Genomic DNA, 57344 nt, shown 5'->3' with positions numbered 1-57344 from the left:
GCCGTCGTAGGCATCCACGGTGGCCTTGACCGAGTTGCGGATGTAGTTCACCGTGCTGTTGGGCAAAGCCACGGCGCGGCCCGAGCTTGTCTGCGAATCGGCGGTGGCATCCGACAACTGCTTCTGTTGCGAGTAGGGGAAGTACTGGCTGGTGGTGTAGCCGTCCACGATCCACTTGACGCGGCCGTCCACCAGCGCCGGGTAGGCGCCGCCGTCAACCGTCAGGTACGGAGCCACCTTCTGGACCCGCTCACGGGGGCTCCGGTCGTACAGGATCTGCGACTCAGGATTTACGCCGTCGGAGAGCAGCAGGTCCGAGGACTGGAACTTGATGGCGTAGAGGATCTTGTTGAAGAACGATCCAACGTTCGGGCCGCCGTTGCCCTTGAACGTGTACTGGGTTTCCCCCTCCCCTTCCTTGCCGGATGGACGGTCCTGTTCGCGCGGTGTGGCGCCGTCGGGCGCACCGACGATTGAATACTCAGGCGAGGACTCACCGAAGTAGATCCGCGGTTCATAGGTGGTGTCGTTACCGAGCACACCGGTGGAGGGAATGCCGGACTGCAGGAAATCAGGCTTGCCGTCCACAGTGAACTTGTTGCCCTTGGCTGCCACCACCCCATAGCCGTGCGTGTACACCACGTGCTGGTTCAGCCAGCCCTGCTGGTTGGTTGCCACGTTGGTGGGGTTCAACTCGCGGACCGCGATCACGGTGTCCTGGATCTTTCCGTTCACCTCGTAACGGTCCACATTAAGGGCCTTGGGGAACTGGTAGTACGGGCGGTACTGTTCCAGCTGGGAGAAGGCGTCGGAGATCAGGTTCGGGTCAAGGAGCCGGATGTTTTCCGTGGTCTGCGCGTCGGGCGCGAGGGCGCCCGTGGTGGCAGTGTTGGTGGCGTCATAACGGGCTTCCTGGACGTCGTCCAGGCCGTAGGCCTTGCGGGTGTTCGCAATGTTGCGCTGGATGTACTGGCTTTCCAGCGTCTGCTCCGAAGGCCGGACCTGGAACTGCTGGATCACCCAGGGATACACTCCCCCGGCCAGGATGGAGGTGATGATCAGCATGGCCGTGCCGATGATGGGCAGGCGCCACCGGCCGATCACGGCGGCAACGATGAACAGGATGGCCACCAGCACGGCGGCTACGGCGAGGATGGCTTTGGTGGGAATGACAGCATTGACGTCCGTGTACAGCGCACCGGCCCAGCGGCCGCCATTGCTTTGCACGGACGAGTAGCGGTCAAGCCAGAAGTTGATGCCGAGGAGGACCAGGAAGGCCGCGCCCGTCACCGCGATGTGGATCTGCGCCGCACGGCTGGTGAATACGCCACGCTCCATCAGCCGGATACTGCCGTACAGGTAGTGCGTGAGGATGCCAGCGATACCTGCGATGACCACCACGCTGATCAGGAACCCGGTGACAAACCCCAGGAACGGCAGGGTCATCAGGTAGAAGCTGATGTCCATGTTGAACTGCGGATCGGTTTGCCCGAAGCCCACCTGGTTGAAGAAGAGCAGGACCTTCTGCCACTGGCTGGCAGCCGCGCTGCCCGCGAACAGGCCGAAGAGGACCGGCAGGCCCACCATCACGATCCGGCGGACGGGCTCCAGCTGCGCCTGGTAGCGGTTGAGGTTGTCCCGGACCTCAGAGTCCGGGGCGTAGACCGGACGCGAGTTGTACGCGATGCGGATGGAAAAGAAGACAGCCGCGAACATGAGCGCGAAACCTGCAACGAACGTGGCAATCTTGGCCAGGTTCTCGGTGACGAAGACCTCGATGAAGCCCAATTGCCGGTACCAGAGGACGTCGGTCCAGACGTTCGCGAAGAAGATGAAGCCCACAACCACCAGGGCCACGACGATCAGGGTTGGCGTCAGGGCGCCGCGTCGTGATGGTGGTCTGCCGGTGGACATGGTGCTGGCGGGTCGGGACAAACTGGGTACCTCATAGCTGGTCGTCGAGATTCGAAGCATGCGGGCGACGTACGGTACCGGTCAAACGGCTGGTTTCGTCCGTCATCTGTGCCACGACTGGCGGTAAAGCTTAGTTCCTGTCGAGTCTAGTTGGGCCCAGTCTAGTTGGGCCCGGCTTACTTGCCCGCGCAGGCCGGAAGCCCGGATGTGTCCTGTCCGCTGCCGGCCAGTTCCACCGCATGCCGGGCCTCCGACAGGTTCTGCACCCGGACCACCTGCAGGCCGTCGGGAACGTGGCCCGCCACCTCGTCGCAGTTGGCGGCGGGAGCCAGGAAGAGCGTGGCCCCTGACGAGCGGGCGCCGCGCATTTTCTGGCCGATGCCGCCGATGGGTCCCACCGAGCCGTCCGGGGAGATGGTGCCGGTGCCCGCGATATGTTTGCCGCCGGTGAGATCCCCTGGAGTCACGGTGTCGATAATGCCAAGCGAAAACATGAGCCCGGCGCTGGGGCCGCCCACCTTGTCCAGCGAGATCTGCACCTGGAAAGGGAAACTGAAGAGGTACTTCAACATGACGCCGAGGATGAAGCGCCCCTGGCCGTTGTCCTTGGGCGTAATGTCCAGCACGACCGGCTGGCCGGCGCGCTCAACCGTCACGGAGACCGTGGCGCCCTTCCCCGCGGCAAGCTCATCCTGGATCACGCTGAGCGCAGTGATGTCCTTGCCGTTGATGGATTTGAGGATGTCGCCCTGCTGGATCTTTCCTGCGGACGCGGAGTCCTTGGAGAGGTCCGCCGCCTGGAGCTGCTGGCCGTAGGGAATCTTGAGTTCATTCAAGGCCGAGGCCACCGCGTTCTCCTGGGACGTGGCCATGGCCACCGCGCTCTGTTCCTGCGCGGCTTCCCTGGTGGTTCCCGCGGGGTAGATCAGTTCCACGGGGTATACGGCCTTGGAGCCGTCCAGCCAGGCGGAGAATGCACTGAGGATACTGACCGAGCCGGTGGGACCGCCGTCGACATACACGGTGGTCAGGTCCAGGTTCCCCGCGGCCGGGTACGTTTCGCGGCCGGTCACGTTGATCACGGGATGCCCCTGGCTCTCCCCCAGCGTGTTGTAGGTGGGCCCTGGTGATTCAATGACGTACGGCACCGGAAGGGTGCCGACGGCTATTCCCAGCCCGAGCGCAGCCAACCCGGCAACCATCATGGTGGAAAGCCGCCTTCCCCGGCGACCGCCGTCGTCCGCGTTGATGCTGCCGGCCGCGCCCAAAGGAGCGGCGCCCGGGACAGGGGAAAGATCGGGAACGTGGTCCTCGGAGGGATGGCCGCCACGGGTTGTAGTCACCCCACCAACAGTACGCGCTGGCGGCACGGCGGCCGCTTTGCCTAGAGCGAACGACGGCGGCGGGCGGCAGACAGCCGACCCCCGCCGGGGTACCGTGAAGGTTGATCAACAGTCACACCAGCGATCGGCGGGACCATGACCTCCAACCCACTCAATCCGTCCAACGGCGACGACACCCCCAAGGACCCGTTGGCCGAAATGCTGCAGAACCTGATGGGCGGCAAGGGGATGGAAAACTTCGACGCCGCCGAACTCGCCAAGGCGGCCGGCCTCCCGGATGACCCCAACCTGCTGGCCCAGATGTTCTCACAGGTGCAGGCCATGATGAGCGCACCGTCCGAGGGCCCCGTCAATTGGACGCTGGCCCACGACAACGCCCGGCGGGTGGCCGCGGAAAGTTCGGACCCGTCGGTTAGCGCCCAGCAGTCACGGGATGTGGATGAGGCCCTTCGCCTCGCCGAGCTGTGGCTGGATCCGGTCACTGACTTGCCCGCCACCGGCCTGATCGGCAAGGCCTGGTCGCGGGCGGAGTGGGTGGAAGCAACACTTGGCACCTGGAAGCGGCTGACCGAACCCGTGGCCAACAGCATTGCAAACGCCCTCTCCTCCGCAATGACGGAGCAGATGCCGGAGGAAATGAAGTCCATGATGGGGGGCGCCTCCTCCATGCTGCAGAACATGGGCGGCGCGATCTTTGGCATGCAGCTGGGCCAGGCCATCGGCGCCCTATCCAAGGACGTTGTGAGCTCCACCGACATCGGAGTCCCGCTGGCCGACCTTGAAATGGCACTGCTGCCCGCGAACGTTGCGGCCTTCGGCGAGGGCCTGTCCCTCCCCGAAAACGACATCCGGTTGTTCCTTGCCGTCCGGGAAGCCGCGCACGCACGGCTCTTCGTGCAGGTTCCTTGGCTGCGCGGGCACCTGCTGGGCGCGATCGAGGCCTACGCCCGCGGCATCCATATTGATACTTCCCGCATCGAGGAGCTGGCCCGCGACCTCGATCCGAGCAATCCGGAGGGAATCCAGGAGGCGCTGTCGCAGGGCGTCTTCATGCCCCAGCGGACGCCCGCCCAGGAGCAGGCACTGGAGAAGCTTGAGACCGCGCTGGCGCTCGTCGAAGGCTGGGTTGACGAACTGACCGCCGCCGCAACAGAAAACGTCCTCCCGTCTGCCGGGGCCCTGCGTGAGACTGTGCGCCGCCGGCGCGCGACGGGCGGTCCTGCCGAACACGCCTTCGCGTCCTTGGTGGGACTCGAACTGCGGCCCCGCCGGCTTCGCGACGCCGCTACCCTGTGGGCCACGCTCAAGGAGGAACGGGGCATCGAGGGCCGGGACGCCATCTGGCACCATCCCGACCTGCTGCCCACCGCCGAAGACCTCGACGATCCGAAGGGTTTCAGCTCCCGGCGCAAGCTGGCCGAGGCCAGCGACAGCGAGGTGGACGACGCCCTGCAGAAACTGCTCAGCGGCGGCTTTGACGAAACCCCCGGTGAAGACGGCGGGGCCGACGACACCGGCGGCAAGGATGACGACGGCGGCAGCGGACCGTCCACGAGCTGACACACCGTTGGCGGGCCAGGACTTCCTGGCCCGCCAATGTTTTTAACCTCTTTTGACCCCGTGGCCGGAATACTCTTGCGTCTAGTCGGCGTCGCCCGGCCAGCTGCCCGCGGGGTCCATGTCGCCACCGGCGTCCCCGGCCGGCTGACCGGCCTTTGCGAGTCCCCGGGACGTGGCGAATGAGACGCCCTCGAGGAATGCCCTGGCCCGTGGGGTTTCGGGATACGCCTCCAGCAGCTTCCAGAACGCTGTGTTGTGGGAAGCCACCAGAAGGTGTGCCAGTTCGTGCAGCAGGACGTAGTCAATGACCCATTGCGGCATGGGCCGCAGCTTGTCCGACAGGCGGATGGTGCCCTCGGCCGGCGTGGCGGAACCCCAGCGGGAGTTCTGGTTCTTCACCCAGCGGACGGAGGTGGGTACTGACCGGCCATCGAGGTATTCGGTGGACAGCCGCGCCGCATGGGCTGCCAGTGCTTCATCCGTGGCGGGACGCCGCCGTCCGGCTGCAGTTTGCCGCTCCCCCTGTTTATGGAGTTTGGCCAGCATGCGGTTGACCCACTCCCGTTCCTGGGCGGCAGTAAAGCGGGCCGGGATGGCAACCACTGCCGTTCCGTCTTCCCAGAATGCGGCTACGGTACGGGTACGCCGGGCAGAACGCCGCACTTCCACGGGAGAGCCGTCGGACGTGGTCAGGGTGGTGGGAGGCTGGCGGGGACTGGTGCCGGAGCCGCGCCTCACAGGACGGAGCTTTCGGCGAGTACCCGGAGGACGTCTTCTCCGTACCGTTCAAGTTTGGACGGACCGACACCGGCGAGTCCGGCAAGCTGTTCGAGGGACTTGGGCCTTGCTTCTGCGATGGCGGTGAGGGTGGCATCGGTGAAGACGACGAATGCGGGGACGTCCGCGGACTGCGCCACGTCCCTGCGCCAGTTGCGAAGGGCGTCGAACGTCTGTTCCTCGTAGGTGGGCGGGCACGCATTGCATCGGCCCACCTTGCGTTCGGCACCGGTGGCCAGCATGCTCCCGCAGACCCGGCACACGGCAGGGGCAGCAGCCTTGCGGCGCGGAGCGCTTCCCTTTCCCTTGGTACTTGAGGTGGTAACGGAGTTCGGCCGCAAGCCGTCGAGAAAGCGCGAGGGCTTGCGGTTGGCCCGGCCACCGGGGGTCCGTGCGGTGCTCCAGGAGAGGGATAGGTACTCACGGGCACGGGTGATTCCCACGTACAGCAGCCTGCGTTCCTCGTCTACCGACTCAGGTGCGTCGGCGAAGGAGATGGGCATCAAGCCTTCACTGAGGCCCACGAGGAAGACGGCATCCCATTCCAGGCCCTTGGCGGCGTGCAGGGACGCGAGCGTCACGCCCTGCACGGTGGGGGCGTGCTGGGCGAGGGAGCGCTCCTGCAGTTCGTTAACGAAATCCGCCAGGCCGAAGCCAGGGCCCCGGTTCTGCACGAGTTCGTCGGCGAGCGCCACCAGCGCCGCCAGGGACTCCCACCGCTCGCGGAGCGCCCCTCCGCTGTGCGGAGCCGATTCGGTGTAGCCGAGGGAGGAGACGATGTCGCGGACGAGCTGCCCGAGCGGTTCGGCGGCGTCCGCCTCTGAAACGGCCCGGGTGGCGGCGCGGAGCTGGAGGATTGCATCACGGACCTCCTTGCGGGCGAAGAAGCGCTCGCCTCCCCGCAACTGGTACCCGATGCCTGCCGCCGCCAACGCCTGCTCGTACGCCTCGGACTGGCCGTTGGTCCGGAAGAGGACAGCCACTTCGCTGGCCGGCGTGCCGGCGTCGAGCAGTGCCTTGATCTTCTGCGCCACGGTGGCTGCTTCGGCCTCGTCATCTGTGCACTCTGTGAACTGGGGCTCGGGCCCGGCGGCCCGCTGCGCCACGAGCTGCAGGGGTGCAGCCCAGGCGGCGTCGGCCGTGGGGCCGCCGCTGCGGCGGGCCCCCAGCAGGTCGTTGGCGAGCTTCACCACCTGGGGGGTGGAGCGGTAGTCACGGATCAGCTTGACCACGTTGGCCTGGGGGTAGCGGGCCTTGAAGTCCAGGAGGTGCCGGGGCGACGCGCCGGTGAAGGAGTAGATGGTCTGGCTGGCGTCACCCACCACGCACAGTTCGTCCCGTCCGCCGAGCCAGAGCTCCAGCAGCCGCTGCTGCAGCGGGGAGACGTCCTGGTACTCGTCCACCACAAAGTGCCGGTACTGCTCCCGGACCGTGGCAGCCACCCTTTCATCCTCCTGCAGGATGCCCACAGTGATCAGCAGGACGTCTTCGAAGTCGATGACATTGCGGTCGGTTTTGACGTCCTCATAGGACTGGAAGACCCGTGCCACTGTGGTGAGATCGAAGCCGCCGGGGGCACCCCTCCCCTGGGCGTTTTCCAGGTAATTGGCCGGCGTCAGCATGGACACCTTGGCCCATTCGATTTCAGAGGCAAGGTCACGGATGGAGGCACGGTCGGTGCTGAGCCTAAGCCGCCGCGCGGCCTCGGCAAGCATTTGGGCCTTGTGGTCCAGCAAGTTGGGCAGCGTGCCGCCCACCGCCTGGGGCCAGAAGAACTGCAGCTGGCGCAGGGCCGCGGCGTGGAAGGTGCGGGCCTGGACATTGCCGGCGCCCAGGTCCCGCAAACGGCTGCGCATTTCTGCCGCCGCCCTCGCAGTGAATGTGACGGCGAGCAGGCGCTGCGGGGTGTAGACGCCCGAGTGCACGCCATAGGCGATGCGGTGGGTGATGGCACGGGTCTTCCCGGTCCCCGCGCCGGCGAGGACGCACAACGGGCCGCTGAGGGTGCTGGCCACCTCCCGCTGCTCCGCGTCAAGCCCCCCGAGGATCCGGTCCTCAAGGGAGGCTGCTCCGTCAAAATGTTCTGTAGTCACTTTTGCTGCTTTGTTTCTCGACTACCGGGTGCTGGAGTCTGGTGGATGGAATTGCTTAGGCTTCGCCGCGGTCCAGGATCCGGCCGCCGTACCAGTGCTCAATCAGGGACCTGGCAATGGACAGCCTGCTGGAAATGGTGATCTCTCCGCTGAACACCGCCTCCTGGAGTTCCTCGCGGCTGAACCAGCGCGCCCTGGTGACCTCCACGCCGTCGGGCGTTGCCTGGGTGTCTTCGGTGGCGGCGGTGAATCCAAGCATAAGCGAGGCAGGGAACGGCCACGACTGTGAGCCCAAGTACTGGCAGGCGCTGACCCGGACCCCGACTTCCTCCTGGATCTCACGGACGACGGCTTCTTCGAGGGATTCCCCTGGCTCCACGAATCCGGCCAGGGTGGAGTAGTTCCGGGCGTCCAGGGGGCCGCCGCCGCCCAGGAGCAGCCGGCCGTCCGGGCCGACTACCGTGACAATGATGGCGGGGTCGGTCCGCGGAAAGTGTTCTGAATTGTCGGCGGGGCACCGGCGCACCCAGCCGCCTGACTGGACCACCGTAGGCGTGCCACAGCGCGGACAGTGCGTGTGGGCCTGGTGCCAGTTGGCGATGGCGCTCGCTTCCACGAACAAGGCAGTGGACGTGGGCGTCAGACCCGCTGCCACCTCCCGGAACCCCGCCCACGCCGCATTCGCGGGAATGCCGCCAGTGCCCGGTTCCTGCGGTTGCGGCAGGACGAACAGCAGCAGTTCCGTGCCTGCCGGAAGATCGGCGGCCGGCAGCGCCGACCCCAGGTACACCACCAACTCCGGTGCGGATCCGGCCTTCGCAAGCGCGGCAAGGAGTTCCCTCGCCCCGGTCAGGACCAGGTCGCTGCCCTGCACCAAACCTTGGCGCCCCGACAGCACTGCGGCCAGGGCATCGGGCCCGGCGAGCAGGTCATCGACCATTCCGGGCCTGGCGCGAGCGACAGATCCACGGTCAACCAAAGCGGGCCGAACCGGAAGGAGGGTATCCACCAAATGGTTTGCCGGCAGCCGTCCCGGTGCAGCCTGGTGGACGGGTGTTACAGACTCCGCATGGCTCATGGTTCCACCGTACTGACTGCCGCGGACATTTCACATTTCCGGAGGGTGTATGTGATGCCCGGAACTTCGCGATCGGCAGCTATCTCGAGACTCGCCGCGGCCGGACCGACGTCTGGGACGGCAGGCGCTCTACCGTGGAACGGTGAGAAGAAAACCGATTGAACTGGCGGCAATTGCAACCGCGGCAGTCCCCGGACTGACCCCGACGGCCGTTAGCTCTGCGCCGGATGATCCCGCGGACTTCGACTCGGCGTTGCTCCTTGATTCTGAAGGCAAGCGGTGGCGGGTCCGGTCGCCACGGCACGCCGAAGCCAGCGCCCGGCTGGAAACGGAGTTCCTGGTGCTGCGGGCTTTCGCTCCCGGCGTCCGGGCCGAACTGCCGTTCCTGATGCCGACAGTGGCCGGGAGCGTAAGGCTCGGGGCGCTCACCACTTTCGTGTACTCACACCTGTCCGGCAGCACCCGCAGCGTCGAGGAACTGACCTCCGGGCCGGCTGGACTGGCGCGCGAGATCGGCTCCGCCCTGGCGGCGGTCCATGACCTGCCCCGGTCACTGGTCAGCAATGCCGACCTGCCCAGCTACACCCCGAACGAGTTCCGCCAGCGGAGGCTCAACGAGTTGGACCAGGCAGCCACCACCGGCAAGATTCCGGCCGGGCTGCTGCGCCGCTGGGAGCACGCCATGGAGGATGTTTCGCTCTGGCGTTTCCATCCCTGTGTGGTTCACGGCGACCTGCACGAAGACAACCTGCTGGTGGAGTCGGGACGGGTCACCGCCGTAACCGGCTGGACGGACCTGCGCATCGGTGACCCTGCGGACGACTTCGCCTGGCTGGTCGCGTCCAATGAACAGGACTTCATCAACGCCGTGCTGAAGGCGTACACCTCCAGCCGGCGGGATGCTCCGGACCAGCACCTGCTGCGCCGCGCTGCCCTGTCCGCCGAGTTCGCCCTGGCGCAGTACCTGGTCAAGGGCCTCGCGGCCGGTGACCAGGACATGGTCACCGAGGCTGAGGGCATGCTGGAGAGCCTGGCGAGCGATATCGCCGAGTACGGGGGCCAGCCGATCAGCGTCGAGCCGCTCCCTGCCGCGGGCGCCGCCGCGACGCCCGAAAGCGCCGCAGTTGCCGATCCTGCCGCAGTGCCGGGTGCAGGCGCAACGGCGGGTGCACCCGCGGTGCCTGGTACAGGCTCAACGGCTGGCTCTGCCCCAACGGCCAGCGCAGCCGCCACGCCTCCTGCCAAAGCAATGGGAAATCCCGCCGCGGGAAGTGGCAGCTCCGCGGTCACTCCTGCCGTAACAGTCATTCCCGTACCGGCGCAGCCGGCAGCGGTGGCACCCGCGGCCGTGCAGGCGCGACCCGCCTCCGAGGGTCAGACACCGTCCACGCCCGCCGTGCAGGTGACACCGATTCCGGTGGAGCCACCATCGGCAAATGCGCAGCCTGCGGACGTGCCCCATGCCCGGTCCGCGGGGGTATCAGATGAAAAGGCCGGGGATCCGGACGATACCTCTACCGCAGCCATCTCGATCATCAACGTCAAACAAGGCTGAACCGGGCGGCGCGGCACCAAGGACATCCCCGGCCCACTCACCGCGCCTGTCACGGCGCAGTGAGGCCCGGGTTCAGGGCGACGGCCGGTTCAGGGCAGCGGCAATGATTCCCTCCAGTTCGGCCGCCGTCCCCGGGTCATGGGGCCGCACGATGGCGTTGTCCGCGACGTAGAAGAAGGCGGCCCGTACCTCCTCCAGCGGAACATCCTTGAGGCGCGCCCAAGCCAGCCGGTACACGGCCAGCTGGATCGATCGTGTCTTGAGTTCTGCGGCAGACGGACGGCGGCCGGTCTTCCAGTCCACCAAGTCCCACCGGCCGTCGGCGTCCTGGAAGACAGCGTCCACCCGGCCGCGCACCACCACCTCCCCCACCCTGGTTTCTACTGGGACTTCAACGAACGCCGGGGACCGGTGGGCCCAGGGGGACGCTTTGAAGGTAGCCACCATCTCGTCGAGGTCGTAGGCAGCATCGATGTGGTCGTCCGAGCCCGGGGCTTCGCCGAGGTCGAGCATTCCGGCATTTCCGAAGTACTCCTCCACCCAGGCGTGGAAAGCTGTTCCCTTTCGGGCTGACATCCCCGGTTCACGCGGAACGGGGCGGCGCAGCCGGCCCAGTACAGCGGCCGGATCGTCCCCGAGGTCAACAAGGGTTGAGGCGGAGATATGGCTGGGCAGGTGCACGTCGTGGCCATCCCGCCGCCTCGACCGGCGCTCCAGCAGCAGCGCAGCTTCCCGCGCCCACCCTGCGGCTGCGCCCGTGAGGCCTGGCGGCGCCCCGGGCAAGGTCCCGCGACCCTGCCGCGGGCTGCTCCCTGGCCGGAAGTTGACTTCCTGCACCGTCTCTTCGGCCTGCCACTCGCCCGCGCCGTGCTCCATGTTTGCCAGTACCCTTTGCGCGGCTGCTTCCATGGCTGTCCTGCGGCCCGGGACCAGCCTCAGCCGTGCACCGTTTCGCGGATCAACCGGTCCTTCGAGGGGATCGTACGGCCAGCATGCTTCTTCCGTTCCAACTGTCAGCGGACTCGCATCCGGCAGTGCCGCCTCCTCCAGCGACAACGGATGCACCCGGGCGCCGGCAACGGCAGCACCACCGGCGCCCGGGGCCAAGGACTCGAGCTCGGCCAGGAACGGGGACATTTCCGCGCGGCCGGCCCGTGAGCCTACCCAGGCGGAACTGGAGACCCACAAGACATGCTTTGCCCTTGTGTAGGCGACGTATGCCAGCCGCCGCTCCTCCGATTCACCGTGTGCCTGTACGTCGGATTTGAAGACCTTTTCGGCGTCCAGCCAGCCTTTCTGGTCCGGCTGGTCGAGATCCCACTGCGGGAGGTCGGCCCGGTCCCCGCGCAGGGGCCACGGCAGTGCAGCAGCTCCGCTGCTCCAGCGCGAGTCCCGGTCGCTGGGAAAGGCACCGGCATTCAGCCCGGGGACAAAAACAACATCCCACTCCAGGCCCTTGGAGGCATGGACAGTCAACAGCTGGACGGCTTCGCGGTTGACATCGCTGGCCGGGGCCTCCAATCCGTTCTCTTCAGCCGCTGCGGCTTCGAGCCAGGCAAGGAAAGCCAGAATGTCCACACGCTGAGAGGTGCGGAGGAATCCGGCAGCTGCGTCGTGGAAGGCATCAAGGTTGCGCCGGGCCTGGTGAATGCTGATCCCCGGCCGCGCCGCCACCTCAATGTCCAGCAACATGGACCGCTCCACTTCGCCCAGGAGCGTAATAAGCTCGTCCCCCAGGTAACCCCGCAGCTGACGAAGTTCGGTGGACAAAAGGGCGAGCCTGCGGCGCGCCTCCAAAGTAAGGGTGCGGCCGTTGGACGACGTCCACCCGTCCCGGGGCAGGAAATCCAGGGCCTCCACAAGACTGGCCCCATCAGTCAGATCCCCTTCGAGGACAGGGGCATCCGCTTCATCGGCGTCGCTGTCAGGGTTATCGCCGTTAAGACCTTGTGCAGCATTTCCCCGCCTCCGGGCGAGCTGGTTGGACCAGTCGCGCAGCGCCATGAGGTCGGCGGGACCGATCCGCCACCGGGCGCCCGCAAGCAGCCGCATGAGGGCATCCGACCGGCCGGGGTCGGCAAGGACGCGCAGCGTGGCCACCAGGTCGACGATTTCCGGCGTGTCCAGGAGCCCCCCAAGACCCACGATCTCGTAGGGAATTCCCCGGGCCTCGAACTGGCGCCGAACGGTCTCCATCTGGGCGCGCCTGCGGCACAGGACTGCCAGGGCCGGCGGTTCGGCTGCACCGTCAGGCTTCAGCTCAAAGTCGGTCACCCGGTATTTCAGGACGTCCTCTGCCAAGGCGGCAGCCTCATCAACGTCACTGGCAAAGCGGCCAAGCACCACAGCGCCCTCCACCGCATGCGGGCTGGGCTGCAGCGGCGGTACTTCAGCTGTGGCTGCCTTGCCTCCGGCAGGGGCATTCTGTGCCGCGGTACGACTAAGGGACTGCGACATTACGTTGGCCGCTGCAAGGATTGACCGGCCGTTCCGCCACGCAGTGGTCAGGTAGGAGGTGGGAGTGGGCGCCCAGCCGTCTTTCCCGTCCGGCACATCGGTGCGGACGGGAAACTCGCGGACGAAGTGGAACAGTTGGCCTGCCGAGGCGCCGCGGAATCCATAAATTGACTGGTTTGGGTCCCCTACCGCCGTCACTGCATGGCCTTCGCCGAAGAGACGGGAAAAGAGGACCAGCTGCGCGTACGACGTGTCCTGGAACTCGTCGAGGAGGACCACCTTGTAGCGCTGGCGTTCCATCCTGGCAGCGAGCGGAACGTCCTGCGCCACCTTCGCGGCGAGCGCCACCAGGTCGCCGAAATCGAGTGCACCGCGGGACCGCTTGGCGGCGGCATACCGGCCCACCATGTCCGCAACGCTTGCCCTGGTCCGGAGCATGGCCCCGAGGTCCAGGGCGGCCTTCGCCGTGTTCCGTTTCTTGCCGGCAAGGTACGGCAGGGACTCGAATTCCGAAAGGCGCGCCATGAGCCATGCTTCGACGTCCTCGGGTTCCTGGAGGTGTTCGGCGCACTCTCCCGCCAATTGGATAACGGCCTTCACCAGTGTCGACTTTGCGGCCCGGAAGTGGGCGTACTCTCCGTCATAGGCCTCCACCACCTCACTGGCCAGCTGCCATGCCTGCGCGCCGCCCAGCAGCACGACGTCGCGCTCCACCCCCAGCCGCAGTCCGTAATCGGAGACGATGCCGCTGGCGAACGAGTGGTAAGTGGATACTTTGGGCTCCAGGGCGTCGCTGCTGAGCAGGCCGTCCGGGAAAACACCTCGGGTGGTCTCCCTGGCGGCGAGGCGCTGCAAAGCCAGGAGCTTGGACCGGATCCTGCTGGCAAGTTCTCCGGCGGCCTTCCGGGTAAACGTGACACCGAGGACTTCTTCCGGGGTGACCCATCCGTTGGCCACAAGCCACACCACCCGGTCTGCCATGGTGGCGGTCTTTCCCGATCCGGCACCAGCAATGACCAGCCGGGGCGCCAGGGGGGAGGAAATGATGGCGGATTGCTCGGGCGTGGGCATGTTGCTTCCGCCGAGCATCGCGGTCAATTCTTCGGGACTGAAGCGAACCGCGGGGGTGGTGTCCTCCGCCGTCAGTGCCTCGCTCATTCGGTGACCTGCCTTCCACGCACACACAACGGGCAAACCTCCGGGAGCCTGCAGCCGTGGCCGCCGTGGCTTCCCTTGGCCGGGTCGTGACGCGCGGTGAATTCGCTTCCGCCCATCACCGCCGCCGCCTCCGTCACCATGTCCAGTGCCCAGTTTTCCCGGGGGTCGAGTGGTTCCTGTTGCTGGATTGCCGGATTGACGGCACTGGTCCCTAGCTGAGCAAGCACCGCGCCGCCCGACGAACTCCGGGCCCCACCCGCGCCGGCGTCGAAGCCGCCGGCCAGCACTGCAGCCTGGTAGGCGCCAAGCTGCGGATGGCGGGAGAGCTCATCCTTGCCGGGCTGGCGCTTGCCGGTCTTGAGGTCGACCACCACCAGGCGGCCCTCGCCGTCGATTTCCAACCTGTCCACCTGGCCACGAAGCAACGCCTCACGCGGAGCCGCTTCGTCCACAGTCACCTCGCCGAGGGCAACTTCGAAGTCCTGCTCGACTCCCAGCAGGCTTCGGCTTTCACTCCTCATGGTCAGCACATACTGGGCCAGTTTGCGGACCATGGCCTCCGCGCGCTGGAAGTCCAGCTTCCCTTCCCAGTTGTCCTTCATACCCAGGGCCGGCCAGCGGCGCACCAATTCGGCAACATACTCCGAACCGGAGGCATCGGGCATGTCCTGCGCTATCGCATGCACCAGGGTGCCAAGGCTCCGGGCGAAGTCGGTGGCAGGTTCCCCACCCGCTGCCTGCACGAACCAATCCAGGGGCGATTTCTGCACGGTCTCCACCTTGGACGGGGATACCGACACCGTTCCTCCCGGCGGAACCACTGCCTCAGTGGACGTCAGTGGGGCGAGCCCCCACCAGGTGCCGGGGTGCGCCCCGGGGACCGGCGGCTCCACTGACGCCAGATGCGCCAGGACCCTCGCAGCCTCATCCGCCTGGGCGGTTCCGTCCTTCAGGTTGCCGACGCCGTCTCCGAATTGCGCTGCGTCCCCCACCAGCTGGGCATGCTGCCGAAGCTCGGCAACCAGGGCGCGCAGCGTCATGGGCCGTTCCACCCGGGTGAAGACCCGGCCCTCCTCCCCCGGTTCCAAGGGTGCAACAAAGTCCAGGAAGGAGGACGGTTGGTCGTCTTCGGATGAAACCGCCGTGCAGACCAGCAGTTCCCGAGCCCTGGATACCGCGGTGGAGAAACTGCGGAGTTCGTCGTAACGGATATCGCGCAGCCGGCTCAGGGGGTCCCGCTGGAGGGCGTACTCCGGGCCATGTTCCACCGCATCCGCGTACAGCGTGCTTCCCAGCAGTTCACCCCGGAGCCTGGTGTTGGGCCATACTGCCTCCTGCAGTCCGGCGATGATGACGACGGGCCATTGCCGGCCCGCCGCACTGGCCGGCGTCATCAGTTCCACGGCATCATCAAGCTGGGCACGGGCGGCAAGGGTGTCCATGGGAAGCTCCTGGTTGAGGAGGTATTCCAGGAACTGCTCCGGGCCAGCGCCGGGCATCTGGTCCACGTAGCGCTCCGCCGTGTGGAAGAGCGCCATCATCGCGTCAAGGTCGCGGTCGGCCCGCGCCCCATGGGGTCCCCCCGCCAAGGCGGTGGCCGTCCAGGCGGTGGACAAGCCCGTGGAACTCCAGAGGGCCCACAGCACCGATTCGGCATTGGCGCCAGGCAGTCCGGCTGCGTCACGTCCGGCCTGGATCATCCGCGCCGTGCGCCGCGCGGCCCGGCCTTCGATACCCAAAGCGCCCAGCGCGCCGGGTTCCAGCAGTGCCTCCACCAGCAGCACGTCGCTGGCGCGGCCACCTCCGCCCAGGAGTTCCTCTCGCCGCAGGGACTGCCGGAGCCTGCGCAGCTCAATGGAGGTGGCGCCTCCGATCCGGGAGGTAAGAAGTGATACAGCGGCTTCCGGCGTCAGCAGCCCTGGATCCAGGGCGATGGCGAAAGCATCCAGCAGCGGGCGCACGGCTACCTCGTCCCGGACGGCAGACTCGGCCACGGGGACCTGAACGGGAATGCCCTGCCCCGACAAGTAGCGCTGCAGCTCGCTGACCTGGCCGCCGTTGCGCACAATGACGGCAATGTCCGCAAGGTCGCGGTTGTGGTTGATGTGCTGGTCCAGGATGCGTTGCGCAACGTAGCGCAGTTCGTGCACAGGCGTGGGAACCAGATGCGCCTCAACATTGCCGGGGCTATCGCCGGGGTCCGGCTGCCCGGACCGGGCGGGAGGCTCCAGGCGCCGTGCGAGCTGTCCGCCGGCACGTTGGGAAATGCGGCCGGCCACGTTCATCCATGCGTTCGCCACTGCAGGCGCCAGGCCGTGGGCGTGCCACAAGGGCCGTTCAAGGACAGGAGCCTGTGCCGACAGCAGCCGGGGAAGCTCGGCGGCAAGGTCGGGCCGCGCTCCGCGGAAACCCTGGACGACGGTGTCCGGGGAGGAGGTTATGTAGCAGTCTCTGCCGGCCGCGATATCTGCGAGCAGCTCGAAGATGGCCGGGTTGGCCTCCTGGATATCGTCCACCAGGACAACCTGCAGCCGGGCGCGTTCCGCGGCAAGGAATTCCGGTGCGTCCTGGAAGATCTGCCGGGCCGCGGTGATGATCCCTGCGGGGTCGAAGGCTTCCGGCATGCGCAGGTCAAGGACATCGCGGTACTCGGCGTACAGGGCTGCTGCGGCCTTCCAGTCCGGACGGCCGCAATCATCCGCCAGCCGCACGAGGTCCCCGGCCGTACGGCCCGACTCGATAATGCGGTCGAAGAGCTGCCGCACCTCCTGGCGGAAGCCGCGGGTTTCCAGGGCGCCGTCAAGATCTGCAGGCCAAGGCAGTTCCAGTCCCGGAATCCTGTGCCCCTCCAGGAGTTCCTTGATGATGAGGTCCTGTTCCGGGCCGGAAAGCAGCCGGGGCGGACGGGGAAGCGGGATGACGCCTTCGGCTTTGGCCCGGCGGATCAGGTCAAACGCGTAGGAGGCCCATGTCCTGGCCGGAGTGGTGCTGAGGCTCCGGTCCAGCCGGGCTGTGAAGCTGTCACGAAGGAAATCCGCCGCAAGACGGGTGGGCGCAAGGATCAGAATGCGTTCGGGGTCGACGCCGTCCCGGACCACCCGCTGGACGGCTGCCTCGACGAGGACGGTGGTCTTTCCGGTGCCCGGAGCCCCCGGCACCAGGACCGGTCCGGAACCCTGGACGACGTCGACCGCCGCCTGCTGGTCCGGGGTGAGCCGAAGGGCAGCAGCGTGCAACCGCCGTGGCGGCAGCAGGCGAAGGACAGGGCTGCCTTGCGGGCCACTGCTGCCGGCCGGGGATCCAGCGCCGGCATAGCCCTGCCCCTGGCCGTCGTCCGGCTCCTGCCGGCGCGGTCCCCGGGGACCGGTCATGGGAATTGTTACTGTCACAAAATCATTCCATCATCAGGCACCGACAATTTGTGGAGCCGGCGCTCCAGGTCCTCGGCAATGGCATCAATGCGGTCAAAATCACCGTCCGCCGGCGCCCAGCGCGCTGCTGCCAGATCCACCCGCCACCGGCCCTCCCCCGCCTTCAGGAAGGAGCTGTAATCGCCTGCAAGCGGTGTGCCCTCGTCAAGGTAGAGGAGCAGGGCCTCGGCCTCGTGACCCTCCGGTGCATGGCCGCTGGCCTTCAGGACCCGCCACCAGGGAACACTGCCCCCGTGATGGCTCATGACCGAACCCACCTGGCGCGGTCCGCCCGATCCCAGGAGCTCGGCAACGTCCCCGTACGCCACTGCGGACCCTGCCGGCACCAGCCGGACAATGGCCAGGACCGCCTGGACGTACTCATTACGCATTGATCCAATGTAGCCGCAGTGGCGTTCCCCGGAATTGTCGGCGGCTCCCCGTAGCGTTGAAGCATGAGTTCCTGGAACACCCTGCCGCGTGCGGCCTTCGACCTTGAAACCACCGGCCGCAATTCCCGGGCGGCACGAATCGTTACCGCCTCCATTACCGTGGTGGACCACGAAGGCGGAGTCATCAAGGAGCACGAGTGGCTGGCTGATCCGGGGGTGGAGATTCCCACCGAGGCAAGCGATGTGCACGGCATCACCACCGAGCAGGCCAGGCGGGACGGCAGGCCCGCGCATGAGGTCACCCGCGAGGTCGCCGCCGTACTCCAGGAACTCTTTGATTCCGGCACGCCGGTCATCGCCTTCAACGCCAGCTATGACTTCACCGTCCTCGCCGCCGAATCCGCCCGCTACGGCGTCCCCCAGCTCAGCCGCTTCCCTGTGCTGGACCCCTACATCATGAACAAGCAGGTTGACCGGTACCGCAAGGGCAAGCGGACCCTCAGCGCGCTTTGCGAGGAGTACGGCGTGGTCCTGGACAACGCCCACACCTCGGCAGCGGATGCCCTGGCCACCCTCCGTGTCCTGGATGCGATGGCGGGCAAATTCCCCAAGCTGATGATGCCGGCCAGCCAACTGCACCAGCTGCAGGTGGACTGGGCCACCAGCCAGGCATCGGACTTCCAGGAGTACCTCCGGAAAACGAAGCCGGCCGCCGTCATCGAGGGAGACTGGCCGGTACTGCCGCCCCAGGACGCCACCGCCGGTGGCTTCTAGCGGTCCCGCAGCACACCTCAAATATGGGAGGCAAGTCACAGTTACGGCGGTTAACAAACCTCCTCCCCTGAGCGCGCACGGATTCGTTATCCACACGGTGCAGCAGCCGCGCTGCACTTGGCATCGCCGAACAGCAGAATATGATTCGGACTCAACCCCCTACAGGGAGCCAATTCTTCGGAGCGCCCGGTTAATTCACCGTAGTGAGACAATAAAGTTTTGCGGTCACCCCTGCCCCGAACGGCCCGACCGGCTTAGGACAGGCGCCACAGCGCTGCCTTGCGGCCCGGTCGACTTATGACTCACACGAAAGTGACAACCTGATGAAAATCAAAGCGATGAAGTGGCTCACTACCGCTCCCGTTGCACTTGCCCTGGCGGTTTCCCTCGCAGCCTGCGGCGGCGGCTCTTCCCAGCCCAGCGGCACCCCCACCGATGCCCTCGCCGGCAGCGACCAGCAGACGCTGGACAAGTACACCACCGCCGATGTCACCCCGATCGACAAGATCGACAAGACCAAGCTCGGCCTCATCACCGAGGGCACCCTGCGTGTCGGAACCCTCTCCGATGCACCGCCGAACATCTTCATCGACCCGTCCGGCAAGTTCACCGGCTACGACAACGAGCTGCTGCGCGCCATCGGCGACAAGCTCGGGCTCAAGGTGGAGTTCGCTTCCACGGACTTCTCCGCCCTGCTGTCCCAGGTGGCCAACAAGCAGTTCGACGTCGGATCCTCCTCGATCTCCACCACGGACGCCCGCCGCAAGACCGTTGGCTTCACCAACGGCTACGACTTCGGCTACATGGCCGTGGTGACCAAGAACGGTTCCAAGGTCAACGGCTTCGCCGACCTGAAGGAAGGCGTCCGGATCGGCGTCGTCCAGGGAACCGTCCAGGACGACTACGTCACCAACACTCTGAAGCTTGAACCCGTCCGCTTCCCGGACTACAACACGGTCTACGGCAACGTGAAGAACGGCCAGATTGACGCCTGGGTGGCACCGTCGCAGCAGGCAACCGGCCAGGTCAAGGAAGGCGACAACACCAAGATCGCCGAAAAGGTTGTGAACACCCAGAACTTCACCGCGTACGCAGTGAACAAGGACAACCAGCCCCTGATCGACGCCCTGAACTCCGGACTGGACGCAGTGATCGCTGACGGCACCTGGACCAAGCTGACCTCGGAATGGTACAAGGACCGTCCCACGGCCGCCGAGCAGACCCCGCAGGGCTGGAAGCCGGGCAGCAAGGCCGTCAAGATCCCCGCGGCCAAGTAACCAGGGCGTTCCATGGATATCCTCAAGCAACTCGCGGACACCTTCCTTGACTGGAAGGCGATGGGCGAAGTCATTCCCAAGATGTTCGCCGTCGGTTTGCCGAACACCCTCGTGCTGGCCATCATTTCCGGCATCATCGGCACAGCTCTGGGAATGCTGCTCGCCCTGATGGGGATCTCCCGGAACGCCGTGGCACGCTGGATCGCCCGTGTCTACACGGACATCCTGCGTGGCCTTCCGCCGGTGCTGACCATCCTGGTCATCGGATTCGGGTTCGGGCCCATCGTGCGCGAAATGACTGGCTCCACCAGCCCGTACCCGATGGCCATCACCGCGCTGTCCCTCATGTCCGGGGCGTACATCGGCGAGATTTTCCGCTCCGGCATCCAGAGCGTGGACAAGGGACAGCTGGAGGCCTCCCGGGCCCTGGGGTTCGGCTATGGCCCATCCATGCGGCTCGTAGTGGTTCCCCAGGGCATCCGCCGGGTCCTGCCCGCCCTGGTGAACCAGTTCATCGCGCTGATCAAGGAGTCCTCGCTGGTGTTCCTCCTGGGCCTGTTGGCCACGGAACGCGAAATCTTCCAGATCGGCAAGGACGCGGCGGCCACCACCGGCAATCTGTCGCCCTATGTCGCCGCTGCCGTGTTCTACCTGGTGCTCACCATTCCGTTGACCCACTTCGTGAACTGGATCGATGCCCGGCTGCGCACCGGCCGGCCGGAAAAGAAAGAGCCGGACGACGCTGCAGCCATCGTCGGGAAGGGAGCCCAGGCATGAGCGAGTTCGCGTCCGGAACACTGAGCGCCAAGAACATCCACCTGTCCTTCGGCAGCAACCATGTCCTCCGGGGCATCGACCTGCACGTTCCGCAGGGCACCACGGCCTCCGTGATCGGCCCTTCCGGCTCGGGCAAGTCAACGCTGCTGCGGGTCATGAACCGCCTGATCGAACCGGACCAGGGCGATATCCTGCTGGATGGCCGTTCGGTGCTGAAGGACAACCCGGACGAACTCCGGCGCCGGATCGGCATGGTGTTCCAGCAGTTCAACCTGTTCCCGCACAAGACGGTGGCGGAGAACATTTCGCTCGCCCTGCGGAAGCTGCGCAAGCTTTCCAAGGAGGAGGCGCGAAGCCAGGCCCTGGAACAGCTGGACCTGGTAGGGCTGAAGCACAAGGCGGATTCCCGTCCGGCGAACCTGTCCGGCGGCCAGCAGCAGCGCGTGGCCATTGCCCGTGCGCTGGCCATGAAGCCGGAGGTCATGTTCTTCGATGAGGCCACCTCTGCGCTGGATCCCGAACTGGTGAAGGGTGTCCTGTCCCTGATGGCGGACCTGGCCGAGGGCGGCATGACCATGGTGGTGGTGACGCACGAAATGGGCTTCTCGCGCAACGTGTCGGACACTGTGACCTTCATGGACGCCGGCGTGGTGGTCGAGTCCGGGCCCCCGGAACAGATCTTCACGGCGCCCCGCACGGACCGGCTCAAGGGCTTCCTCTCGGACGTCCTCTAGGCCCAAAGGCAGGCAGGAACAAAAATCCCCGCCTCCCGGACCTTCCCCTTTCAAGCAGGGGAAGTGTCCAGGAGGCGGGGATTTTTGCGTTAAGTGACGACGGCGGTCCTAGCCTTGGGCGGCTGCGGCCGCCTTCGCTGCGGCGGGCAGTGCGTCGTAGATCCGGTTCATGGCGTCGTCGTCGTGGGCGGCGGACAGGAACCACGCCTCGAAGACCGACGGCGGCAGGTAGACCCCCGATTCCAGCATGGAGTGGAAGAACGGTGCGTAGCGGAAGGCTTCCTGTGCCTGGGCGTCGGCGTAGTTGTGGACCCCGTGGGCGGAGGTGCCGAAGGCTACGGAGAAGAGGTTCCCGGCGAACTGGATGGAGTGGTCCACCCCGGCAGCATCCAGCGCGGTGGACAACGCGGAGGACAGTTCCAGGGAACGGACATCGATGAACGAATAGACGTCGCGGGTGGCATGGGTCAGCGTGGCGACGCCCGCGGCCATGGCCACGGGGTTCCCGGACAGCGTACCGGCCTGGTACACCGGGCCCGTGGGGGCCAGGTAGTCCATGACATCGGCACGGCCGCCGAGGGCCGCCGTCGGCATGCCGCCGCCGATGACCTTGCCGAACGTCAGCAGGTCAGGCGTCCACGGGTCCTCGGCGTCCGCGGCGCCGCCGGTCAGGCCCCAGTAACCTGAGTAGCCGGTGCGGAAGCCCGTCAGGACCTCGTCAACGATAAGCAGAGCCCCGTGCTCGCGGGTGATCCGCGACAGCCCTGCATTGAACCCTTCAGCCGGGGTGACAACACCCATGTTGGCGGGAGCTGCCTCGGTGATCACTGCCGCGATGTTGGGTCCGTGGGTGGCGAAGGCTTCCTTGACGGCCTGGAGGTCGTTGTAGGGCAGCACCAGGGTTTCGGCCGCGGTGGCTTCGGTGACCCCGGCGGAACCGGGCAGCGCCAGGGTGGCCACGCCGGAACCGGCGGCGGCGAGCAGCCCGTCCAGGTGTCCGTGGTAGCAGCCGGCAAACTTGATGATGAGGTTGCGGCCGGTGAATCCGCGGGCCAACCGGACAGCCGTCATGGTGGCTTCGGTGCCGGTGGAGACCATCCGCAGGCGTTCGACGGCGGGGACCCGCTCCTTAACGATTTCCGCGAGGTTGGCCTCGTCCGGGGTGGAGGCACCAAAGGACAGGCCGCGGTCAACGGCAGCGTGCACGGCGTCCAGCACGGCGGGGTGGGCGTGGCCGAGCAGCGCGGGACCCCAGGAGCAGACCAGGTCCACGTATTCCTTGCCGTCGGCGTCGGTGAGGTAGGGCCCCTTGGCGGAGACCATGAAACGCGGGGTGCCGCCCACTGACCCGAAGGCGCGCACGGGTGAGTTGACCCCGCCCGGCATCAGCTGGCGGGCGCGGTCGAAGAGTGCCTCGTTGCGAGGATTGCTGGAAGTCATGGTTCCTATTCTCTCAGGTGGCCGGCAAGCTCAGTTAGCCGGCGAGCAGTTCAGCCACGCGGGGAGCCACAGCCGTGCCCATCAGCTCAATGGAGCGCATCATGGCAGCGTGCGGCAGCGGCCCGTTGCTGTATTTCAGGTCGAAGCGGTCCACGCCGAGGTTCCGCTTCAGCCGGACAATTTTTTGGGCCACCGTCTCGGGCGATCCCACGTAGAGGGCGCCTTCGGACGAACACAGGGCATCGAACTCGCCGCGGCCCGCCGGACCCCAACCGCGCTCTGCCCCGAGCTTGTTGCGAAGGGCAAGCCAGTGCGGGAACAGCTCCTCGCGGGCCTGCTCGTCGGTGTCGGCCACGTGGCCGGGCGAATGGGTGGCCATCTGCTGCATGGGGTGGCCGTACTTGGCCATCGCTTCACGGTAGAGGTCAGCCAGGGGCCGGAAGCCCCGTGGCTGGCCGCCGATGATGGCGAAAATAATGGGGTAGCCGTACTGCGCGCAGCGGAGCACCGATTCCGGCGTTCCCCCCACGCCGATCCAGGTAGGCAGCAGGTGGTGTTCCAGGGGCGGGAAGACGTTGAGGCCGTGGAGTGCCGGCCGGCTCCGCCCCTCCCAGTGCACGGGCTTTTGCGTCCGGACCTTGCTGAACAGCTCGAGCTTCTCTTCGAAGAGCATCTCGTAATCGGCAAGGTCCAGACCGAACAGGGGGAAGGACTCGACGAAGGATCCGCGCCCCAGCATGACCTCCGCCCGGCCGTTTGAGATGGCGTCCACCGTGGAAAACCGCTGGAACACCCGGATGGGGTCATCCGAGCTCAGCACGGTCACGGCGGACCCCAGCCGGATGCGCGTGGTGCGCGCTGCGGCGGCGGCCAGGAAGACTTCCGGCGCGGAGACGGCGTAGTCCCGGCGGTGGTGCTCCCCCACGCCGAAGGCATGGAGTCCGACGGCGTCTGCCAGCTCAGCCTGTTCAAGCAGCTGCCGCAGCACCCGGGCGTGCGGCTGGGGGCTGCCGTCCGGGTTTACGCCGACGTCGCCGAAGGTGTTCAGGCCGAGGAGGATGCGGTCCTCCCCCACGGGCGCGGTGGGTCCGGCAGAGGGTTGTTCCGTCACCGGGATTCCTTCAGCCAGCCGGCAAGCTCCGCGGCCCAGTAGGTGAGGACCATGTGCGCGCCGGCCCGGCGGATGCCCAGGACTGATTCCGTGATGGCTGCGCGGCGGTCGATCCAGCCGTTGGCGGCCGCGGCCTCGATCATGGCGTACTCGCCGGAAATCTGGTATGCGGATACCGGCACCGGGCTCATCGCAGCGACGTCGGCCACGATGTCCAGGTAACTCATGGCCGGTTTCACCATGATGATGTCGGCCCCCTCGGCCAGGTCCAGTTCCACCTCGCGCAGCGCTTCGGTGCGGTTGCCGGCATCCATCTGGTAGGTCCGCCGGTCGCCCTTGAGCTGGGAATCCACCGCTTCCCGGAACGGTCCATAGAACGCCGAGGCGTATTTGGCGGCGTAGGCGATGACGGAGGTATTGGCGTGGCCGGCCTTGTCCAGCGCAGAGCGGATGGCGGCAACCTGGCCGTCCATCATGCCGGAGGGGCCCAGCATGTGGGCGCCGGCGTCCGCCTGCGCCACCGCCATCCGGGCGTAAATCTCCACGGTGCGGTCGTTGTCCACGTACCCGTCGGCGTCGAGCACTCCGCAGTGCCCGTGGTCGGTGAACTCGTCCAGGCATACATCACTCATGATCACCAGGTCATCGCCAACCTCCGCGCGGACGTCGCTGATGGCCTTGTTCAGGACGCCGTCCGGGTCCAGTGATGCCGAGCCTTCGGCGTCGCGGGTCTCGGGGATGCCGAACAGCATGATGCCGCCCAGGCCAAGTTCAACTGCCTCTGCGGCGGCCCGTTTCAGGGTGTCGGTGGTGTGCTGGACCACGCCCGGCATTGAGGTGATGGGGTTGGGTTCGGTGAGTCCTTCCCGGATGAAGGCCGGAAGGATAAGTTCGGCCGCGGACATCCGGGTTTCGGCGGTGAGGCGGCGCATCGCGGGGGTGGTGCGCAGGCGGCGGGGACGCTGGTTGGGGAAAGTCATGGTTCCTGTCTTCGCGTTGTCTGGTGAGGTTTGCTCGAACGGGGGCATTAGTCAGGTCAGGTTGAGGGCTTTGGCGACGGCTGCCACCAAGCCATCAGGCGTGGGTTCCGCTGCCACGGCGGCCACGGTGAGGCCCACCGCGGTGGCTTGGTCCGCCGTCGACCTGCCAATCACCACCAGCCGGCAGCCTGCCAAGGGGCCCAGCGCAGCGATCCGGCGCACGGCGCTTGGCGAGGCCGCGATGACCGCGCCCATGCGGCCCTGGGCAATTTCTGCCGCAGCAGCCTCCGGCGTCAGGAGGGGGTACGACGGCGGCTGCGGGCCGCCGTCGCCGTCCTCCGGCGTCACGGCGAGCCTGCGCTCGGCTGCCGCGGGGTAGTGGACGGTGCGGTAGGCCGTCACGGCGGTAACAGCGGCGCCCGCTGCAGCCAGGCCTTCGGCCAGGATGGGGGCGGCGATGTCCGCCTGCGGGAGTAGCACCTTGCCGCGCCCGTCCCAGACTGACAGCAGGCCGGCGGCAGACTGTTCTTCGGGCGGCGTGAGGGCAACGGCAAGTCCGCCCGACTCCAGCAGCCTGCACGTTGCGGGGCCGACGGCGGCGACGCGCGTGCCGGCAGCGACCAGTTGGCCCAGCCCCAGCCCACGCTCCGCGGCCTTCTCCATCAGGACGTGCACCGCGGTGGCACTGCTGAGCACCAGCCAGTCGAAGGCCCCCGCCGCCAGGGCGTCGCAGGCGACGTCGAGGGCGTGCTGGTCCGGTGCCCGTTCGAAGTCAATGAGCGGCAGCAGGACAGGTTCGGCGCCGGCCTTCGCGAGGGCCGAGACCAGGGCAGCCGATCGTTCCGGGCTGCGCGTGACCAGGACCCTGGCTCCGCCCAGCGGTTTATCGCTGGGCGGCTGCCGGGATCCGGACATGCGGGATGGCTGTGTCATCGCCAGGTCAGGACGCCTGCAGATCTGCGATGCCGGCGGCGCCGGCGGCGAGGAGTGCCTCGGCGAGCTCGATGCCGAGCAGGGTGGCTCCGACTTCCGTCAGGCCGTCCGTGGCGCGCTTGTCCCGGACGGTAGCGGTGCCGTCAACGGCACAGACCACGGCTTCCAGGTGCAGCATGCTGCCTTTCCGGTAGGCGTAGGCACCCACCGGGGCCGCGCAGCCCGCTTCCAGGCGGGCGAGAAGGGCGCGTTCGGCGGTGACGGCAAGGCGGGTGTCGGGATCGTCGAGTGCCGCCAGGGCCTGGGCCAGGACCTCGCGGGAGCCTTCGGCGGACCCCGGCTTTGGCGGTGCGTCGGCCGTCCGGCATTCGATCGCGAGGGATCCCTGGCCGGCGGCGGGAAGCATGACATCGGTTTCGAGGTATTCCGTGACGGCGTCCAGCCTGCCGATGCGTCCCAGGCCGGCGGCAGCCAGTACCACCGCGTCCAGGTCGCATGACTTCCCGGGCACCACCTGGTCCGTGGAGTTGCCGGGCAGTCCGGGGACGCGGCCCAGCCGGGTGTCCACGTTGCCTCGGATGTCCACGATCTCCAGGTCCTGCCGTGCGGCGCGCAGTTGCGCGGCGCGGCGGGGGGAACCGGTGCCCACGCGGGCTCCGGCGGGCAGATCCGCCAGCTTCAGCCCGTCGCGGGCACACAACACGTCCCGGACGTCCACCCGGCGCGGCGTGGCGGCAAGGCTGAGCCCCACGGCTGCCCCGGTGGGCAGGTCCTTGAGTGAGTGGACGGCGACATCGCATTCACTGCGGAGCAGGGCGTCACGCAGGGCTGCGACAAAGACGCCGGTGCCGCCCATCTGGGAGAGCGACCCCGTGAGGACATCGCCGTCCGTCCGGATGTGCACCAGTTCCACCGGAAATCCTCCGACGGCGGAAAGCTGGTCGGCGGTCTGCTGGGTCTGGGTGAGTGCCAGCTTGCTGGCACGGGTTCCAATGCGGACGGTCACGGCTGGGCCGTTTCGCCGGCAGCGGCCGGGTACGGGTCGTGGCCTGTGCCGACGGTGGTGTCGGCGCCCGCGATGGTGGGCTTTTCGCCGCGGAAATTGGCGCAGCATCCGGGCCGGCAAACGTCGTACCAGGGGCCAAGGTCCGTCACGGCGGGCCGGTCGCTGATGTTGTTGGCGACGGTCCGCTCGCAGATGAGATCCACCAGCCCGTCAACGAACTTCCGGTGGGTGCCCGGCGTGGGGACCCGGGTTGCGGCAAGGCCGAGGTTGGCGCAGGTTTCCATCGCTTCGGTGTCGAGGTCCCATACGACTTCCATGTGGTCGCTGACGAAGCCCAGGGGAACGATGACAACGCCCTTGACGCCCTGGCCGGCCAGTTCCTCGATGGCATCGTTGATGTCCGGCTCAAGCCACGGAACGTGCGGGGCACCGGAACGGGACTGGTACACCAGGGACCACGGCACGGTGAGCCCGGATTCTTTCCCGACCCGTTCGATCACGGCGGACGCGTTGGCGAGGTGCTGGGCCACGTAGGCGGACCCTTCCTCGAACTCACGGGGCTCACCCTCGGACCGGCCGGCGGCCTCGGCGTCGCGGGTGGGGATGGAGTGGGTGGCGAACAGGACGTGGACCGGGGCGTCGGGCGTCCCGGCAGCGGCAAGTTTGGCGCGGACCTCGGCCAGGCCGGCGGCGGTGCCCTCCACGAAGGGCTCCACGAAGCCGGGGTGGTCGAAGTACTGGCGGACCTTGTCCACTTCCAGCCGGCCGTCCAGTCCGGTCTCGGTGAGCGCCATGCCGATGTCCTCGCGGTACTGGCGGCAGCTGGAGTAGCAGGAGTAGGCACTCGTGGTGAGCATCAGCACCCGGCGGTGGCCGGCGTCGTACGCTGCCTGCAGCGTCTCGGGAATGTACGGCGCCCAGTTGCGGTTGCCCCACAGCACGGGCAGCTCGATGCCGCGGGCGGCAAGTTCGGCTTCCAGCGCCGCCTTGAGTTCGCGGTTCTGCTGGTTGATGGGGCTGATGCCGCCGTTGGCACGGTAGTGGTGCGAGACTTCCTCGAGCCGCTCGTCCGGGATACCCCTGCCGCGGGTGACGTTGCGGAGGAACGGGATGACGTCATCCTGTCCTTCCGGACCGCCGAAGGAGGCGAGCAGGACGGCGTCGTAGTTCTTGGGCGCCATGCGGCCGGCCTCGGTGACCGGATTGACGGCCGCGGAGAGTATTGGGTCGAGCGGATTCATGCGAGCACCTCTGCTACTTCGTCGGCGGTGATCCGCCGTCCGGTATAAAACGGAATTTCCTCACGGACGTGGTTGCGTGCCTCGGTGGAGCGCAGGTGGCGCATCAGGTCGACCAGGTCAACAAGTTCAGGTGCTTCCAGGCCGAGGATCCACTCCCAGTCGCCCAGCGCGAAGGAGGAGACCGTGTTGGAGATGACTTGGGGGAAGTCGCGGCCCAGCAGGCCGTGGTCGCGGAGCATCTTGCCGCGCTCAGCCTCGGGCAGGAGGTACCACTCGTAGGAACGGACGAAGGGATAAACGCACAGCCACTCAGCCGGGGCGACGCCGCGGGAGTAGGCGGGCGTGTGGTTCTTGGCGAACTCCGCCTCGCGGTGGACGCCCATGGCGGACCATACGATCTCGGTTCCGGCAAACAGGGTGCTGCGGCGGATGTCGCGGATGGCCTGCTGGAGCGCCTCCGGCTTGGGCCCGTGGAGCCACACCATGACGTCGGCGTCGGCGCGCATGGCCGAGACGTCGTAGCTGCCCCGGTGCGTAACGCCGGCTGCGGCCAGGCGTTCCAGCAGCGCTTCGAAGTCGGCCGCAGCATCAGCGCTGCGGACCACGGGCTCCGACCGCTTGAAAACCGTCCAAAGGGTAAAGAACTGCTCGGCTGATTCTTCGGTTTTAGTGACAGATTCGGCAGAAGTGTGGCTCATGGTTACAAGTTTGCCCCTTCGCGCCCTCAAGGCGAAACCGAAGAGTTCTACAACTCGTAGAAGTGAGCAATCTCACCCTTACGGCGAAGTGGGCCACGCACCGTCGCCTCAGAAGGGTTTGCGCATGCGCACGAACACTAGCCCCGCCGCAGCTCCCACGCCCACCAGTCCCGCGCCCAGCCACACCATGGGACCCTGCAGGTCCGGCAGCGGCTGGGTGGAAGAAACTGCCCGCGCGGAACTGGCAGGAGGTGCGGCTGCCTGCGGTGCCCGGGTGAGCTGGGAGTTCCGCGCGTTGATGGACAAGGCAGTCGGAAGCGCGGAAGCCCGTGTGGCATCCGTGCTGGCGGACCCTCCGGTTTCCGCATCGGTTGTTCCCGCCAGACCGTCCTGGTCCGTTGCGCGCTGGCCTGCGCCGGCCGGGCCTGTCTCGGTTTGCCCGGCGGCTGCCGGGTCGCCAGCGGCACTGCCCGGGCCAGCGGCATTGCCCGGTCCACCGGCCGTGGCAGGACCTGCGGCAGGGGCAGGGCCTGCGCCTGCCGCCGGAGCCACAGACCCGGACGCGCCGGACCCCGTCTTCGTGGTGGAACCTGACGCAGCAGGGGCTGGAGACGATGGGCTGCCTGCGGGTGCCGCAGACGCGGTTGACGGTAGTCCAGGCGCCAGGGGCGTCACCGATACGGTGGGAAGCGGGAGGCCGGGAAGGGGCAGTGCGGTGGCGGACGCATCCGCCGTGGCGCCGGCTGCCGCCGCCGGTGAGGCGGTGGAGAGGGTTGCCGTCACCGCCGGAACGAGGGTACCGGGAACGCCAACGATGGAGGGGGCTTTCGGGCCCGGAGTGCGGTCGGCAGGGGCGGGTGCGCCGCCAGCGGCGCCCTGGACCCGGGCTTCCGCGGCGGGGTCCTGGGGCGGGGGTGCGGAATCATCGGCCAGGGACGCCTGGACGCCGGTGGACAGAACCAGTACCGCTCCGACGGCCGCAGCTGCGGCTCCGCGTCGGATTCCCCCATGGATACCGGTCCGGGACATTGAAAGCTCGGACCTGTGTTGAACCATAGTCATCGACCCTAACCAGAACGCCTGCCCGATTGGAAACCGGGCAGGGCGCCGCCACGGACGGTGCGGGCGGAATTCACCCTGGAACCGGCCCGCTGACCTGCGGTGATGTTCAGGCGGCGGCCAGTTGGCCGATTTGCTCACGTGTGTCGGCCACCACAGCGGCCAGGCCGTTCCCGGCCACCCAGCCCCCCACGACGGCCAGGCCGCCCGCGGCCGTGCATGCCCGGCGGATCTCCGCTGCCCGTGCCCGGTGTCCCACCGCGGCGAATGGCAGGGACCCCCGCCACCGCACCACGTCCCAGCCCCGCACGTCATCTTCCGTGATGCGGACGCCAAGCAGGGATGATGCGTCCCGCAGCGCGGCCGCAAAGAGTTCCTGGTCGGTTTCCGGGCCCACCGGTTGCGCCGCGGCGCCGTCCACCCGTCCGTAGGAGAGGCGGACCACGTGGCGGCCCGGGCCGGCGGCGGCCTCAAGCCAGTCCCATTTACCCGTGGCGTGCGTCAGCGCCTTTGCTTCGACGCCCGGCGTTTGGGGCGCCACCAGGATCCCGGTTCCCCTGGGACGCCGGTCCAGGTCCGGTTTGTCCACTACCAGCGTGACGAGCTTGACGTCGGGTCCCGCCGCCGGCTTCTTTCCCGCGATTGCAGGCAATGAGCCTTCCAGCAGCCCGACGGCGGCCGGACCGTCCACGGCCACGACCAGCAAGTCTGAGTGGAAGGCGGTCCCTGCCGCTTCGACCTGCCAGCCGTCCGGAGTGCGGGAAACGGCATCGGCGGCAGTGCCGGACATAAGGGTGACGCCGCGGCCGCGGAGATCCGCCACCAGGGCGTCAACCAGGGTGTGCATGCCGTCTTCGAGGCCTGCAACGGCGGAACCGGCTTTGGCCGGTTGGGCAGACGGGGACGTGCCGGGAGTGCCTGCGCCGCGCCGTTGCGCTGCGACCGCGGCAGCGAGGGAGCCGTGCTTCCGCAGCCCGGCCCGCAGGCCCGGGGCCACCATGTCGACGTCGAGGAGGCCAGGATCGGCGGAATGGACGCCGCCCACCACCGGTGAGACCAGGCGTTCCAGGACGCGCGGCCCCATTCGTGTACGCACCAGGGCGGCGACGCTGGTCACGTCCGCGCCAGCCCCCACGGAGGCGGGCAGCAAGCGGTCCAAGGATGCGCGCAGCGAGCCCACGAGGCCCAGGGTGCGGCGCACCTCGGGGTCCCATGGGTTTGCGGGAATGCCCAGCACCCCGGTCCTGGGGAGTTCGCGGGGGCCGTCCGGCAGCTGCACCCAGGCGCCACCCGGCCGCGGCGGCACGATCCTGCCGGCAAGGCCCAGTTCGGTGCAGAGGCGTGCGACGGCGTCCGAGCGGGTGGCAAAGGATTCGGCACCGCTGTCCAGGGTGAGTCCGGCGACCGTATGGCTGCCCACGCAGCCGCCCCATGCGGCCCCCGCCTCCAGCACGGTAACCGTGCAGCCGGCGGCGGCGAGCTCCCGTGCGGACAGCAGCCCGGAGATTCCGCCGCCCACCACCAGCGCCGTCGGGGACTGGTCCGGAGCACTGCCCACCGGTTACTCCGGCGAGATGGAGTGGATGAGCTCCACCACCCGGGTCAGGACCTGAGGGTCCGTTTCCGGCGGCACGCCGTGTCCGAGGTTCAGGACGTGGCCCGGTGCGGCGGAACCGGCAGCGATGACCTCCCGCACGTGGGTTTCGAGGATATCCCAGGGTGCGGCAAGCAGTGCCGGGTCGATATTCCCCTGCAACGGCACGCTTCCGCCCAGCCGGCGGTTGGCCTCGTCGAGGGGCAGCCGGTAGTCGACGCCCACCACGTCCACGCCCACGTCGCGCATGGCAACGAGGAGTTCGGAGGTTCCGGTGCCGAAGTGGATCAGCGGGGCACCAAGGTGGCGGACATGGTCCAGGGCACGGGCCGACGCCGGTGCGACGTACTTGGTGTAGTCGGCCAGTCCCAGCGAGCCCGCCCAGGAGTCGAAGAGCTGGGCGGCGGAGGCGCCGGCCTCAAGCTGTGCCTGGAGGAACATTCCCGAGGCGTCGGCGGCCCAGTTGGCCAGCGCGTTCCAGGTTTCCGGGTCGGCGTGCATCATGGTCCGCGGGCCGAGGTGGTCGCGCGACGGTTTTCCTTCCACCATGTAGGCCGCCAGGGTGAACGGGGCGCCGGCAAAACCGATCAGCGGCGTCTTCCCCAGCTCCGCCACCGTGAGGCGGACCGCTTCGCGGATTGGTTCAAGGGCTTCCCACGTGAGTTGCGGCAGGGCGGCAACATCGGCCGCGGTGCGTACCGGCTTGTCCAGGACGGGGCCTACTCCGGGCACGATGTCAACACCGACACCGGCGAGCTTGAGCGGGATGACGATGTCCGAGAAGAAGATGCCTGCATCCACGTCGTGGCGGCGGACGGGCTGCAGGGTGATCTCGGAGGCCAGCTCCGGCCGCAGGCACGAGTCCAGCATGGCGATGCCCTCACGTACCTTGAGGTATTCCGGCAGCGACCGGCCGGCCTGCCGCATGAACCAGACGGGACGGCGGGATGGCTTGCCTCCGCGGTAGGCCGTGATCAGCGGTGAGTCCGCTGTGCGGCCGTCCATCAGTGGATGGTCTGCAGCGAGGGCGCCGGCAGCGGAGACGGCAGGGCTAGGAGTCATGCTCTTGATTGTGCCGAAAAAGAGGCCCAAAAGATAACGACAACCTGTCTCCCGGGGCGCTGGGACGGGGAAGGTGTCGGGGATCACTGGGGCATGTGGCGACTATCCTTTCCGGTGGTTGTTCTACCCGGCCACGAAAAAGCTATGATTGGTCTGCTGTGGTTCTTTTCTCATTGGTGGCTACACACGCCGACATCGACCTCGAAACCGTTGCTCAGTTGAGCAACGGTTCCTCCGGGATTGCCGCATCCGCCCTCACCGAATCCCCCGCCGTTGCCGGCGCCGTGGTCCTCGCCACCTGTAACCGCTACGAGATTTACGGCGAGGCACGCGATTCCGACGACGTCGAAGCAGCCCGCGCCGCTGTCGTCGCCCGGATCAGCGAGGCCAGCGGGCTTCCCGAACCTCTCGTCTCACGCTCGTTCAGCACCCGTACCGGGCCTGAAGTGACCCAGCACCTGTTCGCCGTCAGCGCCGGACTGGACTCCGCCGTCGTGGGCGAACGCGAAATCGCGGGCCAGGTGCGCAGGGCCCTGATCACGGCCCAGCACGACGGCACCGCCAGCGCCGGGCTGGTCCGGCTCTTCCAGGCTGCTTCCAAGACCGCCAAGGAAGTGGGCGCGCAAACGGCGCTCGGTTCCCGCGGCCTGTCCATCGTCTCGGTGGCCCTGGACCTGGCCACGGATCTTTCCGAAAATCCCGACTGGTCAACCAAGAAGGTTGTGCTGTTCGGAACCGGCGCGTATGCCGGTGCCACCATGGCCCTGCTCCGGGAACGCGGCTGCACGGACATTTCTGTCTTCTCCTCCTCCGGCCGGGCCGAAGGCTTCGTGGCCTCGCGGGGCGGCACGGCCCTCGACGCCGACTCCCTGCGGGACGCCGTGGCTGCCGCCGACGTCATGATCGGCTGCAGCGGATCTGACAGCCGAGTCGAGGCCGATGAACTCGCCCAGGTCCGCGCCGACTCGCCCCAGCCCCTGATCGCCATCGACCTGGCCCTCACCCACGACTTCGACCCCGCCGTCGGCGAACTGGACGGCGTGGAACTGCTGACCCTCGAGTCGGTGCGCCTGGCCGCGCCACAGGAACAGTCCGAATCGCTCGCGCAGGCCAGCGGCATCGTCAAGGTCGCCGCCAAGGCCTTCGAGCAGGAGCGCCAGGCCCGCTCGGTCGATTCAGCCATCGTTGCCCTGCGCCGGCACACCATGAATGTGCTGGATGCCGAAATGGAGAAGGTCCGCGCCCGCCACGGCTGCACCGCCGCCGCGGAAGAGGTCGAATTCGCGCTCCGCCGCATGGTCAAGCAGCTGCTGCATGTCCCCACCGTCCGCGCCCGCGAGCTAGCCGCGAACGGCCAGCAGGACGACTACGTTGCCGCGCTGGAGGCCCTGTACGGCATCACCGTGGAGCAGCCGGCCGAGGCTGCGCCGGCCGCCGAGTGCCCGGTGGACCACAAGGGCCGCGAAACCGCCTGAGGTTCTCCCTCCCCAACGCCCCATCAGCATTTGCCCCTAAACCGGAAACGCTAAACCGGAAACGCCCCATCACTTTCTTCAGGGAGGTGATGGGGCGTTTCTCAAAAAGCCGCTAAAGGTGATGGGGCGTTTCCGGTCAGTAGACGGGCTTTCCGGGCTCCACATCCCGCACCCAGGCCAGGATTCCGCCGTCGAGGTGGCTGACCCGCTGGTAGCCTGCCTGCCTCGCGGCCGCCAGCACGGTCGCGGAGCGCGTCCCGGCCTTGCAGTGGAACACGATCTCCCGGTCCTGCGGGAGTTCGTCCCAGGCCTCGCCGGCAAGGATCCGTCCCTGCGGGATCAGTTTGGCGCCGTCGATCCGGACGATGTCGTATTCCCCCGCCTCACGCACGTCCACCAGTTCGAAGTCCTTGAGCCCCGCCTTCCGCGACGCCAGCATGGTGGCCAGCTGGGTGGCGGTGACCGTATGTTCGGTGTCCGCCTGCGTTTCCGGGGCTATCCCGCAGAAGGCCTCGTAATCCGTGAGCTCGGTGATAGGTTCCGCTGCCGGGTCCTTTGCCACCCGGATCTCCCGCCAGCTGCCGCCCAACGCGTCAAAGAGGGCCACGCGGCCCAGCAGGGAACGTCCGACGCCGGTAATCAGCTTCACTGCCTCTGTCACCATCAGCGATCCCACGGCGGCGCAGAGCATGCCGAACACGCCGCCCTCACCGCAGGACGGCACGGAACCGGCAGGCGGCGCCTCCGGATACAGGTCGCGGTAGGTGGGCCCGTGCTTTTCCCAGAACACGCTGACCTGGCCGTCGAAACGGAAGATCGAACCCCAGACGTAGGGCTTGCCGAGGATCGCTGCGGCGTCATTCACCAGGTACCTGGTGGCGAAGTTGTCCGCGCCGTCCAGGATGAGGTCGTAGCCGCTGAACAGCTCCAGGGCGTTGGACGAGTCCAGGCGCACGTTGTGCAGCCGGACGTCCACCAGCGGGTTCAGCTCCGCGATGGCATCGCGTGCCGATTCGATCTTGGGCCGGCCCACGTCGCTGACGCCATGGATCACCTGCCGCTGCAGGTTGCTCAGGTCCACCACGTCGTCGTCGACGATGCCAATGGTGCCCACTCCCGCCGCTGCGAGGTACAGCAGCGCGGGGGCACCCAGCCCGCCCGCGCCGATCACCAGCACCCTGGCATTCTTCAGCCGCCGCTGCCCCAGGGCTCCGATCTCGGGAATGATCAGGTGCCTGGAGTACCGTTCCACCTCGTCGGGGGTGAGTCCGGCCGCCGGTTCCACCAGCGGATCCAGCGAAATAGTCGAAACATTTGCGGTGAAAGACGAAGCCATACTTCAATGTATGCCCCGGGATACCGCCGGGTCATATTACCCCGCAGTAAAGTGAAGGTAACTGCAATGGAAAGAAGGACAACTGTGGTCCCTGAAGCACGGGCCGACCGCCCGACCGCCGCTGAACCGCAAGCTGCCTCCCGTCCCGCAGGCCAGCGGTCCGCCCGGATGCCACGGGATGAGCGCCGCGCACAGCTGCTTGCTGCGGCGCAGGAGGTGTTCGTAGCCAACGGCTACCACGGTGCGGCGATGGATGAGATTGCGGAGACGGCGCACGTGAGCAAGCCGGTGCTGTACCAGCACTTCCCTTCCAAGCGGGATCTTTACCTCGCCCTGCTGGAAAGCCATTTGGCGTCGCTGACTGAGTTGATGCTTGGCGCTCTGAACTCCACCACCGACAACGATGAACGCGTCCAGGCCGTTATGCGCGCCTACTTCCAGTTCATCGCCAACGATGACCAGGCCCACCGGCTGGTGTTCGAATCCGACCTGATCAACGACCCCGATGTCAGCTCCCGGCTGGAAACCTTCAACCGGACTTTCGCCGATGCCATTGCCCGGGTCATTGCCGAGGACACCAAGCTTCCCCACCTCGAGGCGGAACTCCTGGGCCGCGGCCTGGCCGGAATGGCGCAGGTCAGCGCAAGGTACTGGCTGGAAACGGACGGCAACCTCGACCTCGATGTGGCCAGCGACCTCATCTACCGTTTAGCTTGGCGCGGAATCAGTCGCTTCCCCAAAGAGTCCTAGACTACAAATAAGACAACACCCCGTAGAGAATCACGAGCACTTCACAGGCTGGGAGGCCCCCCTTGGAAATTAAGATCGGCGTTCAAAACGTTGGCCGCGAGATCGTGCTGGAATCGACCCAGGACGCGGAGACGGTGGCCAAGGTTGTCGGCGAAGCCATTAATGGGGGCAGCGAGCTGCGCCTGAAGGATGACAAGGGACGCGTGATCATTGTTCCCGGCAACGCGCTGGCGTACGTGGAGATCGGCGCCGAAGAGGTCCGCCGCGTTGGGTTCGGCCAGTTCTAGCCCCGGTTTCCAAGGAGATCCATGCTTTCGCTGACCATCGTGGTGCTAGCCACCGTCGCCGCGGGCTTCATCGTCTGGGCCAATGACAAGCGGCATGCAAAGTACGGTGCGGCACTGCCGGCCGGCGTCGCCGTCGCTGTGGCGGCGCTGGCGTGGATCATCCTGATGGCTGCGGGCTTCGGCTACTTGCCGGGCCTGACCTGGCTTCCGTGGGTCCTGCCCGTAGTCCTCGGCATCGCCGCGGCGATCATCGCCGTGGTCTTCCTGGGCCGCACGCGCGCCCGCCATGACACGGAGCGGCTCACCGCGATCCTGCGGCGCTGAGACGGCCTGCTCCCGGCGTCACTGTCCGGACAACAGAATAAACGGCTGTGGCCGGNCCGGCCACAGCCGTTGAGCGACGGCCCGGGGCTAGAGGAACTCGGCCCGCCCCTCCATCGCGGACGAGGCCAGGGCGTGCTCCCTGCGCGGTATGCGGCCGGCTGCCCTGGCCATCCTGCCGGCCATCACGGCATGCTTGAACGCCTCGCCCATGAGCACGGGGTTCTGGGCGCGCGTCACGGCTGTGGCCAGCAGAACGGCGTCACAGCCAAGCTCCATGGCCAGCGCGGCGTCCGAGGCCGTGCCGATGCCGGCGTCCAGGACCACGGGCACCGAGGCACGGGAGACGATGAGCTCGATGTTGTGCGGGTTCAGGATCCCCAACCCGGTGCCGATGGGGGCGCCCAGCGGCATGACCGCGGTGGCGCCCAGGTTTTCCAGCCGCAGCGCGAGCACGGGATCGTCGTTGGTGTAGGCGAAGACTTTGAAGCCGCGGTTGACCAGCTGTTCCGTGGCGTCCACGAGTTCCACGGCGTCCGGCAGGAGGGTTTGTTCGTCCGCGATGACTTCCAGCTTCACCCAGTCCGTCTCCAGGGCTTCACGGGCCAGTTCCGCCGTGAGGATGGCGTCCCTGGCGGTGAAGCAGCCGGCGGTGTTGGGCAGTACCCGGATTCCATGGTCCACCAGCAGCTGGAACAAGGAACCGGTCTCGGCCGTGGAGTAGCGGCGCATGGCCACCGTGGTCAGCGCGGTCCCGGAGGCCAGGAGCGCAGCGCCCAGGCCATCGAGGCTGGGCGCACCGCCGGTGCCCATGATGAGCCGGGATTCGAGGGCGACGCCGTCGATCACCAAGGAGTCGCCGGCGCCGGTGCCGGTGGAGCAGATGGTGTTGGTTTCGGTCATGGCGTCAGCCTCCCTGTACTGCTGTAACGAGTTCGATGTCGTCGCCTTCGGCGAGCGCCGTGGCGAACCACTGGCTCCGCGGCACCACCTGGGCGTTGTGTGCGACGGCGACGCCCAATTTGCCGCCGTCCGTCGCCTGGCCGTTCTCGGCAAGCGGGCGTCCGGTGACCTGGCTGACGAGCGCGGTGATGGAGGCGCCGTCGGCCACGTGGTGCGGTTTTCCGTTGAGGATGATGTTCACGCTGTCTCCTTGATGTGCGGGCTTGTGCCGGCCGTCACCGGCCTGGAAAAGCGGTCCGGGCTGAAGGGCGCCCAGCGGGGATCGGCCTTTCCGTCCAGCAGTCCGGTGCAGATTGCTGCGGCGGCAGGGGTGAGCAGGACGCCGTGCCGGAAAAATCCTGTGGCGATGATGAGCCCCGGAACGTGGCCTGCGCTGGTGGCGTCCGGGCCGGAAGCCACCTGTACCCGGCCCAGCAGAGGGGCGTTGTCGGGGGTTCCGGGACGGGCACGGGCAGTGGATTCGAGCAGTTCAAGTTCGGCGACGGCGGGCACCAGCGCCTGGGCATCGCGCAGCAGCTGGTAAACACCGCCGGCGCTGACGGCGTCAGAGAGGGCATCCTCCCGCTGGGTAGCGCCGATCACCACGGTGCTGTCCTGCCGGGGAACGATGTACACCGGCACGCCGTGAACCAGGCCGCGCACCGTTGAGGTCACCAGGGGCCGAAGATGTCCGGGAACGGCCAGGCGGAGGATGTCCCCGTGGACGGGCCGCAGTGGCAGCTCAAGCCCGTCCGGCAGGCCACCAAGCGCCCCCGCCTGCAGCCCGTTGGCGACGACGGTTTCCGCGGCCAGGACGGTCCCGCCGCCGGACAGGCTGACGCCCGCAACGGTTGGGCCCTCCCACAACAGCCCTGCGGCCCGGCCCGGCACGGCAAAGCCCTGCACCGCCCCGGCGACGGAGAGTTCCGGGTTTCCCTGCGCGGCGCCGGCGAGGGCCAGCCGCAGGGCCAGGACCAGCCGCCTCGGATCCACCTGGTGGTCCGATGGGGTATCCATGGCGCAGGCGATGGCCGGGCTGAGGAGCGGCTCGCGCTTCCGGGCCTCCCGCACCGTCAGGGGCTCCACCGCCAGGCCGTTGGCCTGCTGGACGGTCCGCAGGTCCATCAGTGCACGCCGGTCGGCGGCGTCGGCACCCACGGCGAGTGTCGACGTCGTCAGGTATCCGCAGTCCTCGCCCGTTGCAGCGGCAACGCGGGCAGCGAAGGCCGGCCAGCGTGATGCGGAATCGAGCATAAGTTCCAGGAGGTCCTCCTCCTGGTAGTGCAGTTCGCTGACGGGGGCAAGCATGCCCGCGGCTGCCCAACTGGCGCCTGTACCCGGCGCATCGTCGATGACGACGACGGAGCGCCCGGACCGCTGCACTTCCCAGGCAATCCCGTGCCCCACCACTCCCCCGCCGATGACGGCGACGTCGGCGCGGACGCTGGAATTGGCGGAGGGGTCCGCCGCCCCGGGAAAACTGTCTAAGGGGGTGCGCATCTGGTTCCTTCCCTACGCCGGCATTAACCGGATCAGGTCAAGCGGTCGGCTCTGACGCCCTCTCAGCCCGGCGCTTTGTGACAGCTGCCGCGGGCTCCCGCAGTACCAGCCCAGTTTAGAGGAACTAGGCTTGCAGGCATGAATGTGTCCACCTCATCCTTCCCTGCCGGTCCGCACGCCCCGGCCACCGAAGTTGTCAATGCACGGGACAACGACGCGCTCAAGGCGGCCCGCCTGTACCTCTGCACCGATGCGCGCCGGGACCAAGGCGACTTCGCCGGGTTCGTGGACGCGGCATTCACCGGCGGCGTGGACATCATCCAGCTGCGGGACAAGGCCATCGAGGCCGCCGAGGAACTGGACCTGCTGGCCATCCTGAAGGAGACGGCAGTCAGGCACGGCAAGTTGTGGGCCGTCAACGACCGGGCGGACATTGCGGTGTTGTCCGGGGCGCCGGTATTCCACGTCGGCCAGAAGGACCTGCCCCTTCCGGCGGCGCGCACCCTGGTCAACGGCAACGCAGCCATCGGGCTTTCCAGCCACACCCCGGAGCAGGTGGACGCTGCCTTGGCGGCCACCGCAGGCCCGTCAGGCCTGGACTACTTCTGCGTCGGGCCGGTCTGGGCCACGCCCACCAAACCCGGCAGGTCCGCCGTCGGGACCGGGCTGGTGGAATATGCCGCCGAAGCCTCGCGTCAGGCCGGGGAGCCGGTGCCGTGGTTCGCCATCGGCGGGATCGATCACGGCAACGTCCGGCAGGTGGCGGAAGCGGGTGCACGCAGGATCGTGGTGGTCCGGGCCATCACCGGGGCCTCCGATCCCGCGGCCGCTGCGGCGTCTCTCGTCGACGCGCTGGACGCCGCCGCCTCCTGATGCCATATCCGTGGACTTGGAGCTAGGCTGATTTTTGTGTCACACCATCGGCTGGCCCCCAACGTCCATGACCACAGGAACGCCCTGGAAGAGGCGTTGGGCCAGCTGCGCACCGAACTGGAACTGCCGGGCCCGTATCCGGCGGATGCCGTTGAGGATGCCCGCGCTGCCGTGGCGGCGCTGGAGCTGCCGTCCTACGACCTGACGGCCGTCGAATTCATCACCATCGATCCCGCATCGTCCACGGACTTGGACCAGGCGGTGTTCATCGAGCAGGACGGGAACGGCTACCGCGTGCTGTACGCGATTGCCGACGTCCCGGCGTTCGTGGTTCCCGGTGGCCCCCTCGATGCGGAAACGCGGCGCCGGGGCCAGACGTTCTACGCGCCGGACGGGCGCATCCCGCTGCACCCGGAAGTCATCAGCGAAGGGGCCGGGAGCCTGCTGCCCGGACAGGACTGTTCAGCCTTCGTCTGGGACTTCACGCTCGGCGACGACGCGGGCGTGCTGTCCGTAGGTGTCCGGCGTGCCAAAATCCGCAGCCGCGACAAGCTCAGCTACAAGGGCGCCCAGGCAGACCTCGACGCAGGAACCGCTTCCCCGGTGCTGAAGCTGCTGCGCGAGGTGGGCCTAAAACGGGTGGCACTTGAACGGGCACGCGAAGGGGCCAGCCTCAACATGCCCGAGCAGGAGATTGTGCAACTGCCCGACGGCGGCTACCGCATCGACGCCGTACCGCAGCTTCCGGTGGAGGACTGGAACGCGCAGATCTCGCTGATGACGGGAATGGCCGCAGCGCAGCTGATGCTGGAGGGCAAGGTGGGCATCCTGCGCACCATGCCGGCTCCGGACGAGCGGAGCCTGAAGCACTTCCGGCTCCAGACCGAGGCACTGGGCAAGCCCTGGGACGGCCACGCCAGCTACGGCGAGTACCTGCGGTCGCTGGATCCCACCGATCCGCGCCAGCTGGCGATCATGCATTCGGCCGGCATGCTGTTCCGCGGCGCGTCCTATACCGCCTTCGACGGCAGCGTCCCCGAGGACGGCATCCAATCCGCCATCGGCGCTGCCTACGCCCACACCACTGCACCCCTCCGCCGGCTGGTGGACCGCTTCGTGCTGGTCATCTGCGAGGCCCTGAGCAACGGCGGCGATGTTCCCGGCTGGGCCCGCGAGGCCCTTCCGCTGCTGCCGGGCATCATGGCCGGCTCGGACCAGCTGGCCTCCCGCATGGAGCGCCTTGCCCTGGACACCGTTGAGGCGGCGCTGCTGCTGAACCACATTGGGCAGGAGTTCGACGCAATCGTCATTTCGGGTTCCAAGCCCCAAAACGGGAACGGGAACGTCTCCGGCGCCGGCTCCGGCAACGGGAACGCCAAAAATGGCAACGGCAAGAACGGCAACGGCAATGGAAGCTCTGGCATTATCCAGATTGCCGAACCCGCCGTGACCGCGCGCTGCGCCGGCGAGTTGGAATCCGGCACCAAGGTCCGCGTGCGGCTGGTTTCGTCGGACATCACCACCCGCCAGGTCCACTTCGAGCTGGTTTCCTGAGGCTCCAGCGGGCGCAGCAGGCGGGGCGAAAAGTGTTTCCGCGCCCGTACGGCTAGACTGGGAGGGTAGAAACTGGATGCCCGGTCGTTGATTTCCTGAATTAGAAACCAACAAGCCCGCCCCTACGCGATCTTGAGATTTGCCCGCTGGTCACCAGTGCCAGCATTAGATAGCCCGCGATCGGCTTCCACTGGAATTGCTTGCGCGCCTGAGCGTGCTCCGGAGCGGCCACACTGGCCGGCCCGTTGAGCAGGCGGCGCCAATGCCTAAATGAATAAGGAAACTCCCCTGTGAGTGAATTGCATACCCACCAGCTTCTGAGCGACGCGTCCGGCACGGAGACCATCGAGCCGGAAGAAACCATCATCTCCGACGAAAAGCCGCATGAGATCGCGGAAAAGTCCTTCTCGGACTACAACGTCCGCCAGGACATCGTCGAATCCCTGGCTGACGCCGGCATCACCCACCCCTTCCCCATCCAGGCCATGACCCTGCCGGTGGCCCTGGGCGGCCACGACATCATCGGCCAGGCCAAGACCGGCACCGGCAAGACTCTGGGCTTCGGCATTCCGGCCCTGCAGCGCGTCATCGGACAGGACGATCCCGGCTACGCCAAGCTCGCCGTCCCGGGAGCCCCCCAGGCCCTGGTCATCGTTCCCACCCGTGAACTGGCCGTGCAGGTTGCCGGGGACCTTGTCACGGCATCGCGGAAGCGCAACGCCAGGATCGCCACCATCTACGGCGGACGCGCCTACGAGCCGCAGGTCGAAGCACTGAAGCAGGGCGTCGAGGTAGTGGTCGGCACCCCCGGCCGCCTGATCGACCTCTACAAGCAGAAGCACCTGAGCCTGAAGAACGTCAAGATCGTGGTGCTGGACGAGGCCGACGAGATGCTGGACCTGGGCTTCCTCCCGGATGTGGAGACGCTCATCGCGGCAACTCCCGCCGTGCGCCAGACGCTCCTGTTCTCCGCCACCATGCCCGGGCCGGTCATCGCCATGGCCCGCCGCTACATGACCCAGCCCACGCATATCCGCGCGGCGGATCCCGAGGACGAGGGACTGACCAAGCGCGACATCCGCCAGCTGATCTACCGCGCGCACAGCATGGACAAGACCGAAGTGGTGGCCCGCATCCTGCAGGCCCGCGGCCGCGGCCGGACCATCATCTTCACCAAGACCAAGCGCACCGCAGCCAAGGTGGCCGAGGAACTCGTGGACCGTGGCTTCGCGGCCGCCGCCATCCACGGTGACCTGGGCCAGGGCGCCCGGGAGCAGGCGCTGCGGGCGTTCCGCAACAACAAGGTGGACGTCCTGGTGGCCACGGACGTCGCCGCGCGCGGCATCGACGTCGAAGACGTCACCCACGTCATCAACTACCAGTGCGTGGAAGACGAGAAAATCTACCTGCACCGGGTGGGCCGGACCGGCCGCGCCGGCAACAAGGGCACCGCCGTCACGTTCGTGGACTGGGACGACATGCCGCGCTGGGGCCTGATCAACAAGGCGCTGGGGCTGAGCGTGCCGGAGCCCGTCGAAACCTACTCCTCCTCGCCGCACCTCTACACCGACCTCGACATCCCCGAGGGCACCAAAGGCCGGCTGCCCCGCGACAAGCGGACCCTGGCCGGTGTCGACGCCGAGGTGCTTGAGGACCTGGGCGAGACGGGCAAGAAGAACAGCCGCGACGGCGGCCGGTCACGGGACAGGGACGGCCGTGGACGGGAAGACCGCAGCGGAAACCGCGCAGGTGGCCGCAGCGCCGGCGACACCAAGCGCAGCGGCGAGCGCCGCCGTCGTACGCCTGACTCCGCCGCCCCTGCCAGCGAGGCCGTTGCCCCCGCAACCGAGGGCGAACAGCCCTCGCGGACCCGCCGGCCCCGGACCCGCACCCGCCGCCGCAACGGGGAAGTGGTGGCAGGTGCCGACAAGGGCACGCAACCTGGCACGTCCGAGGGCTAACTGCCGGAGATGACTGACACTGTTTGGGCGCCGGACGGCGGCAGCCTGGTGGTGCATGCGGACAACGCTGCATACCTCCCCACGCTGCCGGACGGCGCCTTCACACTCATTTATGTGGATCCGCCCTTCAACACGGGCAGGCCGCAGCAGCGCCAGGAAACCCGGATGGTGGTGAACGCCGGCGGCAGCGGGGACCGGGTCGGCTTCAAGGGCCGCTCCTACGACACCATCAAGGGTGCCTTGCACCGCTACGACGATGCCTTCAGCGACTATTGGTCCTTCCTGGAACCCCGGCTGGTGGAAGCGTGGCGGCTGCTCGCCGATGACGGGACGCTCTACCTCCACCTGGACTACCGCGAGGTGCATTACGCCAAGGTCATGCTGGATGCCATCTTTGGCCGCGAGTGCTTCCTGAACGAGATCATCTGGGCCTATGACTACGGCGCGCGCGCGAAAAACCGCTGGCCCACCAAGCACGACAACATCCTCGTCTACGTGAAGAACCCCGCGAAGTACCATTTCGACAGCGCCGAGGTGGACCGGGAGCCGTACATGGCGCCGGGTCTGGTGACGCCTGCCAAGCGTGAACTTGGGAAGCTGCCCACCGACGTCTGGTGGCACACCATCGTTTCGCCCACCGGCAAGGAAAAGACGGGCTACCCCACGCAGAAGCCCGAGGGCCTGGTCCGGCGGGTGGTGGCCGCTTCGAGCCGGCCCGGTGACTGGTGCCTGGACTTCTTCGCCGGCTCCGGCACGCTCGGCGCGGTTGCCGCCAAGCTGGGCCGGAAATTCGTGTGCGTGGACCAGAACCAGCCGGCCATCGACATCATGGCCAAACGGCTCGGCGCGCACGCCACCCTGACCGGCTTCCGGTCCAGCTAGGGGCGGACGACGGCGGCCCCCGTACCGAGTGCCTCGATCCGTGCCAGCATGTCGGGAGCGGTGAGGTTTTCCCCGAGCAGGTTCGGTTTGCCCGTGCCGTGGTAGTCCGATGATCCCGTGACCAGCAGGTGGTGCGTGGCTGCGAGCTTCCGGAGGAATCCCCTGCCCTCTTCGGGGTTGTCCCGGTGGTCGATCTCCAGGCCCGCCAGGCCGGCGTCGATCATGTCGTGGTAGGTCCGCTCCCCCACGATGCGTCCCCGTGCGGACGCCACGGGGTGGGCGAAGACGGGAACGCCCCCGGCGGCACGGACCAGTTCGACGGCCGTGGCGGGGTCCGGCGCATAGTGCGGGATGAAGTACCTGGACCGCGAGGTGAGGATGGAGGCGAAGGCCTCGGAGCGGTCCTCCACCACGCCGGCGGCGACAAGGGCATCAGCGATATGCGGCCGCCCAAGGGTGGCGCCGGGTGCCACGTGGTGGATCACGTCGTCCCAGGTGAGGGGATAATCCTCCGCCAGGATCGTGACCATCCGTTCGGCCCGGGTCAGGCGGGAATCCTTGGCCTTGGTGATTTCCTCCAGGAGGCCCGGATGGTTGGGATCATGCAGGTAGCTCAGGAGGTGGACGCTGATGCCTTCCTCTGTCCGGCATGAAACCTCCATGCCCGGAACCAGGGCCACGCCGTACTGTACGGCGGCGGCAGCGGCCTCGTCCCACCCTGCCGTTGAGTCATGGTCGGTCAGGGCCACCACGTCCAGCCCGGCCCGGGCGGCGGACGCCATGACATCGGCCGGGGTCTCGGTGCCGTCGGAGACGTTGGAGTGGGCATGCAGGTCAATCCTCACTTATCCAGCGTAGTGGACGGCACTGCCGTGTTCGCTTAGCCGGGACGCTGGTGAGACGATGGTGCCGTGAACGATGCCGAAAACACCCATAACTCTGCTTCCCAGCCGCTGGAGGAGCGCGTCAACAACCGCTCGCAGCGGCCCAGTTCCAACGCCTTCAAGGCCTTCATGGCCAGCAACTGGGCGCCGTCCAGCCAGGAGCTTCCCCGGCGCGATGCCGTCGCCGGTTACGCCGCGAACCGGCGCAAGGCGGTCTCGGCCCAGTTCAAGGGCGAACGCCTGGTCATCCCTGCGGGGCCGCTCAAGGTCCGTTCCAACGACTGCGACTACCGCTTCCGCCCGCACTCGGGCTTCGCGCACCTGACAGGCCTCGGCCTGGACCACGAGCCGGACGCCGTCCTGATTCTGGAACCGGTACAGGAGGGAACGGGCGACGACGGCGCGAACCACCGGGCGACGCTCTACTTCCGCCCGCTGGCCGGCAGGGACACGGAACAGTTCTACGCGGACTCCCGCTCCGGGGAATTCTGGGTCGGCGCCCGCCCCACCCTTGAAGAGTTCGAGGCCCGGCTCGGACTCGCCACCGCCCACATTGATGAGCTGGAAACGGCCATCACCAAAGATGTGGGTGCCCCGGAAATCGGCGGCATCTCCATCCGCCTCGTCCGCAAGGTGGACGAGAACATCGACGCCCTGGTGGACACCGCCCGCTACAACACGGCACGGGACCCGGAGAACCTGGACCTCGCCGTCCTGGATGCCCTGGACGAAAAGCTCAGCGAGGCACTTTCCGAACTGCGCCTGCTCAAGGATGAGTGGGAAATCGAGGAAATGAAGATCGCCGTGGCCGCCACGGTCGAAGGGTTCGAGGAAGTGGTCAAGGCCTTGCCGCGGGCCCTTACCCATGACCGCGGCGAGCGGGTGGTGGAGGGCGCTTTCTTCGCCCGCGCCCGCGAGGCAGGCAATGAGCTGGGCTATGACACCATCGCTGCGTCCGGCAACAACGCCACCGTGCTGCACTGGACCCGCAATACTGGCCGCATCCACGCCGGCGAGCTGCTGCTGCTTGACGCCGGTGTAGAGGCGGACTCGCTCTACACGGCAGACATCACGCGGACGCTTCCGGCCACCGGCACCTTCAGTGACATCCAGCGCAAGGTCTACCAGGCCGTCCTCGATGCCGCCGACGCCGGCTTTGCCGCTGCCAGGCCGGGAACCAAGTTCCGCGACATCCACACAGCGGCCACCACGGTCCTGGCCGAGCGTCTGTCGGAATGGGGCATCCTGCCCGTCAGCGTGGAGGAAGCGATCAGCCCGGAGGGGCAGCAGCACCGCCGTTGGATGCCGCACGGGACCAGCCACCACCTGGGCCTGGACGTGCATGACTGCGCACAGGCCAGGCGCGAGCTCTACCTGGACGGTGTCCTCACCGAGGGCATGGTGTTCACCATCGAGCCCGGCCTGTACTTCAAGAAGGAAGACCTGGCGATTCCGGAGGAATACCGGGGCATCGGCGTCCGGATCGAAGACGACATCCTGATGACCGCAGACGGCCCCGTCAACCTCAGCGCCGCCCTGCCGCGCAAGGCTGAAGACGTGGAGGACTGGATGGCCGGCATCTACCGGACCGAAGAAGCCTGAGTCCAGCCAGGCAACAAAGAGCGGGGCCGCNTCCGGCGGCCCCGCTCTTTTGTCTTTTGTACAGGCGTCAGGCTTCCTGGACCAGGATGGTCCCGGCCCTGTTACTGCCGGTGTTCCCCACGGTGCTGGTCCCCGTCGGGACCACGGTGGTCGTCTTCCTGGTGTTCCCCGCTGTCCGCCGCGCGCTGCTCAACACCGGGCCCCGCTGCTTGCCCCATGCCTGCCTGGCCGGCCTCTGCGGCAGGGCCGTGGGGCAGACGGACGCCGTACTGCGGGCGGCCGTCCGGCAGGTCGGGGTAGCGGACGGAACGGACCGGCTGCGCCGGCTGCTGGCCGCCGTGCTGCTGGCCGCCGTGCTGCTGGCCGGCTTCGTCCTGGTAGCCACGGCCGTCCTGGCCTGGTCCGCCCTGGACTGGCCCGCCCTGCGATGTGCCGTCCTGGGCTGAGGAGCCGGAGGACCGCTGGCCGTAGGGGTCGTTCCAGCCTGCGGGACGGGCCGGGCCCTGTTCCTGCCCCGGCTGGTGCTGGTAGGGCTGGTTGTAGTAGTCCTGCTGCGTGTACGGGCCGTGGGTGGCTGCCGCATCGGAACGGGACATGGGAAGCTGCTGCAGCAGCCGCCGCGCCTCGTGGGCGGCCTCGGGCGCCACGATCACGTCGTAGCTGGTGGCCACCACCTGGCTGGTGGACGTAAAGTCCCGCTTTCCGCGCTGCATGGCGTAGGTGACGATGCCGAACAACATAAAGAACGCCGCACCCATCAGTACGGAGGTCATGATGGAGAAGTACCCGGGCGACGGGGCGAAGAAGGACAGCATGACGCCCACGAACAGGCCGAACCACATGCCGCTGAGCGCTCCCGACAGCGCCACCCGAGGGTAGCTCAGGCGCCCCGTAACCCGCTCCACCATCTTCAGTTCGTTGCCCACGATGGACACCATCTGGACCGGGAACTGCTGGTCCGCCAGGTAGTCGACCGCTTTCTGGGCGTCGAGGTAGGAAGTGTAGGAGCCTACGGTGTCACCGGTGGGAACAGCCCGGGCATCGTCCGGTCCGTTCGCGGCGCCGGCCTTGGGAGCACCAAAAATGTTAGACATAACCCCATTCTTGCCCATCAAGGTGGGTGCTGCCTGTAAATTCAGCTAAAAGAGAGCAGACTCGGTAGCCTGTAGTGGTGAGCACAACACCTACCCGCGTCTTCGTGGCACGCCTGCTGGGCCTGGACGTCTTCGACCCGCTGGGCGACCGTCTGGGCCGGCTGCGTGACGTTGTTGTGCTGTCCAGGGGAACCCAGGGAGCCCCGCACGTAGTGGGCATCGTGGTGGAAGTTCCGGGGAAAAAACGGGTCTTCGTGCCAATGACGCGCATCACCTCGATCGACCAGACCCAGATCATCTGCACGGGCCTGGTAAACCTGCGCCGCTTCGAGCAGCGCGGGGCGGAAACACTGGTAGTGGCCGAGATGTTCGACCGCCGTGTCACCCTCCGCGACGGCAGCGGGGACGCCACCATCGAAGACATCGCCATCGACCAGCACCGGTCGCGGGACTGGTTCGTGAGCAAGCTCTTTGTCCGCCGCGGCCACTCCCTGTCCCCCTTGAGCCGGCTGCGCCGCAACGAAACCCTGATCATCGACTGGGCAGACGCGCAGCAGGGACCCCGAACCGAACCGCAGGCCGCCACCCAGTTCGTAGCCAACCATGAGGACCTCAAACCTGCCGACTTTGCCGAGGCGCTGCAGGAAATGAGCGACAAACGCCGTTTCGAGGTGGCCAGCGAGCTGCAGGACGAGCGGCTCGCAGACGTGCTCCAGGAACTGCCCGAGGACGACCAGGTGGAAATCCTTTCCGCCCTGGATGTCCAGCGCGCCGCCGACGTCCTGGAGGAAATGGATCCCGACGACGCCGCCGACCTCCTCGGCGAACTGCCCTCCGCCCAGGCCGAGGAACTGCTCCAATTGATGGAGCCCGAGGGTGCCGAAGACGTCCGCCGGCTTCTTGAGTATGACGAGGACACTGCCGGCGGCCTGATGACCCCGGTACCGGTCATCCTTCCCCCGGAGGCCACCGTCGCCGAAGCCCTGGCACACGTCCGCCGGGAGGAGCTTTCCCCCGCCCTGGCCTCGTCGATCTTCATCGCCCGGCCGCCGCTCGAAACCCCCACGGGCCGGTTCCTGGGCGTGGTGCACATCCAGCAGCTGCTGCGGTTCCCTCCGTTCGAGGCACTGGGAAACCTGGTGGACAAGAACCTGGAGCCGTTGTCCGACCAGGCCCACATCAGTGAAGTGGCACGGACTTTGGCCACGTACAACCTGAACTCCCTCCCGGTGGTCAATGACGCCGGCCGGCTTGTGGGGGCGGTGACTGTTGATGACGTATTGGATCACTTGTTGCCGGACGACTGGCGCGCCCATGATGGCGAAGCCCCGATAAGAAGGCTCGGTGGCCGCATTGGCTGATAACAGCGCTCCGAAGAACCCCAACCAGCGGAACCTGGCCAACGCGGAATCGAAAGGCAGCCTTGACACACCCCTGAGCGCCCGCCAGCGGATCCTGCCCAAGTTCTCCCCCGACCCGGACGCGTTCGGGCACGCCACCGAGGGCTTTGCCCGGTTCATGGGCACCCCGCAGTTCCTGGTCTACATGACGGTGTTCTGCATCTTCTGGCTGGGCTGGAACACGTGGGCGCCCGTGGAATGGCAGTTCGACTCGAGGGACCTTGGCTTCACCCTGCTGACCCTGATGCTCTCGCTGCAGGCTTCCTACGCGGCGCCCCTCCTGCTGCTGGCGCAGAACCGGCAGGACGACCGCGACCGCGTTTCGGTGCAGCAGGACCGCCAGCGCGCCGAACGCAACCTCTCCGACACCGAGTACCTGACCCGGGAACTCGCCTCCCTGCGGATCGCGCTGCGCGAGGTTGCCACGCGCGACTATGTGCGGGCCGAGCTTCGCTCGCTCCTGGAGGACCTGCTCGAGGCCCAGGAGGAACTGCGGACCCATGACGACACGGGCCCGGGCTCGCACGAATCCCCCCGGGACAAGGTGAAGGACAAACTGCGTGAACAGCGGGACCGGCAACGCAGCCCGCGCACGCAGCAGATTCCCCGGGTCAAGCCAGGCCACTCTGCCCAATAACCCGCCAGGCCCCACCGGCCTGCCCCCGCAACTGCACGAAAGCCGAGGCTCCTCCCATGAGCGCCCCCATGGATCCCGCCACCTCCAGCACGGCCCCGCGGCCCGAAGCCGTCAATGACGCCCTGGCCACCGTCATCGACCCCGAACTCCGCCGCCCCATCACCGAACTGGGCATGGTGGACTCCGTGCACATCGCCGCAGACGGCAAAGTCACCGTGGCAGTCCTGCTGACCATTGCAGGCTGTCCACTGCGCGACACCATCACCGCAGATTCACAGAAGGCCCTCTCCGCCGTACCCGGCGTCACCGCCGTGGATGTTGAACTCAAGGTGATGGACCAGGCCCAGCGCGATGCCCTGAAGGAAAAGCTGCGCGGCGCCGGCGGCCAGCGGAAGATCCCGTTCAACGAGCCCGGGTCTCTGACCAAGGTCTATGCCGTGGCGAGCGGCAAGGGCGGCGTGGGCAAGTCCTCGGTCACGGTCAACCTGGCCACGGCCCTGGCAGCCCAGGGCCTGCGCGTGGGCATCGTGGATGCCGATGTGTACGGCTTCTCCGTTCCTGCCCTCATGGGCATCACGCAGCCGCCCACCCAGGTTGACGACATGATCCTGCCGCCCGTTGCCTTCGGGGTCAAGGTCATCTCCATAGGCATGTTCGTGACCGGCAACCAGCCCGTCGCCTGGCGGGGGCCCATGCTCCACCGGGCCCTTGAGCAGTTCCTCACCGACGTCTACTTCGGCGACCTGGACGCATTGTTCCTTGACCTTCCGCCCGGTACCGGCGACATCGCCATCTCTGTCGCCCAACTGCTGCCCAAAGCCGAAATCCTGGTGGTCACCACACCCCAGGCCGCCGCGGCCGACGTCGCAGAACGGGCGGGTGCGATTGCCACCCAGACGGGACAGACAATCGCCGGCGTCATCGAGAACATGTCCTACCTGGAGATGCCCGACGGCGGCCGGATGGAATTGTTCGGCAGTGGCGGCGGCGCGGTTCTCACCGAACGCCTCAGCGGAACGGTCGGGGCGGAGGTACCGTTGCTGGGGCAGATCCCGCTGGACATCAGGCTGCGGGAGGGCGGGGACGCCGGGCTTCCGATTGTCCTGGGGCAGCCGGACTCCCCGGCAGCTGCGGCCCTTGCCGGAATTGCCGGGCAGCTCGCTGCCAGGCCGCGTGGCCTGCCGGGAATGAAGCTGGGCCTGCAGCCGCGCTGAGGTTGTCGGGGCCTAGGTTGCTTCGGTGTCGAACGGGGCCGTTTCCCCCGGCGCCAGCCGTTCCACGACCCTTTCGGGCCGCTTGGGCGCCGAATCCGCCACCGCTGCGGCACCTGAAACGGCAGCCACGGCTGCCGGGGCACCGGAACTGACGGGTTTGGTGTCGTCGAGCAGTGCTTCCTTGATGATGCGGCGGGGATCGTATTGGCGGGGGTCGTACTTCTTCCAGTCGACATCGTCGATGTCGATGCCTACTTCTTCCTTGATCTGTTCACGCGCGCCGGAAGCCATCCGCCGAAGTTCCTTGACCAGGTTTGCAAGCTTCTGGGTATATTCGGGCAGCCTCTGGGGGCCGATCACCAGGACGCCAATGATCAGCAGAAGTATGAACTCCGGGCCGTTGATTCCAAACACTTTAGGAAGATTACCCTCTCCAGGCTGAGAGTGACGATTCCCGTCCGGCGGACGGGTAAACAGTCCGTGTCACCGGCTGAACAGGGCTGCGATCTTGCTGATGCCGCGTTCCAGCCGCGCCTCCAGCGGCTCCGCTGACTGCCCCCCGGCGGCTTCCGGCACCTCGGCCGCAACGCCCTCCGAGGCGGTTTCGGCACGCCGCTGCAGGATGGGCAGGGCATCATCCGCCTGCTCCGCCGGCAGGTCGGACCGGTAGGTGATGGTGAGCCCGGCCGTCCGGTAGGTCGCAGCCCCGGGGGACGTTCCCCACACGTGCAGCGGGCCGCCCTCCCCTTCCGTTTGACCGACGCCGGCCGGGGACTGGTCCGCCGCTTCCGTGGCCAGCGCATGCTGTTCAGTGACAGTGGCGTGGTGGGCTCCGTCCGTGAAGCGCAGTTCCACCGCGGGCTGCCCGTCAACCACCAGCGCGCGGGCCGCTTGCAGGTGGAACCCCATCGCCTGCAGTTCGGGACAGGCCCATCCTTCGGAACGCAAGGTGGCCAGCTGGGCGTCAGTAAGCGTGCGGCCGTCGGCGGGGGTCTGGGACGAGGCATGGGAAAACGCCGCTTCGGTTCCCGCTGGCCCGCCCGTTTCAGGATCACCGGCCGCCGTGAAGGCGCCCACCGCCAGCACTCCGGCCGCGGCCATGGTTCCGCCGGCCGTGAAAGCGAGCGCCCGGGCTGCGATGCGCGGTGTGACGCCCTGCTGGACAGGCACCGGGGGTTGCGCGGCGAGCTCGTGGGTGCGCGTCAGCAGCCGCGTGGTCAGGTCGTCACTGGCGGGTGGGATTGGGGCTTCCCGAAGCCGCTCAAGATACTGCCGCTCCCGGCGCATGGCGGACGCACACTCGTGGCATGCTTCCATGTGCCTGCCGGTGCGTTGATGCCTGCCGCCGAAAGGAAACTGTGGCTTCATGCGCCGTTCAGAGAATGCCGGCGATGCGGGGCATCGAAAGCTTGCGGCGGGACTGCTGCGGGCGCGGGTCACGGTGGGCCAGCTTTTCCCGAAGCATGGTCCTGCCCCGGTGGATACGGGAGCGGACGGTGCCCAGCTTCACACCCAGGGCTTCGGCGACTTCGTCGTAGGACAGCCCCTCCAGGTCGCACAGGACCACGGCGGCGCGGAAGTCCGGCGGAAGCTCCTCCAGCGCGGCCTGCACGTCCAGGTCAAGGTTGTTCAGCTCGAAGCTCTGCTCGGGACCCGGCTCACGGCCGGGGAGGCGGGACTCGGCGTCCTCCGCCAGGGCGTCGAAGCGGATGCGGGTCTTCCGGCGGGCCTGGTCGAGGAACAGGTTGGTGGTGATGCGGTGCAGCCAGCCGTCGAGTGTTCCCGGTTTGAAGTTGTCCAGTGAGCGGAAGACGCGCACGAACACCTCCTGGGTGAGGTCCTCGGCGTCGAACTTGTTACCGGTCAGGCGGTATGCCAGCCGGTAAACCTTCGCCGAGTGGTTGGTGACCACTTCTTCCCAGGTGGGACGGACCCACTCATCATCGGGATGGCTTACTGCAGGGACAGGTGCCACAACTGAAGATGACATCGTCCACTCCCCTCGTGGAATGCTAACGCCCGGATACTGTTGACATCTCTGATTCGGCGCCGGTCACCTTTTGGATGAGCGGATACTAATCATGTCAAACTTGGCTGGGAATTTCCTGACCGGGGGCCAACTTCAGCCTTGGGCGCAACGGCGGCTTCCCGGGCCAGCCGGGCCGGACCCAGTAGGCTTGAGGAGACATTCCCCCCCTTACGCCCAGAAAGCGATAATTCATGAGCGCCGACAAGTCCAGCAGCTGGTCCTATGCAGAAGATCTGCCCGCTGAGGATGAGGTTATGCTTCGGGCACGGGAGCGCTCTTTCGAACTGGGCGTCAGCGCCATCAGCCCCGGCGTCGGCGCCGTCCTTACAGTGCTGGCTGCTGCTTCCAAAGCCCAGACCGCCGTCGAGATCGGCACCGGCGCCGGTGTCTCCGGCGTCTGCCTGCTCCGGGGCCTTGGCCCGCACGCCGTCCTGACCACCATCGACGTGGACGTTGAGCACCTGCGTGCTGCGCGCGAAGCGTTCGCCGAGGCCGGCAGCCCCGCCAACCGCACCCGCACCATTTCCGGCCGTGCCGGCGATGTCCTGCCGCGGCTCACGGACGGCGCCTACGACCTTGTGTTCATTGACGCGGACAAGCCCGGCCTGCCTGGTTACGTGGAACAGGCCATCCGGCTGCTCAAGCGGGCAGGGCTGCTGATCATCAACGACGCCCTGGACAAGGACAAGGTTGCCAATCCTGCGGGGCGGGAGCCCAACACGGTAACCCTTCGGCAGGTGGGCAAGGCAATCCGCGACGACGACAGGCTGTCTTCGGCGATGCTTCCCACCGGTGACGGCCTGCTGGTGGCCGTCAAGAAATAGCCTTCCAAAAAGGTCAGGGTGCGCAGCCCGTGGGCGGCGCACCCTGACCGGCACGACTATTCGGTAACGCCTACCAGGCATTCCTTGAGGTTGGCTGCTTCGGCAGCGTTCAGTTCGACCACCAGGCGTCCGCCGCCTTCGAGCGGGACGCGCATGATCAGGCTGCGGCCCTCCTTGGTGACTTCCATTGGGCCGTCGCCGGTGCGTGGTTTCATAGCCGCCATGAGGAATTCCCCTCCATTTTGTCCCAGGACTGATCAGCCCGGGCGGGCTGTGTCCGCATGTCGATCAGGCCGCTATGGCGGGGTGGTGCTTCCACCGCCAAGGCTGCTCGTTTTCTGAATGCTTATGTCCTTGCTTACCTATCATTATCCCGGAATTACCCGCACGTAGCTAATCGATGGACATTTCCATACCGGTGTTTTTCCCGCCCTGACCTGCACGGAAGCCGGATTTGCTAGGGCGGATAATCCCCTCCGCCGGGCAGCTGGGCCCAGGCCCACAGCCAGACGATCCAGACGATCTGGAGCAGCAGGAACATGACCACCACCGTCCCCCGGTAGGCCTTCGACCGCGAGAGGAAAGCGGCCCCCAAGGCCAGCGGAAACAGCGGAAGCAGCATCCTGAACGTGCTGGTCTGGGGGTGCAGGAACACCACCAGGTAGCCCATGTAGCAGGCGCACCAAAGCCGGAGTTCGACGCCGAGGCGCACGACTGGGGGCAGGAACAGCATGGCGGCGAACAGCGCAACGAAGACCAGCGGGGCAAGGACGCCCAGCACGGGGCCGAAGAGTTCGACGCCGGTATCGAACCAGGGCTTGAACGGGACCAGGTCCTGGCCGCGCCAGACGGTTTCGGTCTTGGTGTAGGCCTGCGGGTCACCCGTCGCCGCCCAGGCGGCCGCGGGCCAGGCAAGTGCCGACAAGCCGGCGACGGCGGTAAGCCCGGTCAGCGCCGCCAGGTCCCGGACGGAGTGGGCGCCTTCACCGGCCGGACGCTCCGGGCCGGTGCGTGCGTAGGTGACCGCGCGGAAGACCAGCAGCAGCCCCGTCATCGCGGCGAAGGGCACGCCGACAGGCCGGGAGAGGCACAGCAGCACCACCATAGGGATGGCCCAGAGGTATTGGCGCCGCACCAGCAGGAGCAGGGCCACCGCGAGCAGCAGGAGGGACAGCGGCTCAGCGTACGGCACCTGCAGCACAGCGGAAACGGGAAACACTGAAAAGAACGCAACACCCCACATGGCAGGGGCGTGCTGGGCCTTCTGCCGGAAAAGGGTGTACACCGCCAGCGCCGCACCCCAGCCGGCCAGCATGGCCACCAGGGTCAGGGAGGCAGCAGGAGCCAGGCCTGTGATACGGCTTAGTCCGCCGGCCAGAGCGGGAAAGAGCGGATAGAACGCCCACGTATTTTCCTGCACGTTGCCGGCGGCGTCCGTGGGAAGCACCGAGGGGTAGCCGCCGGCGATGACCTGGCCGTACCAGCGGGCATCCCAGATATTGATGAAGTTCCAGTAGTCCGGCTTGGCCGGGAACCACGGATTGGGGCCCTGGTGGAGCGCCGCGGCCATGAAGATGCAGGCGGAGACCAGCCGGGCGCCGGCATAGAGGGCGGTGACCTGGACCCACCATGGCCAGCCGCGCACAGTTCCGGCAGCGCGGCGGGCCGCATCGCTGGCGGAAGCAAGCGGGCTGCGGCGGGCCACTGTGCTCACAGGCCGCCCTTCCCCTGCACGGCACCCTCATGGCGCACGCTGTCGGTATCCCCGTCCGCGCCTTCTGTTTCCGCCTCTTCCACTGCGGGCGCAGCAGGCGCGGGTCCGCCGTCGAACGGTTGCCCGGGATGGTCGTCCTTTGCCGCCAGCCGGCCACGAAGCTCCGCAAGTTCCGCGTCCCGGGCGGCCAGCTGGTCCGCCAGTTCGTCCAGCACCTGGTCCACCTGGTCCATCCGGTAGCCGCGAAGGCCCAGCGAGAAACGCAGACGGGCCACGTCCTCCGGTCCTGCGTGCTCCGGCAGCAGTACCGGCGGAAGGTTGGCGGGCGGATCTCCGAAGCCGCCGTCCAGCAGGGTGGGCAGCGCAACGCCGCCCGTCTTGCGGGAACGCCCGCCCAGGACGGCCCAAAGGACCGCCGCTACCAGCACGACGGCGAGGAAGACCAGAAAGAAACTCACTGTTCCATCGTGCCAGACCTGTGGCGCAAACTCCGGTGCGCGGCTACTCGGGCCGCTGTTCCCCGTTCAGGGAAGGGGTCACCCCGCCGTGCAGGACCCGGTCCACTGCTTCCGCGGGGTCGTCCACCAGCTGGATGAGGTCGAGGTCCTTCTCCGAGACCATGCCTTCGGCCACCAGCGTGCCGCGGATCCAGTCGATCATGGGCCCCCAGAAGTCGATGCCGAGGAGCACGATGGGGAAGGAGGTCACCTTCCGGGTCTGCACCAGGACCATGGCCTCGAACAGTTCATCCAGTGTGCCCAGGCCGCCGGGCAGCACGATGAAGCCCTGCGCATACTTAACGAACATGGTCTTCCGGGCGAAGAAGTAGCGGAAGTTGATCCCGAGGTCCACCCACTGGTTCAGGCCCTGCTCGAACGGCAGTTCAATGCCCAGGCCCACCGACACGCCGTTGCCTTCGACCGTCCCCCTGTTGGCCGCCTCCATGGAGCCCGGGCCGCCGCCGGTGATCACCGCCACGCCGGCTTCAGCGAGCTTGCGGCCTACTTCCACGCCCATCTCATAGTAGATACTGCCCGGTTTGGTGCGTGCCGACCCGAAGACGCTGACCGCTTTACCGATGTCCGCGAGAGCGCCAAAGCCTTCCACGAATTCGCTCTGGATCCGCAGGACCCGCCAGGGGTCCGTGTGGACGAACTGGCCCGGCCCCTTGGTATCGAGCAAATGCTGGTCCGACATTTCCACGGCCGCCTGCTTGCGGCGCAGCTCAAGGGGCCCCTTACGGCGCGGCTGTGAATTCTTGGCCGGATCTGCGTTGATACTCATTCCCCTAGGCTAACCTCCAGCGCCAGGTATCTCTTGAATCACGATCGGCATGAACTTGGGGTGATTGGCGTCATAACGCAGCGTTGTTCGCTAGATTCTTTCTTATGACTACTCATGTGCCCGGCGATGCTCTCGTCTCCCTGAAGGCCGTTAATAAGCATTACGGCCAGCTGCACGTTCTAAAGGACATCAACCTCCAGGTCCGCAAGGGTGAGGTTGTTGTGGTCATCGGGCCCTCGGGATCCGGTAAGTCCACCCTCTGCCGGGCCATCAACCGCCTTGAGACCATCGAGGGCGGAACCATCTCCATTGACGGGAAGGTCCTGCCGGAAGAAGGCAAGGAGCTGGCCAAGCTCCG

Annotated in this window: 51 protein-coding genes and 1 riboswitch (2 of these 52 cut by a window edge); of the genes, 20 read left to right on the top strand and 31 right to left on the bottom strand. The window is 67.3% G+C overall.

What is annotated here, in order from left to right; translation table 11 throughout:
* Both ACTJK0_RS08540 and ACTJK0_RS08535 read right to left on the bottom strand, forming a co-directional pair.
* Positions 1–1914, bottom strand: partial view of a UPF0182 family membrane protein gene (locus ACTJK0_RS08540; protein ID WP_440744913.1) — the 5' portion only. 1065 nt of this gene lie to the left of the window's left edge; the window shows 1914 of its 2979 coding nt (coding positions 1–1914); it begins with the start codon at positions 1912–1914; its stop codon lies off the left edge, out of view.
* 176 nt (positions 1915–2090) lie between these two features.
* Positions 2091–3257, bottom strand: a complete 1167-nt coding sequence (locus ACTJK0_RS08535) for a YlbL family protein (protein WP_440744890.1) — start codon at positions 3255–3257, stop codon at positions 2091–2093.
* A gap of 135 nt (positions 3258–3392) precedes the next feature.
* Here ACTJK0_RS08535 and ACTJK0_RS08530 point away from each other — a divergent pair, with 135 nt between their 5' ends.
* Positions 3393–4817 (top strand): zinc-dependent metalloprotease, encoded by a 1425-nt coding sequence (locus ACTJK0_RS08530; protein ID WP_440744889.1) that lies wholly within the window; start codon positions 3393–3395, stop codon positions 4815–4817.
* 81 nt (positions 4818–4898) lie between these two features.
* On the opposite strand, the gene ACTJK0_RS08525 is transcribed toward ACTJK0_RS08530, so the two are convergent.
* The 3 genes from ACTJK0_RS08525 to nudC are packed head-to-tail and all read right to left on the bottom strand — an operon-like array spanning position 4899 to position 8765.
* Positions 4899–5555 (bottom strand): YgjP-like metallopeptidase domain-containing protein, encoded by a 657-nt coding sequence (locus ACTJK0_RS08525; RefSeq protein ID WP_440744888.1) that lies wholly within the window; start codon positions 5553–5555, stop codon positions 4899–4901.
* Entirely contained in the window at positions 5552–7687 is a 2136-nt protein-coding gene (locus ACTJK0_RS08520; RefSeq protein ID WP_440744887.1) for an ATP-dependent DNA helicase UvrD2, read from the bottom strand. The genes ACTJK0_RS08525 and ACTJK0_RS08520 overlap by 4 nt, the downstream gene beginning before the upstream one ends.
* Positions 7688–7742: 55 nt before the next feature.
* Complete coding sequence (nudC, locus tag ACTJK0_RS08515) at positions 7743–8765, bottom strand: NAD(+) diphosphatase (protein ID WP_110541161.1); 1023 nt, start codon at positions 8763–8765, stop codon at positions 7743–7745.
* Positions 8766–8907: 142 nt separating this feature from the next.
* Here nudC and ACTJK0_RS08510 point away from each other — a divergent pair, with 142 nt between their 5' ends.
* Positions 8908–10320, top strand: a complete 1413-nt coding sequence (locus ACTJK0_RS08510; RefSeq protein ID WP_440744886.1) for a macrolide 2'-phosphotransferase — start codon at positions 8908–8910, stop codon at positions 10318–10320.
* Positions 10321–10392: 72 nt separating this feature from the next.
* Here the strand turns inward: ACTJK0_RS08510 and ACTJK0_RS08505 are convergent, their stop codons facing one another.
* From ACTJK0_RS08505 to ACTJK0_RS08495, 3 genes are read right to left on the bottom strand one after another with little or no spacing between them, the layout of a single operon-like run.
* Positions 10393–13935 carry a UvrD-helicase domain-containing protein gene (locus ACTJK0_RS08505; RefSeq protein ID WP_440744885.1) on the bottom strand — a complete coding sequence of 1181 codons (3543 nt, stop codon included), beginning with the start codon at positions 13933–13935 and terminating at the stop codon, positions 10393–10395.
* Positions 13932–17306 carry an ATP-dependent helicase gene (locus tag ACTJK0_RS08500; RefSeq protein ID WP_440744912.1) on the bottom strand — a complete coding sequence of 1125 codons (3375 nt, stop codon included), beginning with the start codon at positions 17304–17306 and terminating at the stop codon, positions 13932–13934. Before ACTJK0_RS08500 ends, ACTJK0_RS08505 begins: the two co-directional genes overlap by 4 nt.
* A 14-nt stretch (positions 17307–17320) precedes the next feature.
* Positions 17321–17737: an MGMT family protein gene (locus ACTJK0_RS08495; RefSeq protein WP_440744884.1), complete on the bottom strand. Its 417-nt coding sequence runs from the start codon at positions 17735–17737 to the stop codon at positions 17321–17323.
* Between the two features lie 63 nt (positions 17738–17800).
* Here ACTJK0_RS08495 and ACTJK0_RS08490 point away from each other — a divergent pair, with 63 nt between their 5' ends.
* The 4 genes from ACTJK0_RS08490 to ACTJK0_RS08475 all read left to right on the top strand — a co-directional run bounded on the left by ACTJK0_RS08490 (position 17801) and on the right by ACTJK0_RS08475 (position 21299).
* Entirely contained in the window at positions 17801–18511 is a 711-nt protein-coding gene (locus tag ACTJK0_RS08490; RefSeq protein WP_110541165.1) for a 3'-5' exonuclease, read from the top strand.
* Between the two features lie 323 nt (positions 18512–18834).
* Positions 18835–19788, top strand: a complete 954-nt coding sequence (locus ACTJK0_RS08485) for an ABC transporter substrate-binding protein (RefSeq protein WP_043450634.1) — start codon at positions 18835–18837, stop codon at positions 19786–19788.
* A 12-nt stretch (positions 19789–19800) separates the two neighbouring features.
* Entirely contained in the window at positions 19801–20565 is a 765-nt protein-coding gene (locus ACTJK0_RS08480; RefSeq protein WP_110541166.1) for an amino acid ABC transporter permease, read from the top strand.
* Complete coding sequence (locus ACTJK0_RS08475) at positions 20562–21299, top strand: amino acid ABC transporter ATP-binding protein (RefSeq protein WP_110541167.1); 738 nt, start codon at positions 20562–20564, stop codon at positions 21297–21299. Before ACTJK0_RS08480 ends, ACTJK0_RS08475 begins: the two co-directional genes overlap by 4 nt.
* Before the next feature lie 108 nt (positions 21300–21407).
* On the opposite strand, the gene hemL is transcribed toward ACTJK0_RS08475, so the two are convergent.
* The 10 genes from hemL to hemE form a co-directional block, all read right to left on the bottom strand.
* Positions 21408–22739 carry a glutamate-1-semialdehyde 2,1-aminomutase gene (hemL, locus tag ACTJK0_RS08470; protein WP_440744883.1) on the bottom strand — a complete coding sequence of 444 codons (1332 nt, stop codon included), beginning with the start codon at positions 22737–22739 and terminating at the stop codon, positions 21408–21410.
* A gap of 34 nt (positions 22740–22773) precedes the next feature.
* The gene (locus ACTJK0_RS08465; protein WP_440744882.1) at positions 22774–23850 is read right to left on the bottom strand and encodes an LLM class flavin-dependent oxidoreductase; all 1077 of its coding nucleotides are present in this window, start codon (positions 23848–23850) and stop codon (positions 22774–22776) included.
* Positions 23847–24830 (bottom strand): porphobilinogen synthase, encoded by a 984-nt coding sequence (hemB, locus tag ACTJK0_RS08460; protein ID WP_440744881.1) that lies wholly within the window; start codon positions 24828–24830, stop codon positions 23847–23849. Before hemB ends, ACTJK0_RS08465 begins: the two co-directional genes overlap by 4 nt.
* A gap of 51 nt (positions 24831–24881) precedes the next feature.
* Positions 24882–25745, bottom strand: a complete 864-nt coding sequence (locus tag ACTJK0_RS08455) for a uroporphyrinogen-III synthase (protein WP_440744880.1) — start codon at positions 25743–25745, stop codon at positions 24882–24884.
* A 25-nt stretch (positions 25746–25770) separates the two neighbouring features.
* Complete coding sequence (gene hemC / locus ACTJK0_RS08450) at positions 25771–26769, bottom strand: hydroxymethylbilane synthase (RefSeq protein ID WP_440744879.1); 999 nt, start codon at positions 26767–26769, stop codon at positions 25771–25773.
* Positions 26766–28010, bottom strand: coding sequence for a ferrochelatase (locus ACTJK0_RS08445; protein WP_440744878.1), 1245 nt, complete (start codon positions 28008–28010; stop codon positions 26766–26768). The genes hemC and ACTJK0_RS08445 overlap by 4 nt, the downstream gene beginning before the upstream one ends.
* A complete protein-coding gene (hemQ, locus tag ACTJK0_RS08440; protein WP_110541174.1) occupies positions 28007–28708 on the bottom strand; it encodes a hydrogen peroxide-dependent heme synthase in 702 nt (233 codons plus the stop codon). Before hemQ ends, ACTJK0_RS08445 begins: the two co-directional genes overlap by 4 nt.
* A gap of 108 nt (positions 28709–28816) precedes the next feature.
* Positions 28817–29737: a hypothetical protein gene (locus ACTJK0_RS08435; protein WP_440744877.1), complete on the bottom strand. Its 921-nt coding sequence runs from the start codon at positions 29735–29737 to the stop codon at positions 28817–28819.
* Positions 29738–29876: 139 nt separating this feature from the next.
* Positions 29877–31325, bottom strand: a complete 1449-nt coding sequence (gene hemG / locus ACTJK0_RS08430) for a protoporphyrinogen oxidase (protein WP_440744876.1) — start codon at positions 31323–31325, stop codon at positions 29877–29879.
* Positions 31326–31328: 3 nt separating this feature from the next.
* Positions 31329–32423 carry a uroporphyrinogen decarboxylase gene (hemE, locus tag ACTJK0_RS08425; RefSeq protein ID WP_440744875.1) on the bottom strand — a complete coding sequence of 365 codons (1095 nt, stop codon included), beginning with the start codon at positions 32421–32423 and terminating at the stop codon, positions 31329–31331.
* Positions 32424–32581: 158 nt separating this feature from the next.
* Here hemE and ACTJK0_RS08420 point away from each other — a divergent pair, with 158 nt between their 5' ends.
* The gene (locus tag ACTJK0_RS08420) at positions 32582–33898 is read left to right on the top strand and encodes a glutamyl-tRNA reductase (protein ID WP_110541177.1); all 1317 of its coding nucleotides are present in this window, start codon (positions 32582–32584) and stop codon (positions 33896–33898) included.
* Positions 33899–34034: 136 nt separating this feature from the next.
* Here the strand turns inward: ACTJK0_RS08420 and moeB are convergent, their stop codons facing one another.
* Positions 34035–35234 carry a molybdopterin-synthase adenylyltransferase MoeB gene (moeB, locus tag ACTJK0_RS08415; protein WP_440744874.1) on the bottom strand — a complete coding sequence of 400 codons (1200 nt, stop codon included), beginning with the start codon at positions 35232–35234 and terminating at the stop codon, positions 34035–34037.
* 84 nt (positions 35235–35318) lie between these two features.
* On the opposite strand from moeB, the gene ACTJK0_RS08410 reads away from it, so the two are divergent.
* The 3 genes from ACTJK0_RS08410 (at position 35319) to ACTJK0_RS08400 (ending at position 36595) form a co-directional block, all read left to right on the top strand.
* A complete protein-coding gene (locus ACTJK0_RS08410; RefSeq protein WP_110541179.1) occupies positions 35319–35984 on the top strand; it encodes a TetR/AcrR family transcriptional regulator in 666 nt (221 codons plus the stop codon).
* 62 nt (positions 35985–36046) lie between these two features.
* Positions 36047–36271 (top strand): DUF3107 domain-containing protein, encoded by a 225-nt coding sequence (locus tag ACTJK0_RS08405; protein ID WP_056334681.1) that lies wholly within the window; start codon positions 36047–36049, stop codon positions 36269–36271.
* Between the two features lie 21 nt (positions 36272–36292).
* Positions 36293–36595, top strand: coding sequence for a hypothetical protein (locus tag ACTJK0_RS08400; RefSeq protein ID WP_110541180.1), 303 nt, complete (start codon positions 36293–36295; stop codon positions 36593–36595).
* A gap of 87 nt (positions 36596–36682) precedes the next feature.
* Here the strand turns inward: ACTJK0_RS08400 and ACTJK0_RS08395 are convergent, their stop codons facing one another.
* The 3 genes from ACTJK0_RS08395 to thiO all read right to left on the bottom strand — a co-directional run bounded on the left by ACTJK0_RS08395 (position 36683) and on the right by thiO (position 39034).
* Positions 36683–37495, bottom strand: coding sequence for a thiazole synthase (locus tag ACTJK0_RS08395; RefSeq protein WP_440744873.1), 813 nt, complete (start codon positions 37493–37495; stop codon positions 36683–36685).
* A gap of 4 nt (positions 37496–37499) precedes the next feature.
* The gene (gene thiS, locus ACTJK0_RS08390) at positions 37500–37736 is read right to left on the bottom strand and encodes a sulfur carrier protein ThiS (protein WP_110541182.1); all 237 of its coding nucleotides are present in this window, start codon (positions 37734–37736) and stop codon (positions 37500–37502) included.
* Positions 37733–39034, bottom strand: coding sequence for a glycine oxidase ThiO (gene thiO / locus ACTJK0_RS08385; RefSeq protein ID WP_440744872.1), 1302 nt, complete (start codon positions 39032–39034; stop codon positions 37733–37735). The genes thiS and thiO overlap by 4 nt, the downstream gene beginning before the upstream one ends.
* Positions 39027–39145: riboswitch (TPP riboswitch) on the bottom strand. It overlaps the preceding gene by 8 nt.
* Before the next feature lie 27 nt (positions 39146–39172).
* On the opposite strand from thiO, the gene thiE reads away from it, so the two are divergent.
* From thiE to ACTJK0_RS08365, 4 genes are all read left to right on the top strand, one after another.
* Positions 39173–39907 carry a thiamine phosphate synthase gene (gene thiE / locus ACTJK0_RS08380; RefSeq protein WP_440744871.1) on the top strand — a complete coding sequence of 245 codons (735 nt, stop codon included), beginning with the start codon at positions 39173–39175 and terminating at the stop codon, positions 39905–39907.
* A gap of 36 nt (positions 39908–39943) precedes the next feature.
* The gene (locus tag ACTJK0_RS08375; protein ID WP_440744870.1) at positions 39944–41461 is read left to right on the top strand and encodes an RNB domain-containing ribonuclease; all 1518 of its coding nucleotides are present in this window, start codon (positions 39944–39946) and stop codon (positions 41459–41461) included.
* Between the two features lie 290 nt (positions 41462–41751).
* The gene (locus tag ACTJK0_RS08370) at positions 41752–43422 is read left to right on the top strand and encodes a DEAD/DEAH box helicase (protein WP_440744869.1); all 1671 of its coding nucleotides are present in this window, start codon (positions 41752–41754) and stop codon (positions 43420–43422) included.
* A 9-nt stretch (positions 43423–43431) separates the two neighbouring features.
* Entirely contained in the window at positions 43432–44304 is an 873-nt protein-coding gene (locus ACTJK0_RS08365) for a DNA-methyltransferase (RefSeq protein ID WP_440744868.1), read from the top strand.
* Here ACTJK0_RS08365 and ACTJK0_RS08360 read toward each other — a convergent pair.
* A complete protein-coding gene (locus tag ACTJK0_RS08360; protein WP_440744867.1) occupies positions 44301–45149 on the bottom strand; it encodes a PHP domain-containing protein in 849 nt (282 codons plus the stop codon). The genes ACTJK0_RS08365 and ACTJK0_RS08360 overlap by 4 nt on opposite strands.
* Before the next feature lie 66 nt (positions 45150–45215).
* On the opposite strand from ACTJK0_RS08360, the gene ACTJK0_RS08355 reads away from it, so the two are divergent.
* The gene (locus ACTJK0_RS08355) at positions 45216–46790 is read left to right on the top strand and encodes an aminopeptidase P family protein (protein ID WP_440744866.1); all 1575 of its coding nucleotides are present in this window, start codon (positions 45216–45218) and stop codon (positions 46788–46790) included.
* 101 nt (positions 46791–46891) lie between these two features.
* Here the strand turns inward: ACTJK0_RS08355 and ACTJK0_RS08350 are convergent, their stop codons facing one another.
* Positions 46892–47884, bottom strand: a complete 993-nt coding sequence (locus tag ACTJK0_RS08350) for a general stress protein (RefSeq protein ID WP_440744865.1) — start codon at positions 47882–47884, stop codon at positions 46892–46894.
* 77 nt (positions 47885–47961) lie between these two features.
* Here ACTJK0_RS08350 and ACTJK0_RS08345 point away from each other — a divergent pair, with 77 nt between their 5' ends.
* Genes ACTJK0_RS08345 through ACTJK0_RS08335 form a run of 3 tightly spaced genes read left to right on the top strand, consistent with a single transcriptional unit; the run spans position 47962 to position 51135 of the window.
* Positions 47962–49245, top strand: a complete 1284-nt coding sequence (locus tag ACTJK0_RS08345) for a magnesium transporter MgtE N-terminal domain-containing protein (RefSeq protein WP_056334647.1) — start codon at positions 47962–47964, stop codon at positions 49243–49245.
* On the top strand, positions 49229–49921 hold the full coding sequence (locus ACTJK0_RS08340; RefSeq protein ID WP_440744864.1) for a DUF1003 domain-containing protein: 693 nt from the start codon (positions 49229–49231) through the stop codon (positions 49919–49921). Before ACTJK0_RS08345 ends, ACTJK0_RS08340 begins: the two co-directional genes overlap by 17 nt.
* A gap of 56 nt (positions 49922–49977) precedes the next feature.
* The gene (locus ACTJK0_RS08335) at positions 49978–51135 is read left to right on the top strand and encodes an Mrp/NBP35 family ATP-binding protein (RefSeq protein WP_440744863.1); all 1158 of its coding nucleotides are present in this window, start codon (positions 49978–49980) and stop codon (positions 51133–51135) included.
* 12 nt (positions 51136–51147) lie between these two features.
* Here ACTJK0_RS08335 and ACTJK0_RS08330 read toward each other — a convergent pair whose 3' ends face one another.
* From ACTJK0_RS08330 to sigE, 3 genes are all read right to left on the bottom strand, one after another.
* A complete protein-coding gene (locus tag ACTJK0_RS08330) occupies positions 51148–51549 on the bottom strand; it encodes a Sec-independent protein translocase TatB (RefSeq protein WP_110541192.1) in 402 nt (133 codons plus the stop codon).
* Between the two features lie 69 nt (positions 51550–51618).
* Complete coding sequence (locus ACTJK0_RS08325; RefSeq protein ID WP_440744862.1) at positions 51619–52503, bottom strand: anti-sigma factor; 885 nt, start codon at positions 52501–52503, stop codon at positions 51619–51621.
* A gap of 7 nt (positions 52504–52510) precedes the next feature.
* Positions 52511–53125, bottom strand: coding sequence for an RNA polymerase sigma factor SigE (gene sigE, locus ACTJK0_RS08320; protein WP_043450580.1), 615 nt, complete (start codon positions 53123–53125; stop codon positions 52511–52513).
* 230 nt (positions 53126–53355) lie between these two features.
* On the opposite strand from sigE, the gene ACTJK0_RS08315 reads away from it, so the two are divergent.
* Complete coding sequence (locus ACTJK0_RS08315; protein WP_440744861.1) at positions 53356–53988, top strand: O-methyltransferase; 633 nt, start codon at positions 53356–53358, stop codon at positions 53986–53988.
* A gap of 56 nt (positions 53989–54044) precedes the next feature.
* On the opposite strand, the gene ACTJK0_RS08310 is transcribed toward ACTJK0_RS08315, so the two are convergent.
* The 4 genes from ACTJK0_RS08310 to ACTJK0_RS08295 form a co-directional block, all read right to left on the bottom strand.
* Positions 54045–54212, bottom strand: coding sequence for a DUF3117 domain-containing protein (locus tag ACTJK0_RS08310; RefSeq protein ID WP_009357720.1), 168 nt, complete (start codon positions 54210–54212; stop codon positions 54045–54047).
* Positions 54213–54445: 233 nt separating this feature from the next.
* Positions 54446–55702 carry a hypothetical protein gene (locus ACTJK0_RS08305; protein WP_440744860.1) on the bottom strand — a complete coding sequence of 419 codons (1257 nt, stop codon included), beginning with the start codon at positions 55700–55702 and terminating at the stop codon, positions 54446–54448.
* Positions 55699–56160 carry a DivIVA domain-containing protein gene (locus ACTJK0_RS08300; RefSeq protein ID WP_110541196.1) on the bottom strand — a complete coding sequence of 154 codons (462 nt, stop codon included), beginning with the start codon at positions 56158–56160 and terminating at the stop codon, positions 55699–55701. The genes ACTJK0_RS08305 and ACTJK0_RS08300 overlap by 4 nt, the downstream gene beginning before the upstream one ends.
* A 43-nt stretch (positions 56161–56203) precedes the next feature.
* Positions 56204–56986, bottom strand: a complete 783-nt coding sequence (locus tag ACTJK0_RS08295) for a TIGR00730 family Rossman fold protein (RefSeq protein ID WP_110541197.1) — start codon at positions 56984–56986, stop codon at positions 56204–56206.
* Between the two features lie 104 nt (positions 56987–57090).
* Between ACTJK0_RS08295 and ACTJK0_RS08290 the strand changes: the two genes are divergently transcribed.
* Positions 57091–57344, top strand: partial view of an amino acid ABC transporter ATP-binding protein gene (locus ACTJK0_RS08290; RefSeq protein WP_110541198.1) — the 5' portion only. The gene runs 502 nt beyond the window's last position; only the first 254 of its 756 coding nucleotides appear in the window; its start codon is at positions 57091–57093; its stop codon lies off the right edge, out of view.

This window comes from Paenarthrobacter sp. 22069, from assembly GCF_052046035.1.
In the GTDB taxonomy this organism is placed as follows: domain Bacteria; phylum Actinomycetota; class Actinomycetes; order Actinomycetales; family Micrococcaceae; genus Arthrobacter.
This window is presented reverse-complemented; position numbering and strand designations above follow the sequence as displayed.

Bases quoted from the DNA above. Each gene is read 5' to 3' on its own strand.
- ACTJK0_RS08495 (WP_440744884.1), bottom strand. From the start codon at position 17,737: ATGCGTAATGAGTACGTCCAGGCGGTCCTGGCCATTGTCCGGCTGGTG.
- ACTJK0_RS08480 (WP_110541166.1), top strand. From the start codon at position 19,801: ATGGATATCCTCAAGCAACTCGCGGACACCTTCCTTGACTGGAAGGCG.
- ACTJK0_RS08365 (WP_440744868.1), top strand. From the start codon at position 43,432: ATGACTGACACTGTTTGGGCGCCGGACGGCGGCAGCCTGGTGGTGCAT.
- moeB (WP_440744874.1), bottom strand. From the start codon at position 35,234: ATGGCTTCGTCTTTCACCGCAAATGTTTCGACTATTTCGCTGGATCCG.
- ACTJK0_RS08310 (WP_009357720.1), bottom strand. From the start codon at position 54,212: ATGGCGGCTATGAAACCACGCACCGGCGACGGCCCAATGGAAGTCACC.
- ACTJK0_RS08350 (WP_440744865.1), bottom strand. From the start codon at position 47,884: ATGTCTAACATTTTTGGTGCTCCCAAGGCCGGCGCCGCGAACGGACCG.
- ACTJK0_RS08325 (WP_440744862.1), bottom strand. From the start codon at position 52,503: ATGAAGCCACAGTTTCCTTTCGGCGGCAGGCATCAACGCACCGGCAGG.
- ACTJK0_RS08500 (WP_440744912.1), bottom strand. From the start codon at position 17,306: ATGACCGGTCCCCGGGGACCGCGCCGGCAGGAGCCGGACGACGGCCAG.
- ACTJK0_RS08445 (WP_440744878.1), bottom strand. From the start codon at position 28,010: ATGAATCCGCTCGACCCAATACTCTCCGCGGCCGTCAATCCGGTCACC.
- nudC (WP_110541161.1), bottom strand. From the start codon at position 8,765: ATGAGCCATGCGGAGTCTGTAACACCCGTCCACCAGGCTGCACCGGGA.
- hemQ (WP_110541174.1), bottom strand. From the start codon at position 28,708: ATGAGCCACACTTCTGCCGAATCTGTCACTAAAACCGAAGAATCAGCC.
- ACTJK0_RS08315 (WP_440744861.1), top strand. From the start codon at position 53,356: ATGAGCGCCGACAAGTCCAGCAGCTGGTCCTATGCAGAAGATCTGCCC.
- ACTJK0_RS08335 (WP_440744863.1), top strand. From the start codon at position 49,978: ATGAGCGCCCCCATGGATCCCGCCACCTCCAGCACGGCCCCGCGGCCC.
- thiO (WP_440744872.1), bottom strand. From the start codon at position 39,034: ATGCGCACCCCCTTAGACAGTTTTCCCGGGGCGGCGGACCCCTCCGCC.
- hemB (WP_440744881.1), bottom strand. From the start codon at position 24,830: ATGACTTTCCCCAACCAGCGTCCCCGCCGCCTGCGCACCACCCCCGCG.
- thiE (WP_440744871.1), top strand. From the start codon at position 39,173: ATGAATGTGTCCACCTCATCCTTCCCTGCCGGTCCGCACGCCCCGGCC.
- hemE (WP_440744875.1), bottom strand. From the start codon at position 32,423: ATGACTCCTAGCCCTGCCGTCTCCGCTGCCGGCGCCCTCGCTGCAGAC.
- ACTJK0_RS08435 (WP_440744877.1), bottom strand. From the start codon at position 29,737: ATGTCCCGGACCGGTATCCATGGGGGAATCCGACGCGGAGCCGCAGCT.
- ACTJK0_RS08475 (WP_110541167.1), top strand. From the start codon at position 20,562: ATGAGCGAGTTCGCGTCCGGAACACTGAGCGCCAAGAACATCCACCTG.
- ACTJK0_RS08395 (WP_440744873.1), bottom strand. From the start codon at position 37,495: ATGACCGAAACCAACACCATCTGCTCCACCGGCACCGGCGCCGGCGAC.
- ACTJK0_RS08485 (WP_043450634.1), top strand. From the start codon at position 18,835: ATGAAAATCAAAGCGATGAAGTGGCTCACTACCGCTCCCGTTGCACTT.
- ACTJK0_RS08505 (WP_440744885.1), bottom strand. From the start codon at position 13,935: ATGAGCGAGGCACTGACGGCGGAGGACACCACCCCCGCGGTTCGCTTC.
- hemL (WP_440744883.1), bottom strand. From the start codon at position 22,739: ATGACTTCCAGCAATCCTCGCAACGAGGCACTCTTCGACCGCGCCCGC.
- ACTJK0_RS08400 (WP_110541180.1), top strand. From the start codon at position 36,293: ATGCTTTCGCTGACCATCGTGGTGCTAGCCACCGTCGCCGCGGGCTTC.
- ACTJK0_RS08455 (WP_440744880.1), bottom strand. From the start codon at position 25,745: ATGTCCGGATCCCGGCAGCCGCCCAGCGATAAACCGCTGGGCGGAGCC.
- sigE (WP_043450580.1), bottom strand. From the start codon at position 53,125: ATGTCATCTTCAGTTGTGGCACCTGTCCCTGCAGTAAGCCATCCCGAT.
- ACTJK0_RS08490 (WP_110541165.1), top strand. From the start codon at position 17,801: ATGAGTTCCTGGAACACCCTGCCGCGTGCGGCCTTCGACCTTGAAACC.
- ACTJK0_RS08530 (WP_440744889.1), top strand. From the start codon at position 3,393: ATGACCTCCAACCCACTCAATCCGTCCAACGGCGACGACACCCCCAAG.
- ACTJK0_RS08295 (WP_110541197.1), bottom strand. From the start codon at position 56,986: ATGAGTATCAACGCAGATCCGGCCAAGAATTCACAGCCGCGCCGTAAG.